General features: G+C 30.5%; 59 protein-coding genes, 5 tRNA genes, 1 other RNA gene and 1 pseudogene (2 of these 66 cut by a window edge). 35 read left to right on the top strand and 31 right to left on the bottom strand.

The window, feature by feature from the left end; translation table 11 throughout:
- Nucleotides 1-281, top strand: the final stretch of a protein-coding gene (locus QML81_RS03345; protein ID WP_281951772.1) for a DedA family protein. It extends 295 nt beyond the left edge of the window; 281 of the gene's 576 nt are visible here — the last part of the coding sequence; the start codon falls outside the window, past its left edge; its stop codon occupies nt 279-281.
- Between the two features lie 10 nt (nt 282-291).
- On the opposite strand, the gene feoB is transcribed toward QML81_RS03345, so the two are convergent.
- From feoB to QML81_RS03285, 12 genes are all read right to left on the bottom strand, one after another.
- On the bottom strand, nt 292-2,409 hold the full coding sequence (feoB, locus tag QML81_RS03340) for a ferrous iron transport protein B (RefSeq protein WP_281951771.1): 2,118 nt from the start codon (nt 2,407-2,409) through the stop codon (nt 292-294).
- Nucleotides 2,406-2,651: a FeoA family protein gene (locus QML81_RS03335; RefSeq protein WP_281951770.1), complete on the bottom strand. Its 246-nt coding sequence runs from the start codon at nt 2,649-2,651 to the stop codon at nt 2,406-2,408. Before QML81_RS03335 ends, feoB begins: the two co-directional genes overlap by 4 nt.
- Nucleotides 2,648-2,962: a hypothetical protein gene (locus QML81_RS03330; protein WP_281951769.1), complete on the bottom strand. Its 315-nt coding sequence runs from the start codon at nt 2,960-2,962 to the stop codon at nt 2,648-2,650. The genes QML81_RS03335 and QML81_RS03330 overlap by 4 nt, the downstream gene beginning before the upstream one ends.
- Nucleotides 2,953-3,444 (bottom strand): permease, encoded by a 492-nt coding sequence (locus tag QML81_RS03325; RefSeq protein WP_281951768.1) that lies wholly within the window; start codon nt 3,442-3,444, stop codon nt 2,953-2,955. Before QML81_RS03325 ends, QML81_RS03330 begins: the two co-directional genes overlap by 10 nt.
- On the bottom strand, nt 3,441-3,860 hold the full coding sequence (locus QML81_RS03320) for a permease (RefSeq protein WP_281951767.1): 420 nt from the start codon (nt 3,858-3,860) through the stop codon (nt 3,441-3,443). Before QML81_RS03320 ends, QML81_RS03325 begins: the two co-directional genes overlap by 4 nt.
- Nucleotides 3,861-3,869: 9 nt before the next feature.
- Nucleotides 3,870-4,616, bottom strand: a complete 747-nt coding sequence (locus QML81_RS03315; protein ID WP_281951766.1) for a sulfite exporter TauE/SafE family protein — start codon at nt 4,614-4,616, stop codon at nt 3,870-3,872.
- A gap of 284 nt (nt 4,617-4,900) precedes the next feature.
- Complete coding sequence (locus QML81_RS03310; protein WP_281951765.1) at nt 4,901-5,791, bottom strand: cation diffusion facilitator family transporter; 891 nt, start codon at nt 5,789-5,791, stop codon at nt 4,901-4,903.
- A gap of 28 nt (nt 5,792-5,819) precedes the next feature.
- Complete coding sequence (locus tag QML81_RS03305) at nt 5,820-6,185, bottom strand: carboxymuconolactone decarboxylase family protein (RefSeq protein WP_281951764.1); 366 nt, start codon at nt 6,183-6,185, stop codon at nt 5,820-5,822.
- Nucleotides 6,186-6,195: 10 nt separating this feature from the next.
- On the bottom strand, nt 6,196-9,300 hold the full coding sequence (locus QML81_RS03300) for an efflux RND transporter permease subunit (RefSeq protein WP_281951763.1): 3,105 nt from the start codon (nt 9,298-9,300) through the stop codon (nt 6,196-6,198).
- A 109-nt stretch (nt 9,301-9,409) separates the two neighbouring features.
- Nucleotides 9,410-10,501 carry an efflux RND transporter periplasmic adaptor subunit gene (locus QML81_RS03295; protein WP_281951762.1) on the bottom strand — a complete coding sequence of 364 codons (1,092 nt, stop codon included), beginning with the start codon at nt 10,499-10,501 and terminating at the stop codon, nt 9,410-9,412.
- Nucleotides 10,498-11,766 carry a TolC family protein gene (locus tag QML81_RS03290; RefSeq protein WP_281951761.1) on the bottom strand — a complete coding sequence of 423 codons (1,269 nt, stop codon included), beginning with the start codon at nt 11,764-11,766 and terminating at the stop codon, nt 10,498-10,500. Before QML81_RS03290 ends, QML81_RS03295 begins: the two co-directional genes overlap by 4 nt.
- A 9-nt stretch (nt 11,767-11,775) precedes the next feature.
- Nucleotides 11,776-12,387 (bottom strand): TetR/AcrR family transcriptional regulator, encoded by a 612-nt coding sequence (locus QML81_RS03285; protein WP_281951760.1) that lies wholly within the window; start codon nt 12,385-12,387, stop codon nt 11,776-11,778.
- 106 nt (nt 12,388-12,493) lie between these two features.
- Here QML81_RS03285 and QML81_RS03280 point away from each other — a divergent pair, with 106 nt between their 5' ends.
- Together QML81_RS03280 and QML81_RS03275 are read left to right on the top strand one after the other, a co-directional pair.
- Entirely contained in the window at nt 12,494-13,681 is a 1,188-nt protein-coding gene (locus tag QML81_RS03280; RefSeq protein ID WP_281951759.1) for an NnrS family protein, read from the top strand.
- Nucleotides 13,674-14,303 carry a fumarylacetoacetate hydrolase family protein gene (locus tag QML81_RS03275; protein WP_281951758.1) on the top strand — a complete coding sequence of 210 codons (630 nt, stop codon included), beginning with the start codon at nt 13,674-13,676 and terminating at the stop codon, nt 14,301-14,303. The genes QML81_RS03280 and QML81_RS03275 overlap by 8 nt, the downstream gene beginning before the upstream one ends.
- Here QML81_RS03275 and rsgA read toward each other — a convergent pair.
- Entirely contained in the window at nt 14,269-15,138 is an 870-nt protein-coding gene (rsgA, locus tag QML81_RS03270; protein WP_281951757.1) for a ribosome small subunit-dependent GTPase A, read from the bottom strand. The genes QML81_RS03275 and rsgA overlap by 35 nt on opposite strands.
- Nucleotides 15,128-16,822, bottom strand: coding sequence for a dihydroxy-acid dehydratase (gene ilvD, locus QML81_RS03265; RefSeq protein WP_281951756.1), 1,695 nt, complete (start codon nt 16,820-16,822; stop codon nt 15,128-15,130). The genes rsgA and ilvD overlap by 11 nt, the downstream gene beginning before the upstream one ends.
- A 97-nt stretch (nt 16,823-16,919) precedes the next feature.
- On the opposite strand from ilvD, the gene QML81_RS03260 reads away from it, so the two are divergent.
- The 6 genes from QML81_RS03260 to ffs all read left to right on the top strand — a co-directional run bounded on the left by QML81_RS03260 (nt 16,920) and on the right by ffs (nt 17,811).
- Nucleotides 16,920-16,994 (top strand) — tRNA-Gly (locus QML81_RS03260).
- Nucleotides 16,995-17,119: 125 nt separating this feature from the next.
- A tRNA-Leu gene (locus QML81_RS03255) sits at nt 17,120-17,206 on the top strand.
- Nucleotides 17,207-17,315: 109 nt separating this feature from the next.
- Nucleotides 17,316-17,390 (top strand) — tRNA-Cys (locus tag QML81_RS03250).
- A 17-nt stretch (nt 17,391-17,407) separates the two neighbouring features.
- Nucleotides 17,408-17,499, top strand: a tRNA-Ser gene (locus QML81_RS03245).
- An 84-nt stretch (nt 17,500-17,583) separates the two neighbouring features.
- Nucleotides 17,584-17,671, top strand: a tRNA-Ser gene (locus QML81_RS03240).
- 42 nt (nt 17,672-17,713) lie between these two features.
- Nucleotides 17,714-17,811, top strand: an RNA gene (gene ffs / locus QML81_RS03235) — signal recognition particle sRNA small type.
- A gap of 2 nt (nt 17,812-17,813) precedes the next feature.
- Here the strand turns inward: ffs and queF are convergent.
- The 5 genes from queF to dnaA all read right to left on the bottom strand — a co-directional run bounded on the left by queF (nt 17,814) and on the right by dnaA (nt 24,599).
- On the bottom strand, nt 17,814-18,203 hold the full coding sequence (queF, locus tag QML81_RS03230) for a preQ(1) synthase (protein WP_281951755.1): 390 nt from the start codon (nt 18,201-18,203) through the stop codon (nt 17,814-17,816).
- Nucleotides 18,200-19,651: a bifunctional diguanylate cyclase/phosphodiesterase gene (locus tag QML81_RS03225; RefSeq protein WP_281951754.1), complete on the bottom strand. Its 1,452-nt coding sequence runs from the start codon at nt 19,649-19,651 to the stop codon at nt 18,200-18,202. The genes queF and QML81_RS03225 overlap by 4 nt, the downstream gene beginning before the upstream one ends.
- The gene (gene gyrB, locus QML81_RS03220) at nt 19,651-21,966 is read right to left on the bottom strand and encodes a DNA topoisomerase (ATP-hydrolyzing) subunit B (protein ID WP_281951753.1); all 2,316 of its coding nucleotides are present in this window, start codon (nt 21,964-21,966) and stop codon (nt 19,651-19,653) included. The genes QML81_RS03225 and gyrB overlap by 1 nt, the downstream gene beginning before the upstream one ends.
- 84 nt (nt 21,967-22,050) lie before the next feature.
- Nucleotides 22,051-23,118, bottom strand: a complete 1,068-nt coding sequence (gene dnaN / locus QML81_RS03215; RefSeq protein WP_281951752.1) for a DNA polymerase III subunit beta — start codon at nt 23,116-23,118, stop codon at nt 22,051-22,053.
- 173 nt (nt 23,119-23,291) lie between these two features.
- Complete coding sequence (gene dnaA / locus QML81_RS03210; RefSeq protein WP_281951751.1) at nt 23,292-24,599, bottom strand: chromosomal replication initiator protein DnaA; 1,308 nt, start codon at nt 24,597-24,599, stop codon at nt 23,292-23,294.
- Between the two features lie 126 nt (nt 24,600-24,725).
- Between dnaA and ruvC the strand changes: the two genes are divergently transcribed.
- Nucleotides 24,726-25,202 (top strand): crossover junction endodeoxyribonuclease RuvC, encoded by a 477-nt coding sequence (ruvC, locus tag QML81_RS03205; protein ID WP_281951750.1) that lies wholly within the window; start codon nt 24,726-24,728, stop codon nt 25,200-25,202.
- Here the strand turns inward: ruvC and thyX are convergent.
- Entirely contained in the window at nt 25,192-25,812 is a 621-nt protein-coding gene (gene thyX, locus QML81_RS03200) for an FAD-dependent thymidylate synthase (protein ID WP_281951749.1), read from the bottom strand. The two genes, ruvC and thyX, sit on opposite strands and share 11 nt — an antisense overlap.
- Nucleotides 25,813-25,881: 69 nt before the next feature.
- On the opposite strand from thyX, the gene QML81_RS03195 reads away from it, so the two are divergent.
- Complete coding sequence (locus QML81_RS03195; protein WP_281951748.1) at nt 25,882-26,985, top strand: deoxyguanosinetriphosphate triphosphohydrolase; 1,104 nt, start codon at nt 25,882-25,884, stop codon at nt 26,983-26,985.
- Here QML81_RS03195 and QML81_RS03190 read toward each other — a convergent pair.
- The gene (locus tag QML81_RS03190; protein ID WP_281951747.1) at nt 26,978-27,610 is read right to left on the bottom strand and encodes an HAD family hydrolase; all 633 of its coding nucleotides are present in this window, start codon (nt 27,608-27,610) and stop codon (nt 26,978-26,980) included. The genes QML81_RS03195 and QML81_RS03190 overlap by 8 nt on opposite strands.
- A 206-nt stretch (nt 27,611-27,816) precedes the next feature.
- On the opposite strand from QML81_RS03190, the gene typA reads away from it, so the two are divergent.
- From typA to QML81_RS03160, 6 genes are all read left to right on the top strand, one after another.
- On the top strand, nt 27,817-29,628 hold the full coding sequence (gene typA, locus QML81_RS03185; RefSeq protein WP_281951746.1) for a translational GTPase TypA: 1,812 nt from the start codon (nt 27,817-27,819) through the stop codon (nt 29,626-29,628).
- Nucleotides 29,629-29,704: 76 nt separating this feature from the next.
- On the top strand, nt 29,705-30,259 hold the full coding sequence (locus QML81_RS03180) for a LemA family protein (protein WP_281951745.1): 555 nt from the start codon (nt 29,705-29,707) through the stop codon (nt 30,257-30,259).
- Nucleotides 30,256-31,215, top strand: coding sequence for a DUF3137 domain-containing protein (locus QML81_RS03175; RefSeq protein WP_281951744.1), 960 nt, complete (start codon nt 30,256-30,258; stop codon nt 31,213-31,215). Before QML81_RS03180 ends, QML81_RS03175 begins: the two co-directional genes overlap by 4 nt.
- Nucleotides 31,212-31,844, top strand: coding sequence for an NAD(P)H-dependent oxidoreductase (locus QML81_RS03170; protein WP_281951743.1), 633 nt, complete (start codon nt 31,212-31,214; stop codon nt 31,842-31,844). The genes QML81_RS03175 and QML81_RS03170 overlap by 4 nt, the downstream gene beginning before the upstream one ends.
- 16 nt (nt 31,845-31,860) lie before the next feature.
- Nucleotides 31,861-32,595 carry a DUF481 domain-containing protein gene (locus tag QML81_RS03165; protein WP_281951742.1) on the top strand — a complete coding sequence of 245 codons (735 nt, stop codon included), beginning with the start codon at nt 31,861-31,863 and terminating at the stop codon, nt 32,593-32,595.
- 12 nt (nt 32,596-32,607) lie between these two features.
- Nucleotides 32,608-32,778 (top strand): HTH domain-containing protein, encoded by a 171-nt coding sequence (locus QML81_RS03160; RefSeq protein ID WP_281951741.1) that lies wholly within the window; start codon nt 32,608-32,610, stop codon nt 32,776-32,778.
- Here the strand turns inward: QML81_RS03160 and QML81_RS03155 are convergent, their stop codons facing one another.
- The 6 genes from QML81_RS03155 to secG form a co-directional block, all read right to left on the bottom strand.
- Nucleotides 32,779-33,897 carry an MFS transporter gene (locus QML81_RS03155; RefSeq protein ID WP_281951740.1) on the bottom strand — a complete coding sequence of 373 codons (1,119 nt, stop codon included), beginning with the start codon at nt 33,895-33,897 and terminating at the stop codon, nt 32,779-32,781.
- Nucleotides 33,890-34,372, bottom strand: a complete 483-nt coding sequence (locus QML81_RS03150) for an RDD family protein (RefSeq protein WP_281951739.1) — start codon at nt 34,370-34,372, stop codon at nt 33,890-33,892. The genes QML81_RS03155 and QML81_RS03150 overlap by 8 nt, the downstream gene beginning before the upstream one ends.
- Nucleotides 34,372-34,983, bottom strand: a complete 612-nt coding sequence (gene pyrE, locus QML81_RS03145; protein WP_281951738.1) for an orotate phosphoribosyltransferase — start codon at nt 34,981-34,983, stop codon at nt 34,372-34,374. The genes QML81_RS03150 and pyrE overlap by 1 nt, the downstream gene beginning before the upstream one ends.
- Nucleotides 34,984-35,131: 148 nt before the next feature.
- On the bottom strand, nt 35,132-35,692 hold the full coding sequence (gene frr / locus QML81_RS03140) for a ribosome recycling factor (RefSeq protein WP_281951737.1): 561 nt from the start codon (nt 35,690-35,692) through the stop codon (nt 35,132-35,134).
- A 163-nt stretch (nt 35,693-35,855) separates the two neighbouring features.
- Nucleotides 35,856-36,845: a polysaccharide deacetylase family protein gene (locus tag QML81_RS03135; protein ID WP_281951736.1), complete on the bottom strand. Its 990-nt coding sequence runs from the start codon at nt 36,843-36,845 to the stop codon at nt 35,856-35,858.
- 9 nt (nt 36,846-36,854) lie between these two features.
- Entirely contained in the window at nt 36,855-37,193 is a 339-nt protein-coding gene (gene secG, locus QML81_RS03130) for a preprotein translocase subunit SecG (RefSeq protein ID WP_281951735.1), read from the bottom strand.
- Between the two features lie 97 nt (nt 37,194-37,290).
- Between secG and QML81_RS03125 the strand changes: the two genes are divergently transcribed.
- The 11 genes from QML81_RS03125 (at nt 37,291) to hypF (ending at nt 49,150) form a co-directional block, all read left to right on the top strand.
- Nucleotides 37,291-37,977 (top strand): methyltransferase domain-containing protein, encoded by a 687-nt coding sequence (locus QML81_RS03125; RefSeq protein ID WP_281951734.1) that lies wholly within the window; start codon nt 37,291-37,293, stop codon nt 37,975-37,977.
- The gene (locus tag QML81_RS03120) at nt 37,974-38,318 is read left to right on the top strand and encodes a hypothetical protein (protein ID WP_281951733.1); all 345 of its coding nucleotides are present in this window, start codon (nt 37,974-37,976) and stop codon (nt 38,316-38,318) included. Before QML81_RS03125 ends, QML81_RS03120 begins: the two co-directional genes overlap by 4 nt.
- Nucleotides 38,319-38,372: 54 nt before the next feature.
- Nucleotides 38,373-38,969 (top strand): TetR/AcrR family transcriptional regulator, encoded by a 597-nt coding sequence (locus tag QML81_RS03115; RefSeq protein WP_281951732.1) that lies wholly within the window; start codon nt 38,373-38,375, stop codon nt 38,967-38,969.
- A complete protein-coding gene (locus QML81_RS03110) occupies nt 38,962-39,801 on the top strand; it encodes an NADH-quinone oxidoreductase subunit B family protein (RefSeq protein ID WP_281951731.1) in 840 nt (279 codons plus the stop codon). The genes QML81_RS03115 and QML81_RS03110 overlap by 8 nt, the downstream gene beginning before the upstream one ends.
- A complete protein-coding gene (locus tag QML81_RS03105; protein ID WP_281951730.1) occupies nt 39,791-40,990 on the top strand; it encodes a nickel-dependent hydrogenase large subunit in 1,200 nt (399 codons plus the stop codon). Before QML81_RS03110 ends, QML81_RS03105 begins: the two co-directional genes overlap by 11 nt.
- A gap of 104 nt (nt 40,991-41,094) precedes the next feature.
- Nucleotides 41,095-42,324: a hydrogenase small subunit gene (locus QML81_RS03100; RefSeq protein WP_281951729.1), complete on the top strand. Its 1,230-nt coding sequence runs from the start codon at nt 41,095-41,097 to the stop codon at nt 42,322-42,324.
- A complete protein-coding gene (locus tag QML81_RS03095) occupies nt 42,321-44,045 on the top strand; it encodes a nickel-dependent hydrogenase large subunit (protein WP_281951728.1) in 1,725 nt (574 codons plus the stop codon). The genes QML81_RS03100 and QML81_RS03095 overlap by 4 nt, the downstream gene beginning before the upstream one ends.
- A gap of 10 nt (nt 44,046-44,055) precedes the next feature.
- Nucleotides 44,056-44,751, top strand: a complete 696-nt coding sequence (locus QML81_RS03090) for a cytochrome b/b6 domain-containing protein (protein ID WP_281951727.1) — start codon at nt 44,056-44,058, stop codon at nt 44,749-44,751.
- Nucleotide 44,752: 1 nt separating this feature from the next.
- Nucleotides 44,753-45,304: a HyaD/HybD family hydrogenase maturation endopeptidase gene (locus QML81_RS03085; protein ID WP_345741157.1), complete on the top strand. Its 552-nt coding sequence runs from the start codon at nt 44,753-44,755 to the stop codon at nt 45,302-45,304.
- Nucleotides 45,288-47,042 (top strand): carbamoyltransferase HypF, encoded by a 1,755-nt coding sequence (locus QML81_RS03080; protein ID WP_281951726.1) that lies wholly within the window; start codon nt 45,288-45,290, stop codon nt 47,040-47,042. The genes QML81_RS03085 and QML81_RS03080 overlap by 17 nt, the downstream gene beginning before the upstream one ends.
- On the top strand, nt 47,042-49,150 hold the full coding sequence (gene hypF / locus QML81_RS03075; RefSeq protein ID WP_281951725.1) for a carbamoyltransferase HypF: 2,109 nt from the start codon (nt 47,042-47,044) through the stop codon (nt 49,148-49,150). The genes QML81_RS03080 and hypF overlap by 1 nt, the downstream gene beginning before the upstream one ends.
- A gap of 5 nt (nt 49,151-49,155) precedes the next feature.
- Here the strand turns inward: hypF and QML81_RS03070 are convergent.
- From QML81_RS03070 to QML81_RS03060, 3 genes and pseudogenes are all read right to left on the bottom strand, one after another.
- Nucleotides 49,156-49,797: pseudogene (locus QML81_RS03070) on the bottom strand (YaaA family protein).
- A gap of 53 nt (nt 49,798-49,850) precedes the next feature.
- On the bottom strand, nt 49,851-51,038 hold the full coding sequence (locus QML81_RS03065; RefSeq protein WP_281951724.1) for an NAD(P)/FAD-dependent oxidoreductase: 1,188 nt from the start codon (nt 51,036-51,038) through the stop codon (nt 49,851-49,853).
- A complete protein-coding gene (locus tag QML81_RS03060; RefSeq protein WP_281951723.1) occupies nt 51,035-51,670 on the bottom strand; it encodes a hypothetical protein in 636 nt (211 codons plus the stop codon). Before QML81_RS03060 ends, QML81_RS03065 begins: the two co-directional genes overlap by 4 nt.
- Before the next feature lie 96 nt (nt 51,671-51,766).
- On the opposite strand from QML81_RS03060, the gene QML81_RS03055 reads away from it, so the two are divergent.
- From QML81_RS03055 to hypA, 7 genes are read left to right on the top strand one after another with little or no spacing between them, the layout of a single operon-like run.
- Nucleotides 51,767-52,408 carry a hypothetical protein gene (locus QML81_RS03055; RefSeq protein ID WP_281951722.1) on the top strand — a complete coding sequence of 214 codons (642 nt, stop codon included), beginning with the start codon at nt 51,767-51,769 and terminating at the stop codon, nt 52,406-52,408.
- Nucleotides 52,409-52,420: 12 nt separating this feature from the next.
- Nucleotides 52,421-53,149, top strand: a complete 729-nt coding sequence (gene hypB, locus QML81_RS03050; RefSeq protein ID WP_281951721.1) for a hydrogenase nickel incorporation protein HypB — start codon at nt 52,421-52,423, stop codon at nt 53,147-53,149.
- Nucleotides 53,149-53,442 (top strand): HypC/HybG/HupF family hydrogenase formation chaperone, encoded by a 294-nt coding sequence (locus QML81_RS03045; protein ID WP_281951720.1) that lies wholly within the window; start codon nt 53,149-53,151, stop codon nt 53,440-53,442. The genes hypB and QML81_RS03045 overlap by 1 nt, the downstream gene beginning before the upstream one ends.
- A complete protein-coding gene (hypD, locus tag QML81_RS03040) occupies nt 53,426-54,574 on the top strand; it encodes a hydrogenase formation protein HypD (protein WP_281952032.1) in 1,149 nt (382 codons plus the stop codon). The genes QML81_RS03045 and hypD overlap by 17 nt, the downstream gene beginning before the upstream one ends.
- Nucleotides 54,571-55,563, top strand: a complete 993-nt coding sequence (gene hypE, locus QML81_RS03035; RefSeq protein ID WP_281951719.1) for a hydrogenase expression/formation protein HypE — start codon at nt 54,571-54,573, stop codon at nt 55,561-55,563. The genes hypD and hypE overlap by 4 nt, the downstream gene beginning before the upstream one ends.
- Entirely contained in the window at nt 55,557-57,233 is a 1,677-nt protein-coding gene (locus tag QML81_RS03030) for a hydrogenase maturation protein (RefSeq protein WP_281951718.1), read from the top strand. The genes hypE and QML81_RS03030 overlap by 7 nt, the downstream gene beginning before the upstream one ends.
- Entirely contained in the window at nt 57,226-57,573 is a 348-nt protein-coding gene (gene hypA, locus QML81_RS03025; RefSeq protein ID WP_281951717.1) for a hydrogenase maturation nickel metallochaperone HypA, read from the top strand. The genes QML81_RS03030 and hypA overlap by 8 nt, the downstream gene beginning before the upstream one ends.
- On the opposite strand, the gene QML81_RS03020 is transcribed toward hypA, so the two are convergent.
- Nucleotides 57,551-57,671 carry the 3' end of a thiamine-phosphate pyrophosphorylase gene (locus QML81_RS03020; protein WP_281951716.1) on the bottom strand. 311 nt of this gene lie beyond the right edge of the window, so only the last 121 of its 432 coding nucleotides appear in the window; the start codon falls outside the window, past its right edge — the gene reads right to left on this strand; the stop codon is at nt 57,551-57,553. The two genes, hypA and QML81_RS03020, sit on opposite strands and share 23 nt — an antisense overlap.

Genomic DNA, 57,671 nt, shown 5'->3' with positions numbered 1-57,671 from the left:
ATGGAAATATCTCTGTTTTTTTAGCCCCTTTAACACCTGGACTTGGACAATATATATCAATACCTGCAGGAATATCCCATATGCCACTTTATAGATTTATTCCTTTAACATTTTTGGCAAATATAATCTGGGTTGGATTTATGCTTTTAATTGGTTATATTTTTGGTAAAGGAAAAGAGGCACATAGTGCCGAGATATGGTTTAGCCTCTTACTGCTTGGATTTGTAATAGTTACAGCAACTATATATGTTTTTAAAGAGTTAAAAAAAGAGAAAGTTTAAAAGCAAAAATCTATAAAAATATAATTGCAAAATTATAAATCATAAATGATACAATATATGCAATTATTGGCAAAAAGAGTATTTCAAATATCATTAAGCCCCATCCAAACTCATTTTTAATAGCAGCCATAGTTGAAACACAAGGAATATATAAAAGAACAAAAACAAGATAGCTATATGCTCCTAATGGAGTAAACTGATTTTTTATTTTTTGTTGCAGATTTGATGGCTGTTTTTCTGTTTTTAATGTAGTTACTTCTATAGAAAAAAGATTTTTTATAGATTCTAAAAAAGCGTTATATAAACTTTTAATCTGATCAATTAAATCGTTTAAAACTTCTCCTTTTGCTATAGGTTTTTGAGTAGATTCAACTCCATAAATTGTACCAAGTGAACCAATTACTACCTCTTTTGCCAAAGTTCCAGGAATCAAAGCAGCCACTGGCTCCCAATGCTCACCAAATCCTACAGGCTTAAATATTGGTGTAATCTTTTTTGAAATCTGAGCTAAATAGGATGTTTGAGGAGTAGAAGATGGTGGAAGATTTATAATAGCCCAAAGAATCATAGAAGCTGCTACTATCACAGTTCCAGCTCTAACTATAAAGTCTTTAAGTCTTGGCCACATCAAAACCCAAATAGCGCTCCATGTTGGCATGTGATATGTTGGAAGCTCTATAAAAAAAGGCTTAGCTTGAGTTTTTGGAAGAAGTTTGTTCGCTAAAAAAGCTGTTATAAAAGCTACTATAATTCCAAGAAAATATAATGAAAAAATAATAATTGCTTGATGTGAAGTAAAAAATAAAGAAGTAAAAAGTGCATATACAGGAAGTCTTGCGCTGCAACTCATAAATGGAATCATTAAAGTAGCTATAACTCTTTCTCTTAAAGTGCTCATTGTTCTTGTTGAATATACAGCTGGAACATTACATCCAAAACCAACAATCAAAGATATAAAAGCATTTCCTTTTATTCCAAGACCTGCAGCCAATCTATCCAATAAAAAGCTAACCCTTGCCATATAACCGCTCTCTTCCAAAACAGCCATAAAAAAGTATAAAAATGTTAAAAGAGGCAAAAAAGATAGAACAAGTCCTACACCACTAACAAGCCCATCAACTATCAAAGAGCTAAACCAAGGAGGAAAATTTATCATAACTGCTCTTAGATGCGGAGATATAAAATTTTCAAAAAATCCCCCCATCCAATCTACAAATGGAGAGCTTCCATCAAATGTTATTTTAAACATTAAAAACATCATAATAAAAAATATAGGAAGACCAAACCATCTATTTAAAACTAAATTATCTATCTTATCACTTAAAAGAACTCTATCAATCAATGGCTTTTTTAATATCTTATCTAAAATCTTGTCTATTTTTTGATATCTATCTTGAACAATAAACTCTTTTACGCTCATTTTGAAATGTTTTTCTAATCTTTTTCTTGCTTCTATTGCAGCCTCTATTACGCTTGGATCCATCCTTTTTACTCTTTTAATTGCAAACTCATCATTTTCTAAGAGTTTGATGGCAAAAAATCTTTTAAGTTTGCAATCTTCATTTTCCATTCTTTTTATTAAAAAATCTATCTCTTTTTCAATATGCTCTTGATAAGGAACTATTTTTGGTAAAGTTTTATTTTTAATAGCTTCAAAACTTTTCTTTATAAGTTTTTTTGTTCCAATGCCCTTTGAGCCAATTGTAGGTACACAAGGAATTCCAAGAATATTTTGCAGTTTTTCTATATCAAGCTCATATCCTCTTTTTGTGAATTCATCAAACATATTAAGTGCTAATACAAGAGGTTTTTGCATATCTATAAGTTCTAATGTAAGATAGAGATTTCTTCTAATATCGGTTGTATCTATAACATCAATTATTCCATCAATTTTTTGTGAGCAGATAACATCTCTTGTGATTTTTTCTTCAAGAGAGTAGGGTGTTAATGTATAGGCTCCAGGTAAGTCAATAAGATGAATTGTTTCGTTTTCATATATAAAAGTTACCTCTTTCTTTTCAACTGTTACTCCAGGCCAATTTCCAACTTGTAAATCGCTACCAGCTATCGCATTGATTAGTGCAGTTTTTCCAGTATTTGGATTTCCAACAAAAGCTATTGTTATCAATATCTTTCCTTAAAGGTCTCTACTTCTATTTTTTTTGCTTCACTTTTTCTAATAGCTATATGGGTATTTCCAATTTTAAGCTCAATTGGATCACCAAATGGAGCTATACGAACTACTTCTATTGGTGTTTTTGTTAATGCTCCAAGCTCCAATAATCTATCTTTAAGCTCTCCAATATTACCTATTTTTTTAATTATGCCTTTTTCTTTTGGTTTCATTTGGGAAAGTTTTTTTTGGCTCATTTTTTCTCTTCAAGGAGATTTTCAAAAGTTTTTGTTATCTCTTCTGAACTTACAAGTCCTTCTAACAAAATCTTATCATTAAGTGTAAGTGTTGGATCTTTTGCTACGCCTATCTCAATAGATTTTAAAGGATCTTTTTCATAATGAATTTTCAACCTCAAAGGCAGATGTTTCACAGCACAAACCAATCTTTTTGATAATTTCACTCTCTCAACATCACTTCCATGAATAGTCACTTCAAAAAGTGGATAATCTTTATCTTCATTTAATATTTCACCCTCTTTTAAAGGATAGCAATATTCTAAACCCACTCTTTTCCTTTCTCTATTTTTTCAACGATCATACCTTGTAAAACTGCTCCAATGATAATATATATGTTTAATACTATAGCAAACTTTAGCCCAAAATAATGAATCATTAAAGGCAAAATAGGAAGTTTTACTGCCCTTGCATAAAAAAACATTGCAATAAGGGAGTCTCTAAGCCCCTTTTTTTTCAAATCCTCTATCAATGGATACCACGCATACATAGGGCCATGACTTAAAATACCTGCAATTAAAGCTATAATCCAAGCTTTTATTCCCCTATCTTTTGATAGATGATAAGAGAGTTTTTTAGGTTTAAAAAAATAATTTATTAGTGCATTAAAAAATATAACTACCAATAAAATAGGCAAAATTTTTATTAAAACAGAAAATGACTCTTTTAAAGCCAATAAACTCTTTTGTGGAAAAAAATAAAATAGTAAAATATAAACTAAAACTACTAAAAACAGAAATCTAATCCCTCTCATTGTAAAAACTTTAATGTCCAAACTGTTGCTAAAGTTATTAAAAATGTAAAAATAAGTGCTAATATATTTCTAAAAACTGTAAATTTAGCACCAAGGACACTTGCTTCAAGAGGAAGCTGCACAATTCCAAGAGTAACCCAGGCTAAAATAAATGCAGTTACTCCATATAAAGATATACCACTATTTAATAACTCTCCCCCTAAAATATAGCTAATAAGAGCCTGCCCAACAGCAATAGCCCCAGTAAATAGTCCTATAAATGTATCAAGTATAGGATTTTTAGTAAAAAGTGATGAAAGTATATCAGGTGTTATAAAAACTTTAAAAATTCCTATAAGCCCTATAACAGCTAAAATCATTGGAGATATTTTGAAAAAATTTTTAAAAGAGTCTATAAGTTTATTTAAAAATCTCACTTTTTACCTTTAAACCAGTCTAAAAATCATTTTTATTCCTATTAAGTATAACAAGAATCCTATAATCTTTTTTATATGTTTTTGATTTAAGTGAAAATGCATTATATAATTGCCTATATATCCACCTAAAATTGCTGCAATTGTTACAATAAACAAAAGTAGCCAATCAATTTCTACAAAACTAAGATATGTTAAAAATGCACTAAAAGTTGAAAAAGGAATCACAAAGCTCATAGCAATAGCTACTTTTTTAGCATCAAATCCAAGAAGTATCAGTATTGGCATAAGCAAACTTCCACCACCAACACCTAAAAGCCCACTTATAACTCCTACAATAGATCCTAAAACTATCAATACCCATATTTTGACATAATGAAATTTTTGCTCCTTTCTTCCAAAAAGTAACATACTACCTGCAAAAAACAAAAAAGCAATAAATATAATCTTTACAAAGCTTTCTGGCACAATTTTCGAAAAGTATGCTCCAATTGGAGCAGCAAATGCTAAAGATATAGCAAGTGGAAAAGCAAATTTAATATCTAAAACTTTTCTTTTTAAATTCATAATAGTTGCAGTAACAGTTGTTGAGGTATTTACAAAAAGTCCAATTGCTTTAGATAGATTAAATTCCAATCCAAAAAAGTGAAGCACTGGCACCAATGCTATAGCACTTCCAACTCCACCCATTGCAAAAAGAGTAGAAAGAACCAATGTTAAAAAAAAGTATATTGCATAATAAATAATCTCGTTACCCATTTTATAATTTTATCTCCTTAATTTTTACACCTTTGAAATAATACATGAGATTTAACAGGCCTCCCTAAATATATTTAGCTTCAAATTCTTATTTTGTAAGCCATACTCTAGTCTTATTTATGCTATCTGTTTTTGAATTTGATATTCATAACTTTTAATTTATTTTTTGCATAAGCTTGAATATCTATTAAAACCCTATTTTTATGCCCTTTCATTTATCATTATCAAAACTTCTCAAACATACATCAAAATTCTTTTTTTCTTTTAGTACATAAAAATAACTTTTAAACCACTATAGCTTTATTATCTTCTCTTTGAAACTCTGGCTGTAATGTGACATGAGAAATATGAAATTTTTTAAAAAGAAGTTTCTCTATATCAATAATTATTTGTGTTACCTCTTTTAAAGATAGATTTTTTTTAAAATCGATGTGTGCTTCTAAAAAAATATCATGCTCTCCCAATCTCCAGATATGGATATGATGAATGTTCTCCACCTCTTTTATCTTTTTTACTTCATCTGCAATCTTTTCTATATCTATAGATTTTGGAGCAAACTCCATCAAAATAGTGATAGATTCTTTTATAATATCAATTGAAGCAAATATCAGATAAAAAGCTATTAAAAGAGAAATAGCTGGGTCGACCCAGTAGATTTTATAAAACTGCATAAGTAAACCACCTATTACAACAGCAATAGATGTAAAAACATCTGTTAAAAGATGTAAATAGGCAGCTTTTATATTAATATTTTTTTCTGAATCTTTTTTGACAAATAAAACACTAAGAGTATTTAAAAGGATACTTAAAATTCCAAGCCAAATAACCCATAATGAATCAACACTTTGTGGATAAAAAAATTTATGAAATGATTCTACTATTAAAAAAATAGCAATCCCAAGAAGCAGTGAGGCATTAAACAAAGCTGCAATTATCTCTGCTCTTTTTAGGCCAAAAGTATAGCTTTTAGTTGATGGTTTTTTAGCTATTTTATTTGCGGCCCATGCAATAACTAAAGTAAGAACATCACTCAGATTATGCATAGCATCACTAAGAAGTGATAAAGAGTTTGCATATATTCCACCCACTATTTGGGAGAGTGTAATGATAATATTTAAGATAATGGTGATAAAAAGATTTTTACCTTCTACATGGTGATGATGGTGATATCCCATTTATATCTCTTTTTAAAAAGAAGAGTTATCACTCTTCTTTTAGATTTTTTAGTGCAGCATCAGCTACTCCAACAACACTACTTGCTGCTGCATGACGAACTATGCGGATGACTGAGAGTATCTCTTCATTTGTTGCGCCCATTTTTTTAGCAGCTTTTGTATTAAGTTCTACACACTCTTCGCTTCCAAGAGCCAAAGCAGCCGCTAAAAATATTAATGTACTTGTTTTTGGATCGAGAGTATTTTTTTCACTTTGCATACTAAGCTTTGAGCTAATAGCTTGCTCAACTATTAAAGATGGATCAACTTTTGCCGCATCTTCTATCGACTTTGGCAACTTTCCAAAGCGCTCTTTCATCATATTCATAACTTGTTCAGGTCTAGGTGTTTGCATTTTCACTCCTTTACTCTTCAATAAACTCTTCAACTTTTTCTATAGGATTTGTTTTTCTGTTATCAGGATCTGTTGCATATGCATACATTGGAACATAGATTAAAGTAAGCAGTGTTCCAACTAAAAGTCCACCAATTGCCACATCTGCAAGTGGAGAGAGTCTCTCAAGCCCAACTGCTTGTTCTAATGCTATTGGAATCATACCTGCTATTGTTCCAAAAGCTGTCATCATAACAGGTCTAAATCTGACTCTAACACTCTCTAGAGCAGCTTTAAATGGAGGCTCTCCCTCTTTTTTATACTCTTTATAAAAGTCAATTAATAAAACTGCATTTTTTATAATTATTCCAAATAGAAGCAAAAGTCCCACCATACTTGGCATACAGCTTGGTTTGTCAAATAGCATCATGCCCCAAGCAGCCCCTATCATAGAAAGTGGCAATACCAAAATCATAATAATTGCAAGACGAACAGATTCATATATAGCAGTTAATGTCATTATTAAAATAATTACACCTATTGATATCGCTTTTATCATTCTTTTAAAGCTATCATTTAGTTGAGCTATATCTCCTTCTTGTGTTACTATAAATCCCGTTGTATCTACATTTTTTAAAGCATTATTGGCATCTTCTGTAATATGAGTAACAGCTCTTTTTGATCTATATCCATTTACATCTACACTATATAAAAGCTTATCTCTTTCAATTTTAGCTGGAGTTAATTTATAAGAGATTTTTGCAAACTCAGCAAGTGGAATTTCACCAAATTTTGTTTTTATTGGAAGAAGTTTTATATTTTGTATATTTTCATTAAATTTTCCTTTTAGATATAGTCTTACAAATTGTGTATTCATAGTAGCCATATCTGCTGCAAGTGACACAATTTGACCTTTAATTGGGATTTGCATAGCAATTTGAAGTGGTGTTATACCATAGCTTAAAGCTTTGTTTGTATCTATTTTTATTTCTACTTCACTAAAATCTTTATCCCAACTTTGGCTAATAGAGGTTAATCCTTTTATATTTTTAATTTCATCAATTATCTCTTTTGCAATGTCTGGTAGTTTTTCATAATCGGCTGCTTTTATTCTTATATCAAGTGGCGCTTTTATAGTAGAAAGAGCTGTTGCTCCAAAATCAAATACATCATTTTTCTTAACTCCAGGAAGTTTTGCAATTTCATCTCTAATAATATTTTCAAGCTCCCAAATACTCTTATCTCTTTCAAATCTATTTACAGCATTTATTGTAATTGTTGCTTCAGTTGGAAGATTTCCACTTCCAAGGCTTAAAACTCCAGATTCACTACCAAAAGCAACAGAGCTTGTTTTTACCCAAGGCTGTTTATGAAGCCAAGTTAGAAACTTTTTAAGTTTTTTTTCAGCATCATCAACTGTCTCATTTGCACTAAAAGCAACTTGCGCTTTAATAATTCCTGTATCCATAGGAGGCATTACATCTTTGCCAATAAGAGGCATTACATTTTTTAAACTCAATATAAAAGTTAAAACAACTGCAGCAGTTAAAAGCATTCTTCTTAGCGCCCACCATTTTCCATTAGAAAATTTTATAACGCTAAGATATGGACCAATTAAAAGTCCCAATGAATTTTCATAAACCTTTTCAAACCATTTTTCTATCTTTGTTTTGCCTGTTCCATTTTTATAAAGGACAGCAGAAAATCTTGGAATAAATGTAATAGATAAAAAATAGCTCACAAGCAGAGCAATAATTAGTGTTGAAATAAGCGGTCTAAATATATGCTGTGGAAAGTCTCCAACGAACATCAGTGGAAAAATAATAGCAATTGTACCAACTGTTCCTGCAAATACAGGTCCTAAAACCTCTTTTGTCCCTTTAATGATAGCTGTTTGCATATCTTCGTGAAGCTCAAGATGCCTTTCAATATTTTCAAGAACAACAACTGCATCATCTACCAGCATTCCAAGAGCAAGAATTATTGCTGTATAGATAACAATATTTAATTCACCTCCAGTTAGCCAAATAATTGCTATAGTTCCAAAGAAAACAAGTGGTATAGAAATACCAGCAGCAATTATAGCTCTAAAATTTCCAAGAAAGAAAAGTAGTACTAAAAGGGTATAGATAATTGCATCTCTTAAAGCTTCAAGCATATTAGTATTTGCAGTCTCTATTAAATCCCTTTGAGTGTCAGCTATTTGAAAATCTATATTTGGATATAGCTTTTTTAGTTTTTCAATCTCTATTCTTGCAGCATCACTAACATCTAAAACACTTCCAGCTGGAGCTCTCTGAATAGACAAGGCAATTGCATTTTTTCCATTTCCAAGATAGCCACTTGTTCTTTTTTTATAACTCCAGCTAACTTTTGCAATGTCACTTAGTTTTACATTTGGCAAGATATTAATATTTTTTAATTTTTCAATATTATCTTTTTCACCATAAAATGTAACAGTATAAAAGCTATCTTTACTTTTAGTAAAACCAATAGGAATATCTTTATTGATTGCAAAAAGAGCTTTTGCTAAATTATCAAAACTAATACCATATTTTTTTGCTTTAAATGGATCAACTTCTATATTTATCGCACTCTGATACCCGCCAAAAACCTCAACATTTCCTATATGAGGATTTGCTAAGAGATATGGTTTTATATGCGATTCTGCAATCTTTCTAATCTCCGCTAAACTTATATTTTTATTTTTTGGAGAGAGTGCTACAACTTCAACAGGAAGCGTAAAATCTCCAACTGTATAAATAGATGGATTTGCATTTTTAGGTAGTTTACTTTTAGCTATAGACAAAGCATTTGCTACATCCACTGCAGCTGCTTCAAGCCCCTTTTCATATTCAAATTCAGCCTTTACTATAGAAAAGTTTGCAACATTTATGCTTGATACATCTCTAACAAGGCTGATTCTACTAATCTCCTCTTCTATTGGCTTACTAACAGTACTTGCAGCAACCTCTGCAGTAGCTCCTGGAATTGAAGTAATTACCACAACTTGCGGTCTATTTGCATCAGGAAATAGATTTTTAGGAAGAGATTTTAAACCAATAATCCCCATCACAAAAAAGCCAACAATCAAGCTAAATAGTAGATATGGTCTTTTATAAAAATATTCAAACATTTAAATATCCTTTTTTGGTTATTAGTGTATTAGTGTATTGGTATATTGGTTTTAAAAATCTCAAAAAATCTTAATAAATACTAATAACCAATACACCAATTACTAATTACTATTTAGTCTCTTTCAATTTTATTCCACTCAATAATTTCAATAAAATATCTGGTTTTGCAACCACCAATTTAACACCCTCTAAATCCTCTTTTACTACAACTCCATCTTGAGAGTTTGTAACTATATTTATCTCTTTTGGCTCAGCCTTATCACCTTTTACTACTAAAACATAGCTTTTTCCATCTCTATTTAAAATAGTGTCTTTTGGAAGTAAAATTGCTTCTCCTTTATAAGTAATAACATCAATATCTACTCTTTGACCTTCAACTAAATCTTTATCTTTAACATCAACTCTATACTCATTTAATGAGTTAAATGTAGAATTTAGCTTTTTTACAGGAAATATTTTATTTTTATAAACTACTCCAAAAATATCTATATCTTTTGGAACTCTAACTAAAAGATAATTTCCTTTATCTGAGTTTATCTTCAATATTGGATGTCCTGGCATTGCTAAATCGCCAATATGTAAAAACTGCTTTGCTACAACTCCATCAATATTTGCTTTTAAAGTTGCATAAGTTAGCTCATTTTTTATCTCTTTTATGCTTTCTTTTAAGCTTGATAATTTTGCTTGTAAGTTTGATAATTTTGCTTTTGTAGCTTCTATTTGGTTTTGCTCTTTTTCATACTGCTCGATTGAAGCACCTTTTACCTTTAAAAGTTTTTGCGTTCTTTCATGAATTTTATAAAGATTATTTAAGATAGTCTTTGTTGAAGAGATTTCATTTTTTGTTGATTCTATTTGTAAATTTAGTGAGTTTAGTTTTGTTTTTAGATTTGTATCATCTATTTTTGCTACAACATCTCCCTTTTTAACTAAATCTGCTTCTTTTTTTACATATAAAACTCTCCCAGGAAATTTTGAAGAAACTACACTGTTTATATCATTTTTAACTAATGATATATAAGAAGTTGTAAGAGTTAGACTCTTTTTAATAGGTTTAAATGTTTTTACAACTACAGCATACTCTTTAGCAATAGGAGTAGATGCAAGCTGAGCTTTTTTCTTTTTAACTAGTCTAACCGCACCAACAATTAAAAGCACAATAATCACCAAAAAAATCAGTATTTTAAGCCATTTTTTCATTTTACAATCCTTTCTAAATCATTTCCATAAATTACTGCAAGCTGAGCTAAAGTCTGCCAATATTTTGCTTTTATTTGAGATAGCTCTGCTTGAGCTTGTAGTAGATTATCTTCATATCTTAGATACTCCTCTTCTGTAATCCTTTCAACATCAAAGGCAGTTTTTGCATATCTTAAAAGCTCTTTTTGCCTTTTTACTTTTTGATGAGCTATCTTTTGCATATTTTTATATATTTTTAACTGATTTTTTAAAGATTTTGCTTTTGCTTTTAATTCAATCTGCGTTTTTATTAAGTTTTCATTTTTTTGTATAAGCTCTCTTTTTGATATCTCTATATCTGTAAATTTGCTTTTAGAGATAGGAATAACAAGTTTTAATAAAATATTTCCATAACCTGTATTTATACTTTTATCAAACATAACATCTTCATCTGCATAATTTTGCGTATATTTGCCACTTAAAAATAGCTTTGGCAAAAATTTTTCCTTTTTTGCTTTTAAATCATATTTTGCAGCATTTAATTGCTCTTTTAATGGTTTTAATGTATAAAAACTATTGGTATTTAAACTATTTATCTGCTCAATTTTAGTAATATTTTTTGGTTCCCTTCCAACTAAAGATGCAATTTTCTCTTTTGCCAAAGTTTCATTTGTTTTTATTTTTTGCAAAGTAATCTTTATTGAATCAATTGCGCTTTCAATCTTATCAAGAGCAATTGGAGCAGCTCTTCCACTATCTACTTTTATCTTTAAATCTTCATATGTTTTATTTAATGATTTTTCCCTTGCAATTAGTGTATTTTCAAGCTCTTTTAGATAGTTTAGATTTGCATAGCTTGCTAAAATTATGGCTTCATTTTTATAAATATCTATATTTTTTTTGTATTCTGCACTTTTAATGATATGATTTAATTTATCTTGCAAAGTAAAAAGCTCTTTTACAAAAAGAGGCATATCAAAACTTGCCCCAACTCTTCTTATATCCTTTGCAAATGGCAAAGCCTCTTTATGAGCTATTAAAGAGTTGGCCTCTGGTGGTGGGACAGGACGAAGATTTGTATATTTTGTATAGTGCTCATATGTTGCAAAAAGATTAATTGATGGATATAGCTCATCAATAACTTTTTGCTTTTTTAATTTTGTAATCTTTACCAACTCTTCATCTATCTTGGTTACAGGTTTTTTCTTTAACTCTTTAAAAAGCTCACTTAATTCACTTGCATTTAACAAAACTCCTACAAGTGAAAAAATAAGTAATTTTTTCATAATCCTTCCTTATAATTTTTCAAAATGCTCTATAGCCTTTAATATTTTTTTTGCAACAATTTTTGAGATATCTTTTATATCTGGTTCAGGCAATATTTCATAGCCTTCTATAAAATCTGTTACTCTTTTTCTTAAATTTTTTGTTGTTTGATGCATAATAAGAGTTGAAACTATCATCATTTGAACAACCATAGGATTGCTAATCTCAAAAATATCTTTTTTTATTCCATCATTTAAAATGGAAGTTAATAAATTTAGTGTTTTTGATAACTCTTTTACTGCCTTATCGCTCATATTTTTTCCATTATCTGCAAACTCATGAGCCAAGATTGCAGCAAAACATGGATAGTTTTGTAAAAATTCGCCAAAACCTTCAATATACTCTTTCAATCTATTTTGAGGATCTTTTGATGTAATTTTCTTTTCAATAAATTTAACAAGATTTTCAAGTCTAAAAAGCAAAACTCCTTCATATAGATTTGCTTTATCCTTAAAATGGTAATATATTGCTGCTTTTGTTATACCTACCTCTTTAGCAATAGAGTCTAAAGATACACCACTATATCCAAATTTTGAAAAATGCTGTGCAGCTACTTTTAAGATATCTTCTTTTTTACTCATACCTTTTCCTTACTTACCGTTTAGTAAGTATAAATATTTTTTGCTTAAAATCAAGTTAAAATTTTTGTAATTTGGTTATACTTTTTCAAAAATTTTAGGAGTCTATATGCAATTTTCAACTGAAAAACTCTCAAAAAGAGACTATTTTTTCTCTCAACCCCATCAACCATTTTTTACTCTAGGGATTATTAATGCAATTATTTCAATGCTGTTATTCATTCCTGCATACAAAGGAATTTTTGGTATAGATGCCAAATTTTTTCATAGCTATTCTATGATTTTTTTAGTTTTTACAAATTTTTTCTTAGGTTTTTTATATACAACTTTTCCAAGATTTTCAGGAACATTTCCGATACACCCAAGAAAATATTTAATGGTTTTTCTATTTAATCTATTAGCAACTGTTAGCTTTTTTGTATCTATTTGGCTAAATCTTGCTTTTTTTGCTGCTGCAATTTTTATGGCTATTAGTTTTGCTTTAACTCTAAAAGAGTTTTACTCTATTTATAAAGTATGTACTCTTCCAAAAAATGACCAATATTGGCTTATTGTAGCTATTGGAGTTGGGGCAATATCTAATATTTTCTTTTTATTATCCTACATACCTTGCAGCTGCAAATCAAATATTATTTATGATACAGCTATTAATTTTGGAATATATCTTTATTTAATATTTTTAGCTTTTGTCGTTGCTTTTAGAATGGTGCCATTTTTTTCTCATGTAATGAATTGGGAAAAAAATAGATATCTACATATTGAAATTTTTACTCTCTTTTTGCTCCACTCATTTTTATACAATCTATATCCAAAGGCTCTTTTTTTAATTGATTTAATAGCTGCAATCTTAATAGCAAATGAGTTAAAAAAGATAAAACTTCCTTTTCCAAATAAAGAGCCACTTCTTTGGATACTTCATATAAGTATTTTTTGGCTTCCTGCTGCTTTGTTTATAGGAAGTTTAATAGAGTTTTTTGAAAAATTTTATGGAATTTATAGCTTTCAACTTCCTATACATCTTTTAGCTCTTGGTTTTTTAACAACAATTCTTATAGGCTTTGGAACAAGAGTAACTTTGGGGCATTCTGGCAATATGCTTATCGTTGATAGAGTTACAGTTTATATTTTCTATTTTACTCAAATTGTGATATTAGGAAGAGTTATATTTAGCATAATGGCTTATTTTGGGAAAATTTCCCCATTTTTTGATATAAGTGCAACTCTATGGATAGTTTTATTTGTATGGTGGATGTTAAAATATTTTAAAGTTTTGGCTTTTGGAGAAAAAATTGCATAGTATAAATTTTCAAAACCAAAAATTAACTCCTTGCAAAATAGTCTGTATTGGCAGAAACTATGTTGAACATATCAAAGAGCTAAATAATGAAATTCCAGATGAGCCAGTCTATTTCATCAAGCCAAATTCTGCAATTGGTGATAGACTTATAGCAAGAAAAGGGCTTCATTATGAAGCAGAGATTTGCTTTTTGATAGAAGATAAAAAGATAGCTGGTGTTGGATTTGGATTTGATTTGACTTTAAGAAATATCCAATCAAAACTAAAAGCAAAAGGTCTTCCTTGGGAGAGGGCAAAAGCTTTTAAAAATTCTGCTATTTTTAGTAAATTTGTAGCGATTAAAGATTGGCAAGGATTGGAAATTGAACTTTATAAAAATGGTGAGCTTGTTCAAAAAGGCTCAGTGGAGCTTATGATATATAAACCAGATTTTTTGATAAAAGATATCGATAATATTTTTGGGCTTGATGATGGAGATATCATTATGAGCGGAACTCCAAAAGGAGTGGGTGAAGTAAAAGCTGGAGATATCTTTGAAGGAAAAATTTTACAAAATGGTAAAATTTTAATTGATGTAAATTACAAAGCTAACAAGGAAGCTCTTCCCAAAAATAGTTCATAATTTTTAGATAGCTTTTAAATCTCTCACAAGATATTTCACCTTTTAATACCGCCTCTTTTACTTTACATCCTGGCTCACTTGTATGTGTACAATCTGGAAATTTGCAAGAATAATTTAAAAATTCTCTAAAATATAATCTTACATCCTTTTTCTCCATAAAATATGTAGCCTCAACTTTACTAAATCCTGGAGTATCTGCAATAAAAGAGTTTTCATTGAATCTATAAAGAGTTACAGCAGTTGTAGTATGGCGACCTCTTTTTAATTTATTGCTTATATCTTTTGTTTTTATAGGAATATCTAAAATTTTTGAAAGAATTGTGCTTTTTCCTACTCCACTTGGTCCTGCAAGAATTGAGATTTGCCCTTTTATATAATCTTTTATTTTTTCAATTGCACTATTTTCTTTAGCACTTAGAGCATGTGTTTCATAACCTATTTTTTTATATATTTCCATCCATTTTTTTAGTTCACTTTTATCTGATAAAAGATCGATTTTATTAAAAATAATAACAGGTTCAATCTGCTTGTATTCATAGACTGCCAAAAAATTATCAAGCAAATAGTTATCAAAATCTGGATTTTTAATTGCTACCACTATCAAAACATTATCAACATTTGCTACAGGTGGGCGAGTAAGGAGATTTTTTCGCTCATAAATTTTTTCAATTACAAATTTATCATCTACAATTTCACCTTCAACAAAATCTCCGGCATAAAGTTTTAATTTTTTTAATTTTTTACGAATTATTGAAGGATATATTTTAAAACTATCAAAAATAGTTACCCTACTCGCAGCAGCGCTGCGGTAAGTAACAAGTCCTTTAACACTCATCTTTTAATACCGCACCATTTGCTGCATTTGTAACAAGAGCTCTATATTGTCTAAGCCATCTGCCTTTTATATCTTTGACTTTTGGTTTAAAATTTTTCCTTCTCTCTTCTAACTCTTTTTCACTCAAGCTTACTTCCAATGTATATGTATCAACATTTATATATATCTCATCTCCATCTTTTAAAAGTCCTATAACTCCACCTTCTGCTGCTTCTGGAGAAACATGTCCAATACTTGCACCTCTTGTTGCTCCACTAAATCTGCCATCTGTAATAAGAGCTACTTTATCACCTAAATCCATTCCAGCAATTAAACTTGTAGGTGATAGCATCTCTTGCATTCCAGGTCCACCTTTTGGTCCTTCATATCTTATAACTACCACATGACCAGGTTTTACTTTTCCTCCTATAATTCCATCAATTGCTTCTTGCTGAGAATCAAAACAGATTGCACGGCCTGTAAATTCTCTCATATTTGGATCAATTCCAGCTGTTTTTACAACTGCACCCTCAGTAGCTAAATTTCCATATAAAATCGCAAGTCCTCCAACTTCACTATAAGGATTTTCTACTTTATGAATTATTGAAGTATCAATAATTTTTGCATCTTTTATTCTATCACCTATTGTACCACCTTCAATTACTAAGTTATCAAGATATAAAACTGTATCGCTTCTTTTGCTTGCCTCTTTCATAACTGCACTAACACCACCTGCTCTATTAATATCTTCCATATGAACTGTTTGAAGTGATGGAGATATTTTTGCAATATGAGCAACATGTTTACTAATTTCATTAAGTTTACTTAAATCAAAATCAACTCCAGCCTCTTTTGCAATTGCCATCATATGAAGAACTGTATTTGTACTTCCACCCATAGCCATATCAACAACAAATGCATTATGGATAGCTTTCTCATTTAAAATATTTTTTATTTTATACTCATTTGTTAATTTTTCATCTTTTGCAATTTCACAAATTCTTCTTGCAGCTTTTCTTAAAAGCTCTTCTCTCTCTGGTGTTAGTGCTAAAATTGTTCCATTTCCTTTTAGAGCTATTCCCATAGCTTCCATTAATGTATTCATAGAGTTTGCAGTAAACATTCCAGAACAACTTCCACCACTTGGACATGCTGCACACTCTATCTGATAAAGTTCTTCTTCGCTCATTTTCCCTTCAGCAACCTTTCCAACAGCTTCAAATGCAGTTGCTAAATCAATAGGAGTACCATCTGGCAAATGTCCAGCTTTCATTGGTCCACCGCTAACAAAAATTGTTGGAACATCTACTCTCAAAGCACCCATAATCATTCCAGGAGTAATCTTATCACAGTTTGGAATACATATAAGTGCATCAAGTTTATGAGCATTCATAACAGTTTCAATAGAGTTTGCAATAATTTCTCTACTTGGTAAACTATATAACATTCCATCATGTCCCATAGCAATACCATCATCTACACCAATTGTATTAAATTCAAAAGGAACACATCCACATTTTCTAATCTCATCTTTTATAATTGCTGCATATTTATTTAAAAAAAAGTGCCCTGGAATTATCTCTATAAATGAATTAGCAACACCAATAAATGGTTTATCAAAATCTTCATCTTTTAATCCTGTTGCTCTTAATAAACTTCTATGAGGTGCTCTTTGATAACCTTTTTTTATCTCATCACTTCGCATTAAATCTCCTTAGTTTAATCATAAATTTGCAAATAATTATACAACAAACTATTTACAATTAAAAATATTTTAGTTATAATTTCAATCCAAATTTTGTGCGGGAGTAGCTCAGGGGTAGAGCACAACCTTGCCAAGGTTGGGGTCGCGGGTTCGAATCCCGTCTCCCGCTCCAGATTTAATATAATGTTCAAATAGGTGCCCCGCTGTTTTGGTGCAAGTATACACATCAAAACAGCCTCGAAAAAGCCGAAAGCAAAGCAGTTTGCTTTCTAAAAGCTAAAGCTTTTGCTTTTTCTCGCCCGGGTGGCGGAATTGGTAGACGCAAGGGACTTAAAATCCCTCGGAGGTTTCTCCGTGCCGGTTCAAGTCCGGCCTCGGGCACCATATGGAATTTTTTTGACAACTGCTTGTAGAAGATTTTCTTACATAGGTTAATTGAAAAAATAATATTTAAAAGGCTAATATTAGTCAAATATTTTAAATAAAAAAATAGGGCGGCATAGCCAAGTGGCTAAGGCAGGAGCCTGCAAAGCTCTGATCCCCGGTTCGAATCCGGGTGCCGCCTCCAAACCTCTCATCTCCAATGGGGAGGTGGCAGAGCTGGTTTAATGCACCGGTCTTGAAAACCGGCGTGGGTGATGAGCCCACCCAGGGTTCGAATCCCTGCCTCCCCGCCATATTAGCATTAAGATTTAAGAATTAAGCATTAAGTAGATTAAAAAATTACTTAGCGCTTAGCGCTTAACTCTTAAAACTATAAAGGGGAGATGGCCGAGTGGTTGAAGGCGCACGCCTGGAACGCGTGTAAGGGTTGATAGCCCTTCGAGGGTTCGAATCCCTCTCTCTCCGCTCAAGAGGAGCATTGAAAGCATTTAGTGCTTTGAGTGCTCCTCTTCAGACCCGTGCAACAGCCATTGGAGGCAAAGCTTCAGGGCGGGAACGCAGCAGAGCACCTTCGATGGCTGTGTGCCGCGGGTATCTGGAGGGGAGTCTAAAGACTCTTTTCTAATTTCTCACTATCTATTTCTATAATAGTATGAACATTTCCTCTTGGATTAAAATCAGCAGTTATTTTCATCCATTTTGGCTTCAATTTATCATATAATGTATCAAAAATCTCATTTGTACTGTCTTCGTGAGAAATATATCTATCTCTAAAAGAGTTTATATAAAGTTTTATAGCTTTTAATTCTACTACCCACTCATTTGGAATATATTCTAAATAGATTGTTGCAAAATCTGGATATCCACTTCTTGGACAAAGACATGTAAATTCTGGAAGAGTTATAGAGATTTTATAATTTTTTTTATGCTTATTAGGCCAAATCTCTAAATCTTTTTCAACATCAAACTCTTTTACAATTTTTTCTCCATATTTCATCTTTTCTCCTCTAAAAATGTGAAAAGTTCATCTGCATCCATAGGTTTTGCAACTGCATATCCTTCAATATAATCAGCACCCAAACTTTCAAAAAGTTTTATATAATCTTTGTTATCAATAAATTTAACAACAGTTTTTGTATTAATTGATTCAAAAAACTCTATCCAATATTTTAAAAGATTAAAATATATCTCATTATCTATCATTTTAGTAAAATATTTATCAAAATGAATAAAATCTGCTTTTATCTCTTTTATATATTCAATTGAAGCATTAAGTGAGCCAAAATTATCAAATGCTATTTTAAATCCCTCTTTTTTATATAGATCTATTACATGTTTATAATATCTTATATCTTTATATAATCTATTTTCAAAAAGTTCTAAAACTATAATATCTTTTGGAATATTAGTTTTTGAAAAAATATCAAAAACTCTATTTGAAAAATTTCTATCTCTTATAGAAAATGGAGATACATTAAAACTATAAAAAATATTTAAAGGCAGAGATTTTTTTTCAATAGTTTCTAAAATTTTTTCAATTAACAAAAGATCAAACTTCTTTTCAAAACCAAGTCTATTTACTACTGGAATAAATTGGCTAGGATGAATAATTGAGCCATTATTATCTATTAATTTTACTATTATTTCAACAAGATCATATTTTTTTGTTTTAAGATTTAATGCAGGCTGAAATCTAATTGAAATATTTTTATTTTCTATAGTTTCAATAATAAATTTTTCAAATTCATTTGCTTCAATATTTTTCTTTTTAGCAATATAAACTCTTTTAGAAACCGGCCTATATAGATAATTTGAATATAATTCATAAAGATATTCAATAATTTTTTTTATATCTTTACTATAACTTTTATCAGAAATTGCAGCAAAAAGTTTTACTTCTATATCATTTATCTTAGTTTTGTCATATTTTTTAATAAACTCATCAATTAATTTTTTAAGGTTTTCTTCTTTGTCTGAAATACCTATTAAAAATTCTCCACCTTTATAATGACCTATAGGAATATTTTTTTTATATTTTTTTTTAAAAAAATCATCAATGATAAATGCAATTTTTTCTAATACTTTATCACCATTTTCAACACCATATCTCTCATTTATATCAGAAAGATTATCTACAGATATCAAAATAATACTATATGGATCATTTTTATTTAAATTTTTTTGCAAGATTTTAACAATTGCTTCTCTATTAAAAGCTTTAGATATAGGATCTAAAATATTTTGTGATAATCCTTCATAAATCATAAAAAATATAAAATATATAATAATAAAAACAGTAAGAATTAAAATAGTAAAATTTGTTAGAGTCAAACCACCTTCACTAAAGATAATAAATAAGATTAAAGATATTAGAAGAAGGATAGGAAATCCTATCCTTAAAGCAAGTTTGAATTTATTACTTCTTTCAATATCTAATGAAAGCATTAAACATCCAAATGTTTAACATCTTTAGCATGTTCTTCTATATATTTTTTTCTAGGCTCTACTTCATCTCCCATAAATAGACTAAATACTTCACTTGCAGTTTCTGCATTTTCCACTGTAACTCTAAGAAGTCTTCTATTTTCAGGATCCATTGTAGTTTCCCATAGCTGTTCTGGATTCATCTCACCCAGACCTTTATATCTTTGAATATATGCGCCTTTTTTTGCACTTTTTTCAACTTTTTCTAAAAGTTCTATTAAATCTTTTTCTTTTAAACTGTCTGGAATTCTCTCTTCTATCTTTTCATGAATATAAACAGCCTCAACATAAAAAGGATTTGTAAAGAGTTCATCATCTATGATTATCTCCTCTAAACCCTCATCAGTTTGAACATATAGATGAATTTTTTCTTCATTGATATTTGAAGATAAAATATTAAAATTTAATCCATTCAAAAACTCTTCTATCTTTTTATAAAGATCTCTATTTCCAAGAGCCAATAGATCTCTATTTTCTATAAGAAATCTAACTACTTCAATCAAAGAGTATCTTTTTTCAATCTCTTTTAATATCATTCTATAATGTGCAACAAGTTTAAAAAAGTCAATTAAATCATATTTGCCAATATCTTCTACTTCCAAAGAGTCAATTCCATTTTCAATTAAATATTCATTTAATTCTTCATCATCTTTTAAATATACCTCTTTTTTACCCTTTTTGTATCTATATAATGGAGGCTGAGCAATATATAGATAACCTTTTTCTACAATAGGCTTTAAAAATCTAAAGAAAAATGTTAAAAGAAGTGTTTGTATATGGCTTCCATCAACATCAGCATCAGTCATAATAATTATTTTATGATATCTTAGTTTATTCTCATCAAACTCTTCACCAATACCACAGCCAAGGGCTGTTATCATATTTTTTATCTCATCAGATTTTAAAATCTTATCAAGTCTGGCTTTTTCAACATTTAAAATTTTACCTTTAAGTGGCAAAATTGCTTGAAAAACTCTATCACGACCCTGCTTTGCACTACCTCCTGCACTATCACCCTCTACTAAAAAAAGCTCACTTATTGATGGATCTTTACTTTGGCAATCTGCAAGTTTCCCTGGCAGAGTGCCAACAGTCATTGCATCTTTTCTTCTAACAAGTTCTCTTGCTTTTTTAGCAGCTTCTCTTCCTCTTGCAGCAGCTAAAGCCTTATTCATTATAGCTTTAGCTTCAATTGGATTTTCTTCAAAATATTTTGTCAGTTTTTCATAAGTTAGTTTTTGAACCAATGGCCTTACATAACTAGATCCAAGTTTCCCTTTTGTTTGCCCCTCAAATTGAGGCTCAGGTACTTTAACACTAACAACAGCTACTAAACCTTCTCTAACATCATCTCCAGTAATTTTTACATTTTTCTCTTTAGCACTTGCATTTTGAGATATATAATTAGAAATTGCCCTTGTTAATCCTGCTCTAAATCCACTCTCATGGGTTCCACCTTCAGGAGTCCTAATATTATTAACAAAACTTAAAACTCTCTCATCATATCCATCGTTATACATCAAAGCAATATCTACTTCGATATCTTCAATTTTTTCACTAATTAAAAAAGGTGTAGTAATTGCATTTTTTCTATTTAAATCCTCTACAAACTGTTTAAGACCACCTTCAAAATGGTATACCTCTTTTTTTCCAGATCTTTCATCTTTAAAAGAAATTGTTATATTTGGATTTAAATAAGCAAGTTCTTTAAATCTTCTAGCAAGAATCTCATATTTAAAATCAACTGTTTCAAAAATCTCTTCATCTGGCCAAAATTCTATTGTTGTTCCTGTTCTATTTGTATCTCCAATAATTACTAAATCTGTAATTGGGATACCTTTTTCAAACTCTTGACGATATATTTTCCCATCTCTTTTAATAGTCATTATTAGTTTTTTAGAAAGAGCATTTACAACACTAACTCCAACACCATGTAAACCACCACTTACTTTATATGCATCTTTTTCAAATTTTCCACCAGCATGAAGAACAGTTAAAACAACAGTTGCGGCTGGAATCTTTTCAGTTGGATGGATATCAACAGGAATACCTCTACCATTATCACTTATTATTGCACTTCCATCTTTTGTTAAAGTTATTTCTATTTTATTACAATATCCAGCCATAGCCTCATCTATTGAATTATCAACAACTTCATAGATGAGATGATGTAGGCCATTTATATTGGTATCACCAATATACATACCAGGTCTTTTTCTAACAGCTTCAAGACCTTTTAAAACTTTTATTTTTTCTGCACCATAATTTTTTTCCATCTTTACCTCTTAAAATGGGATAAAAACTCCCTAATTATAAATATATAGATTATATCTTTTTATAACTTTATAACTTATTATATTTTATATTACTATTGGCATAATAATTGTTATGAAATTTTCATTTTTTAAAAGGAAAGGAAGCTCTGATTCATTTATTCCCATTATAAAATTATTGCCATCAATATTATTTAAAAAATCAAGTAAAAATCTACTATTTACGGCCATTACAAATTTTTCTTCAAATGGAGTTTGAACTTCAATTTCTGTTTGTGCTTCAATATTTTCTTCACTTAAGCTTTTAAAAATAATTCTATCTTTTAAAAATGTTAGTTTTATCTCATTTGAAATAGTAGTAATCTGTTTTATTGCTTCAACCATTTTATCTTTAGGCAGGTTTAGTTCATATTTTAAACTATTTGGAATAATTCTTTCATAATCTGGAAATTTTCCATTTATTAGTTTTGTGAAAAATAGATAATTATCAGATTTTATAATTAAATTTGTTTCATCATAGAATAGATTTATATTTTCCAAAAATAGTTTTTGAATCTCTAAAATAGCTTTTCTTGGAATAATAAGAGATAGTGTTGTATCAGGAGAATTTTTAAGTTTTACTATTGCTAATCTTCTAGTGTCTGTAGCAACTAAGTTTATTAAATTCTCTTTTATATCTATTAAAGCACCATTAAGCTCAAATTTTGGATTGTTTGTGTCAATTGCAGGGGTTATTTTTTTAAGAGATGTTATAAACTCAACACTGTTTAATGAGATGTTTGGAAGATTTTGTGTTGATGGAAAAGTTGGATATTCCTCTGGATCAAATATTGGGAGTTTGAATTTTGAATGTCCCTGTTTTATAAAAAGGTGATCATCTTTTTGTTCTAGAGTTATTTCATTATCTTTTAATATTCTAACAATATCAAGTAGTTTTTTTCCATTTGCTGTTGCTTTTCCTTTTTCTATAACATTTACATCATTTATTTTGGTTTTTAATCCTATCTCATAATCTGTTCCTTTTAGTGTTAGGGTATTATCATCTGCTTCTAGATAAATATGAGAAGTTATTTGACTTGTATCTTTTTTTTCTAAAAAAGGCTGCATTTGACTAAGAGTCTGTTCCAATATACTTTTTTGTATAGAGATTTTCATATTTTCTCCTTTAAGTTTGCTTATTCAATTTTATATAAAAAATACCTATATTATTATTAAATAATTAGAAATAGTAGTAGTTTGTGTTGAATTTGTGAAAAATATGTTTTAATTCTTTATTTAAGGGGTGAAAATTTATAAAAAAGATTTTTAAATTTTTCACAAATTTTCACTTATGAATGTTTAATTTTGTTTGTTAACTCCTCAATTTGAACTTTAAAATTTTCATCTTTTTCCATAATTTCATTTATCTTTTTCATAGCATGGCTTACAGAAGTGTGATCTTTCATGCCAAAATATTGTGCTAATGCTGGCATTGAATTTGGTGTTAAATTTCTTGCTAGATACATAACAATTCTTCTTGCATTAACAATCTGTCTGCTTCTTGATTTACTTTTAATTTCACTAGGTTTTATATTTAGTTCTTTAGATACAACTCTTATAATATCATCCATTGTTATATTTTCTTGTTGCTCTTTTATTTGCTCTTTTAAAACACTTTTTGCAAAATCTAGAGTAATTTTTTGATTCATTAAAGATGCATATGCGTTTAGTTTAATAATAGTACCTTCAATTTCACGAATATTATTATCCATTGTTGTTGCAAGGTAGTTTACAACATCATCTCCTAAACTTATTCCATCAAGTTCGCATTTTTTCTTAATTATAGCTATTTTTGTTTCAAGTTCAGGAGGTTGAATATCTGCAATCAAACCCCATTCAAATCTGCTTTTTAGTCTATCTTCAAGTCCAGCTATGAGTTTTGGATGCTTATCACTTGTTAATACTATCTGTTTTGATTTATTATGAAGTTCGTTGAATGTGTGAAAAAACTCCTCTTGAGTTTGCTCTTTTCTACTTAAAAATTGAACATCATCAATTAAAAGAAGATCACATTGTCTATATTTTTCTCTAAATCTATCCATTGTTTGGTTTCTAAGATGATATGTAAAATCATTCATAAACTGCTCTATTGTTGTATAAATAACAGCTTTTCCTCTATCTAAATTATAGTTTCCAATTGCCTGTAAAAGGTGTGTTTTTCCAAGTCCAACTCCTCCATATATAAAAAGAGGATTATATAGCTGTCCTGGTTTTTCAGCTACACTTAAAGCAGCCGTATAGGCAAATTGGTTTGAACTTCCTACAACAAAATTTTCAAAGGTATATGATGGATTTAGTTTAGTACTAGATGTATTTTTTTGTGTCTCTTTTGGAATTATTTTTTTTCTTTTTTTATCAAATTTTGTTACTACTATTTCAACTTTTGGTTTTACTCCTGTTTTTATCTCATATAGTTGAGCTATCTTTTTTGAATATTTTGTTTTTACCCAATTTGCAATAAGCGGATTTTGTGCTTTATATACTAAAAAATCGCTTTTTGAAGATTTTTCATCAAACTTAAGCTGTTTAATATATCTTTCATATTCAATATTTGATATTTCATCTTTTAACATCTCTAAAATATTATCTGCTAACATATTTACCCTTGAAAATTTTTTTCACAATGTGAAAATTATGTGAATATTTTATCTAAAACTTTCCTAACTTTAGTTAAAATTGTAAAAAATAAAAAATAAATCACTATGTGAAAAAGGTGTGAAAATTTGAATATTTTAGGAATTGATCCTGGTAGTAAAAATTTAGGTTATGCAATTATTAATTTTGATAAGAGTTCCCTAAAATTGGTAGAAGCAGGACTTATAAAAATAAAGCAAGATACTTTACAATATCAAATTTCTCAACTTATTGAAGGTTTAGATCTTGTTTTAAAAAATCACAAAATAGATGAGGTTGCTGTTGAAGATATCTTTTTTGCGTACAATCCAAAAACAGTTTTAAAGCTTGCTCAATTTAGAGGAGCTCTTTCACTTAGAATTTTACAAATTCATGGAAATTTTAGTGAATATACACCTTTGCAGGTAAAAAAAGCTCTCACTGGAAAAGCAAAAGCAAAAAAAGAGCAAGTTGCTTTTATGGTAAAGAAAATTTTAGGAATAAAAAAAGAGATAAAGCCTTTAGATATCACTGATGCAATGGCAGTAGCTATTACACATGCACAAAGAGTAAAATTTAATCAATAGTTTGAATATAGTCTTCAAATAGATATTTATGGTCATTTGGTAAAGAATCAAATATTTTATAAGATAGTTTTCTTATCTCCCAAAGAGCTGATTTACTACTTCTAAGATATAAAAAATTTTGAAGGCTTCTTGCATTAATAGTCCAAGTTAATTCTGTTTTATAACATTCAGGAAGACAATATTTTGCAATATCATTTGATATACCCTCTTTTAAAACTTCTTGAAGGTTGTTTAGAGCTTTTATACTCATTTTATCTACTTTTTCATTACCTGTTAAAACAATAAATCTGCTTGCTCCCTCAAAATCATCTTCATTAAAAGGTTCTATATTTTTAAGCTCTTTTAGAGTATATCTAGTAGATTTTACACTAAGACTTGCCATTCTATGACGCGCTAACTCTTGCAAAAGGGCTCTACTAATTCCTTGAATATAAAATGTATAAACTAAATGTTCTAATGTTGAAGCATGTTTATACTTATTTCCAACTCTATCTATTAACTCTTTATCTTTTTCTCCACCATGGTCACTTTTATCAAAACTTTGCCAGCATGTTCTAATAGCATGGGCTGCAACTTCTAAAGGAGTATAGTGAAGAAGAGTTACTTTCATAAAAATCCTTCTATGATATAATTTAGTTAATTATACCAAGTAAAAAAAATTTATTAAAGGCAATATAATTTGAAATGTACTGATAGATTTTATCCAAGTATTAATGATTTTAGAAATTTTTTTAGTAGAGATAGAGATAGAATTATTCACTGTTCATCTTTTAGAAGACTTGAATATAAAACTCAGGTTTTTATAAATCATGAAGGTGATTATTTTAGAACAAGACTTACTCACTCTTTAGAAGTTAGTCAAATTGCAAGAACTATAGCAAAAGAGATAGGATTAAATGAATCTTTATCTGAAGCAATAGCTTTGGCTCATGATTTAGGCCATACGCCATTTGGACATGTTGGTGGAGATGAACTTAATCATTTAATAAAAGAAAAATACAGCAAAAATGGTTTTGAACATAATTTTCAATCTTTTAGAGTAGTAACAAAACTGGAAAAAAGATATAAAAATTTTGATGGATTAAATTTAACATTTGCTACACTTGAGGGAATTTTAAAACACTCTTATCCATATAAAAAGCCTTTTTTAACCTCTTGGTATGATGAGGTTTTTGATTTAGATAAGCATCCAAGTTTAGAGGCGATGGTTGTAGATAAAGCTGATGAAATTGCATATATCAGTGCAGATATTGATGATGGTATTAAATATAAACTGATTGATTTTAAAACTTTAAAAAGCAGTTCATTAGTATCTGAGATAATAGAAGAGGTAAAAAAAGATGGATTAGAAGATGAAAATGATAAGCTATTTCGTTATAGATTTTCCTCTCTTTTAATAGCTAAACTTGTTATTTCTCTTATTGAAAATTCAAAAAGTAAAAATTTAGATACTTCAAAAATTTTATGTAAAACTATACCGGCAGATGAACCAGTTTTAATTGATTATGATAAAGAGCTAAATAAAAAGATAAAAGAGCTAAAGAAAATTTTATTCAATAAACTTTATAAACATCCAAAAATTTTAAGAAAAATGTATGCAGGAAAAGAGTGCATAAAAAATCTTTTTATTGCATTGAATGAAGAGCCAAAACTTATGCCAGAAGATTTTTATAAAAGATGCGAAAAAGAGAAAGTTTATAGAGTTGTAGCAGATTTTATAGCTGGGATGAGCGATAGATATGCAATGAAGCTTTATCATGAAATTTTTGGAATAACTATTTAGAATTTTTATTTATTGATAGTAGATAATTTTTGAGCTCTTCTACACTATTTAAGGCATCTTTATAATCGCTAAATCCCCAGTTCACTTTCAAAAATTTAATCCCTGCATTTTTTGCTGCTTCTTCATCAGTTTTTCCATCGCCAATTAATAAAATTTCATCTTTTTTACATTTGAAAAAATCTATTATTTTAAAAATCATATCTGGTGCTGGCTTTGGATTTTCTACCTCATCTGCACACACTACTATTTCAAAATATTTTAATAGATCAAGATGAGTTAAAATCTCCATTGCAGAAGATCTATATGCATTTGTTGCCAAAGATAGTCTAAAATAAGGTTTTATATCCTCTAATAACTCTTTTATACCTGTAAATACAAATACCTCATTTTTATGATTTTTTGCATAATATTCTCTAAACCACTCAATCTGCTCTTTAGTATATTCATTTGCATTATAAAAAAATTTAGGTTTGTTTAAATATGGATCATTTACAGCTTCAATGATCACTTTTTTTGGTAAAGGCTCTAGATTTAATTTTTTTCTAACATAATTTATGGAATTTGAGATAATTTCTGAGCTATCTATCAAAGTCCCATCCATATCAAAAATTAGATATTTAATCATTTATATCCTTTTAAATTGTCATTAGATATTGGACATTGGGAATTGGTGTATTGGTTATAGGTATATTAAATATTTTGCTTTTTGCCAATAATTAATCACCAATAACTAATAACCAATATACTAATTACCATTCTTTAACTAATACAAACAATTTGTATAATATATCAAAAGATAGTATTATTTCAAAAAAAATTTAGAGGAAAAGAATGCAAGATATTAGAAATATAGCAGTTATAGCTCACGTTGATCATGGAAAAACTACTTTAGTTGACGAACTTCTTAAACAATCTGGCACTATTGAAGCTCATAAAGAGTTAGCTGAGCGTGCAATGGATAGCAATGAGCTTGAGAGAGAAAGAGGAATAACAATTCTTTCTAAAAATACAGCAATAAAATATAAAGATGTAAAAATTAATATTATAGATACACCAGGACACGCAGATTTTGGAGGAGAGGTTGAGCGTGTATTAAAGATGGTTGATGGAGTATTGCTTTTAGTTGATGCACAAGAAGGTGTTATGCCTCAAACAAAATTTGTTGTTAAAAAAGCAATCTCTTTAGGATTAAAACCGATTTTAGTTGTAAATAAGATTGATAAACCTGCAGCTGAGCCTGAAAGAGTTGTTGATGAGGTATTTGATCTATTAGTTGCTATGGGAGCAGATGAAGAGCAACTTGATTTTCCAATACTTTATGCAGCTGCAAGAGATGGCTATGCAAAATACAACCTTGAAGATGAGAACAAAGATTTAACTCCTCTTTTTGAAGCTATTATAAAATATGTTCCAAAACCAACAGGAAACAAAGATAATCCAACTCAAATTCAAGTTTTTACTCTAGATTATGATAATTATGTTGGAAGAATAGGAATAGCAAGAATTTTTAATGGAAAAGTAAAAAGAGGTGAAAATCTTTTACTTGTTAAAGCAGATGGAGAAGAGATAAGAGGAAGAATTTCCAAACTTATCGGATTTTTAGGGCTAAATAGAATGGAAATAGATGAGGCTGAGGCTGGAGATATTGTTGCAATTGCTGGATTTGAAGCAATTGATGTAGGAGATAGTTTGGTTGATCCAAATAATCCAGCACCACTAGATCCTCTTCATATAGAAGAGCCTACACTTAGTGTATATTTTAGTGTAAATGATTCACCATTAGCTGGGCTTGAAGGAAAACATGTAACAAGTAATAAATTAAAAGATAGATTGAAAAAAGAGGTTGAAACAAATATTGCTATGAGAGTTGAAGAGGTTGGTGAGGGTAAATTTAAAGTTTCTGGACGTGGAGAGCTTCAAATAACCATATTAGCTGAAAATATGAGAAGAGAGGGTTATGAATTTAGTCTATCTCGTCCAGAAGTAATTATAAAAGAGGAAAATGGCGTAAAATTAGAGCCTTTTGAGCTATTAGTTATTGATGTTCCTGATGATTTTAGCGGTGCTGTAATAGAAAAACTTGGACGTAGAAAAGCTGTAATGAGTTCAATGAATCCAATGGGAGAAGGTTATACTAGAATTGAGTTTGAAATTCCAGCAAGGGGTTTGATAGGATTTAGAAGCGAATTTTTAACAGATACAAAAGGCGAGGGTGTAATGAACCACTCATTTTTAGATTTTAGACCTTTTGTTGGAGAGGTTGAACATAGAAAAAATGGTGCTTTAATTTCAATGGAAAATGGAAAGGCTCTAGCTTATTCTCTATTTAATCTTCAAGAAAGAGGAGTTTTATTTATTGAACCAGGAACCGAAGTTTATGTAGGGATGATAATAGGAGAGCATTCTCGTCCAAATGATTTGGAAGTTAATCCTATAAAAGGAAAAAATCTAACAAATGTAAGAGCTGCAGGAAGTGATGAAGCGATAAAACTTGTTCCTCCAAGAAAAATGACACTTGAGAGAGCACTTGAATGGATAGAAGAGGATGAACTTGTTGAAGTTACTCCAAAAAGCATAAGAATTAGAAAAAGATATCTTGATCCGCATATAAGAAAAAGAATGGCGAAACAGAAAAAAGCATAAAAGGGGTCTTTGACTCCTTTGAGTTTAATTTTAACTCTTTTTTGGTAATATGTTTTAAATTCCAAAAAGGATTGATATGCAAATTCTCATTGCAATAGGGATTGTACTTCTCCTTTTCATTTTAATGTACAATTTTTTAGTTTCAAGAAAAAACCAGGTAGAAAATATTTTTGCTTCAGTTGATGCTTTACTAAAAAAGAGATATGATCTTATTCCAAATCTTGTAGCTTCTGTTAAAGAGTATATGAAACATGAAAAAGATATATTAGAAGAGATAACAAAATTAAGATCTCAAGCTTTAAATCCTTATATAAGTGATGAAGAAAAGATTGATATTGATAAAAAAATGAGTAAACTTCTAAATTCTATCTTAGTTACAGTAGAAAACTATCCCCAATTAAAAGCAAATCAAAATATTTTACATCTTCAACATACACTAAATGAGATTGAAGAACAGATTAGCGCTGCAAGAAGAGCATATAATCAAGCTGTTACTGATTATAATAATGCTATTGAGATGTTTCCTACAAATATTTTGGCTAAATATATGGGATATAAAAGAAAAAAAGTGTTTGAGATAAGCGAAAATGAAAGAGAAAATATAGATGTAAAAAATCTTTTTAATTCATGAACAGACTATCTTCTTTATTAGATCTATATTATAATGATTTATACAATGATTTAGAAATTTTTGAAAAAGAGAGAAAAAAACTTGCTTCAAGATTAAAAACTATTGCTATTTCTATTTTCTTTATAGATACAATTTTAATATATTTTATTTATAAAAATTCTCAAGATTTGGAAAATATTATTTTTGTAATTGCAGCTTCAGTTTCTATCTATTTTTTTATACAAAAAATTGTAACTAAAAAGTATAGAGAAAATTTTAAAGAAAAGATTATAAAAAAACTCATTTTACATCTTGATAAAAATCTAAAATATTCACCTAATAGTTATTTTCCTCAAAATTTATATATATTATCTTCGCTTTTTCCAAAAAAGTTTGATAGATATAATGGAAATGATCTTGTTGTTGGGCAGATTCAAAATATTCCAGTAATTTTTTCAGATATTCACACTCAATATAAAACAAAAGATTCAAAAGGAAGGACACATTGGCATACAATATTTAAGGGTCTTTTTTTTATGGCAGATTTTAATAAAGATTTTTATGGGAAGACTCTTATTTTTCCAGATACGGCACAAAAACTGTTTGGATATTTGGGACAATTTTTACAAGAGATTTTTAAAAAACAGGGATTAGAACTTGTAAAATTAGACCATCCACAATTTGAAAAAGAGTTTGTTGTTTATAGTAGTGACCAAATTGAAGCAAGATATATTTTAACTACAAATTTAATGGAAAAACTTGTAAGAATGAAAAAAAAATTAAACAAACCTATTTATATATCATTTGTTAACAATCACATTTTTGTAGCGATTAGTGATATTGATAGTTTTGAGCCATCAATTTTTAGTTCTCTTTTTGATATTAGTTTAATTAAAAATTATATAATAACACTCAAATATACAGTAGGATTAGTGGAAGAGTTAAATTTAAATAAAAAACTTTGGAGCAGATTATGAATAGAAAAGATGAATTTTTAAAAATGATGTATTTTAGACATGCATGTAAGATATTTGATGAAAATAGAAAAATTCCAAAAGAGGATTTTGACTTTATTTTAGAGTGTGCTAGGCTTAGTCCAAGCTCTTTTGGAATGGAGCCATGGCGTTTTTTAGTTATAACAGATCAAAATCTAAAAGATAAATTAAAGCCATTGTGTTGGAATCAAAAACAGATTAACACTTGTTCACATCTTGTTATAATAAAGGCACAAAAAGAGATTTTAAAACCAGATAGCGATTATGTAAAAAAAATGTTTAATAGAAGAGAACTTCCAAAAGAAAAAATTGAAGCTTATCTTAAAAGATATAAAGATTTTATGCAAGATAAATTGGATAATGAAAAGCTATTTTGCTGGAGTTCAAAACAGTGTTATATAGCTGCAGCTAATATGGTTGATTCAGCTGCATTTATAGGAATAGATAGCTGTATGATTGAAGGATTTGAAAAGGATAAGGTTGAAGAGCTATTAAATATTGATACAAAAAAAGAAGAAATTGCGCTTTTAATAACTTTTGGATACAGAGTAAAGCCAGCTCCTGAGAAAAAAAGATTATCTTTAGAAGAGATAGTTGAATATAAAAATTAACATTAAGGATATATAAATGAGAAATATAGTTTTATTATTCCTTTTTATAACATACTCATTTGCTATAGTTTCAATAGAACCAAAAGATATAGGTGAAAAAAATCCTGGAATAAGTGGCGAAATAGGAGCTTCTTTAGAGATAAATAGAGGCAATACAGACACTACATCTACATCTTTATCTGCAAGTTTACAAATAGATAAAGACCACTGCTTATGTTTTGCAACTCTTTCATATGAGTATGGAGAAAGTAGTGGAGAAAAAAACAAAGATAGAGCTTTTTTACATCTTAGACATCTTGAAAAGATTAATGAAGATAATGTATGGGAATTTTTTGCACAGCTTCAAAAAGATGAGTTTAAAGATCAAAAATTAAGAGCATTGATTGGTACTGGTGAGAGATATAGATTTTTTAATGAAAATGAAACAAAAACTTATATTGGAATTGGAGCCTTTTTGGAGAGAGAAAAAATAGAAGATGAAGATACAAAAGACTATTTTAGAGGGAATTTTTATATAAGTTTTAAAAAAAGGTTCAATGATAATGTAAAAATGGCTTTTATTTCATATTATCAGCCAAAACTTGATGAATTTAGTGATTATGAAAGTACAAATTCATTAGAATTTTCAGTAAAATTATCCAAAAATTTGGATCTTTTAATTCTAACAAATTATGATTATGATTCGCGTCCACCAAAAGATATTAAAAAATATGATCTATCTCAAAAAATTGGTATAAGTTATAAATTTTAAAAAGGAGGGAAAATGGATTTAGAAAATAAGATATTGGAATTGATTAAAGATAAAGCAATGAAATCTGGTGAAATCGCTGAAGCTTTAGAGGTTGATAAAAAAGAGGTTGATAAAGTTATAAAAAAATTAAAAAAAGAGGAAAAAATAGAATCTCCTAAAAGATGCTTTTATCAAGCTAAATAGTTAGGGCTTTTGCCATAATATTTTTATTGATTTTATATCAACTAATATTAAAAGACTAAATAAAGCAACAATAGAAGCATATAAAAAAAGATATTTACCATAAAAAATTCCAGCAAATATACTTCCTACAAATCCTCCTAAACCAAAAGATATCCCTCCAAAAAACTGCTGAGCCAATTTTTTATTTTCATAAATAGAAAATAGATAAGCTATAGCAGCTGAATAGTAAAGAGCAAAGCTAAATGCATGAAGTGATTGAGTAAAATATGCAATAAATATAGATTCTGGATATAGATATAATAAAAACCATCTAATTACTGCACTAAATATAGATATTTTTATCAATAAAAGAAGATTTTTTTTCATCAAAGGAGTTTGCATATATAGCATAACAATTTCACATATAACTCCAAATGTCCATAAATAGCTAACAGTATCATAATCTAAGCCATGAGAAGTTTCATATATTGTAAAAAAGTTATAAAATGGACCAAAACTAACCTGCATTAAAAATAGACTAACCCAAAATTGCCAATATTTAAGTAAAGAAAAGGAGTTTTGAGAACTTTTAACACTCTCTTTTTTTTCATAATCAGCTATTAAATATCCAAAAATTGAAGTAAAAAAAATCGTGAAAAATAGAAAAATTAAAGCATTTTTGGGATTGTTCATATATTTTGCTAAAACAAGAGCAATAATTATAAATCCAATTGAGCCCCACAATCTGCTTTTGCCATAATTTTCTTTTCCAATTTTTTCTAATGCAATAGTTTCAGCAAATGGCAAAATAAGAGCAAAACTAATTCCAAGCAAAATATTTGGTATTAAAAATAGATAAAAATTTTCTATAGTTATAAAAAAGAGTATTGCTGAAATTATTGAAAGAAAAAGTGAAAAAATATATACTTTTTTTGTTAAAGAAAAATGTTTTAGAAAAAAAAACGGAGTAATAAATCTCATTAAAGGACTCATTGCAAATACAACGCCAATTTCTAAGCTACTATATCCTTTTAGTTCAAGAACTTTTGGAAGATATATTATATAAACTCCAATTATAGAAAAAAAGAAAAAATAAAATGCGGATATATTGAAAAAAAGTGAAAAACTATTTTTAGTCAATTTCATCTTCAGATTTAATCATATAAGTAAAAGATAAAATATCATGTAGAGTCTGCTTATCTTTTCTAAAAAGTGCCAATAATATACCTATAATAGAAAATATCGATATTTGCATTAAAAAATATCTTATTATTGATTGAAATATATTTGGATTTTTCATTGCTTTGTTTACAATTTTTATATCATATGCTTTCATACCAGGAGTTTGACCTTTAAAACTCCAAAAAGATGTAACAATTAGTAAATGAGGTATCAATATATATAGCCAGCCTTCTCCCATATGAGATTTAAACTCTTCTCTGCTTCCCATAACAAGATATATTACTATATAGAGAATTGGCATAGTTATCATAAATGTATCTGTTAAAAAAGCTTTTAATCTATCTGGTATAGAAGCAGGAATGAAACTAATTTCTTCTTTTTTTTCGATATTTTTTTTAATTTTTTTATGTTTTACATCACGCCATCTTGGCATCAGTTTCCTCTGCTTCCTGGCTTAATAGGTTTACTTCCCTCTTTGCACATAGGACACTCATCTGGCTCATATATAGGAAAATCAAAATCAGCCAATGCAAAAAATGGTTTATCTTCTGGAAGTTTACACTCTTTTTTTCTTTTAATGTGTGACCCCACTCTATTACATACTCCACGATTTGCTAATGCTGCAAATCCAACAACAACTCCGCCTCTTTTTTCAATCTCTTGTGCAGCTTCCATTGCGGAACCACCGGTAGTAATAATATCTTCACATATTAATATTTTCTCACCCTTTTTTACCTCAAATCCTCTTCTTAGGGTCATTTTTCCATCTTTTCTTTCTGTAAATATAAATCTTACTCCTAAAGCCCTAGCTAGTTCATATCCAGCAATTAATCCTCCAATTGCAGGAGAGCATACACTGTCTATTTTTAAACCATAATCCATTATCTGTTTTGCAAGCTCTTTTGCCAAAATTTCTGCTCTTTTTGGATCTTCCAATACTTTTGCACTTTGAAGATAGTTTGGGCTATGCTTTCCGCTTGAAAGTAGAAAATGCCCCTCTAATAAAGCACCACTATCTTTATAGATTTTTTCAATATCAACCATTTATATTCCTTTTACAATTTTGACATTGGACATTGGGATTGGTATTAAATGCTATGTATTAAGTATTAAATTCTTAAACTATAGCTAAATTCTTAACTCTATTAACCAATAAACCAGTTACTAATTACTAATGTCCAATGACTAATGACTAAACTTTCATAATCTCTTGTTCTTTTGCCTTGACTAAATCATCAACTTTTTTAACAAATTCATCAGTTATTTTTTGTATCTCTTCAAGCGCTTTTTTCTCTTCATCTTCAGTTATTAATTTCTCTTTAAATAGCTTTTTGATTTTATCATTTGCATCGCGTCTTACATTTCTAATTGCAATTTTTGCTTTTTCACCAAACTGTTTAGCCTTTTTTGCTTCAGCTTCTCTTTGCTCCACTGTCATTGGTGGAAAAAAGAGTTTTATCTGCTCTCCATCATTATTTGGATTTACCCCTATATTTGCTTCTTGAATAGCTCTTTCTATTTCTCCAAGTAAAGATTTGTCCCATGGAGAGATTACAATAGTTGTAGCATCAGTAGCAACAACACTTGCAGCTTGATTTAAAGGTGTTGGTGTTCCATAATAATCAACTTTAATATTTTCTACTACTGCTGTAGTGACACGACCAGTTCTTAAGGTATTAAAATCTTTTTTTAATACTTCAAGAGATTTTTGCATATGGTCTCTTGCATAATCATAAATTTCTTGTAACTCCATCTTTACTCCTTATTTGTAAATTAGTTAAAATGGTTAAAATGGTTAAGTGGATTTTTTTGTTGAGTTGTTAAAAAGTTAAAATAGTTGAGTAGTTTTTAGCCAATTCAACAACTTAGCCATAAAACCACTAAACAACTCAATCTCTTAACCACTCAACTACTAACTATTTAACCAAAATCTTCGTATTAATTTTACTATTTTTTACCTTTATAATAACTCTAACTCTACTCTTTTTTAGTTTATAGTTTAGATTTTCTTCTATTAATCCATTATTTACTTTAACCCATTTCCAGCCATAATCTGTCACATAAATTTGTGCTTTTTTAACGTTTTCAAAAATTCTTACTTTTATTTTATTTAAAACACCATTTTTTGGATAATTTTTTGGCTCAATCCATAATGCATTTAAATGTTTTAGTTTTAGAAAAAAGTTTAAATTTTTAATCTCTCCAACCAAAGCTATTCTATCTAAATCATAAATATCACTATCTTTATTTATTGCACCGATATTTTGATTACATATAGCTTCAAATCCAAAACTTTTTATAATCTTTTTCACTCTATCATCATACTCCCCATAAGGATAAGCGTAATATTTTGGCATATAACCCAAATTTTTTTCAAAAATAGTTATAGAAGTTTTTGTATCTTTTTTAATCTTACTATCACTTAAATGTGTAAGATGCGGATGAGAATGCGAATGAAGGGCAATTTCACCATATTTTTCACACTCTTTAATCTCATCCCAACTCATAAAATCTTTCCATTTTTCTTCAGTGGGTTTTGTAGAGACAAAAAGAGTAAAAGGATAGTTATATTTTTTAAATAGCCAAAGAGCATTTTTATAAAAACTTTTATATCCATCATCAATTGTTAAAACAATCCAATTATCTGGTATCTCTTTTTTATTTTTTATTGATTTTACAAGTTTTTTTAATGAAACTATTTTGTAATTATTTTTTTTAAAATATTCAAACTCTCTTTTTAGTTCTTCTATTGAAGTATTTGTTGAAGGATATCTTTCATCTCCAAATCTATGATATACGAAAATATGGGCATCAGCTTTTAAAATGAAAGGGGATAAGTTTATGAATGAAAAAAAGAGATAGAGGAAAATTATATAAAAAAGTTTTTTCCTCCTATGACATTCCAAAACATTTTCCTATTTGTTTTTTGGGGCTGCAGGCACTTCGTTTGTCTCTTTTTTGATTGGAACTTCAGGAATAATCTTTTTTTCTTCTTTAACTTTTACTTCGTCAATTAAAGATTTGTTATGCTCTTTATTGTACATATATCCTAAAGCTATAGTATTTATAATAAATAGAGTACCTAATATAAATGTAAGTTTTGCCAAAAATCCTTGAGGGCCTTTTGCTCCAAAAAGAGATTCATTACTTCCGCTATATGCTCCAAGTCCAATAGAAGAGCTTTTTTGTAATAAAATTATAATAGTTAAAACTATTGCTAAAATTATTTGTAATATAAACAATACCTGTAACATTAATAAATCCTCTAATCTGAAAAATTTAAGCCAATTATACCTAAATTATTTTATAATTTGGTTAAAAATAGAGGTAATTTTATAAGGTGCCCTTAATATGAATCCATCAAAAGAGTTTTCCCGCTTTGCAAAAACGTATCAAAAATATAAAATAATTCAAACAAAAGTAGCAAAACATCTTATATCAAAAATAGATTCAAAGCCAAAAAAAATTCTTGATTTAGGTGCTGGCAGTGGAGAGGTATATAAAAATATAAACTGGGATTTTGATAATTTTATTGCAGTTGATTCTTCAAAAGAGATGCTAAATCTGCATCCAGATTTTAAAGTAAAAAAATTATTATGCGATTTTTCCACAAATAGCTGTTTTGATATCTTGAAAAAAGAGAGATTTGATTTAATTATTGCTTCTTCTTCACTGCAATGGAGTCAAGATCTTGATTTTACATTTAAAGAGATTTCAAAATTAAATAAAGATTTTATTTTTGCTATTTTTACAGATAAAACATTTGAAACAATTCATAAAATAGTAAATATAAAATCTCCTATTTATAGTTTAGAAGAGATTCTTTCTTTGTCTCAAAAATATTTTTTGATAAACTATGAGATAAAAAGGTATAGACTTTTTTTTAAAAATAGTTTAGAAATGTTTCGATATATTAAAAAAAGTGGAGTAAGTTCTGGAAGAAAAAGACTCTCTTATAAAGAGATGAAATTTCTTATAGATAATTATCCCTATAAATACTTGGAATTTGAAGTAGTTTTTTTATGGAATAAAAAATGAAAATTTTTATTTTTATATTTTTAATATTTACAGTTGTTTATTCTCAAGAAGTAAAATGTACCATAGAGTATGAGAGAATATATTGTAAATATTTTATTGATAGATCTGATAATGAAAATGGTAAAAGAGTGCTTTTTCATTGGCACTCTCCATCTGGTAAAGATGATAGAAAAAGAGTTTTTGAAATTCCCCCATATTATGGTTCAGTTTATGATTATAGATACCTTCCTGGTAGAGAAAATGGAAAATGGATTGTTGAGGTAAAAGATTTAGATACTAATGAAAGTGCTGAAACAAGTTTTATTGTTAATAGTGAGAATGAAGAGTTTTTTGAGGAGTAGTGAATAGATTATTTCAAAGTTTAGAATCGAGGGAGTATAAAGGAGTATAAATATATGAAAAAAGAGATTAAAAAGGAGCAAAGAAAGATAGAAATCATGGATACAGCCCTGCAGCTTTTTGCAAAGAAGGGTTATTATGAAATTACTATATCTGATATTGCCAAAGAGATAGGTATGAGTGTTGGAAATTTATATAACTACTTTTCATCCAAAGATGCGCTTGCTAAAGAACTTATGCTCTATATCTCTAAAATTTTGGGAAATCAAATACGTCAGATAAATCTTAAGCCTATCAGTACAAAAGAGAAAATAGAGCAGATTGTTGCTTTTTATTTTGAAATAGCACAGAAACGTTCTGAATTGATTCAATATTTTTTGCGCATTTACCTATCACATAAGGAAATATTTAAAAATGGTTGTGAAGGAATGATATGTGTAAGCCCATTTGTGACTGAGATAATGGTACTTTTTGAGGAGGGAGTAAGCAAAGGTGAGCTTAAAAATCAGGATTTTTTTTGTGCTTTTGGTCTTTTTATGGGATATTTAGGTGGTATGGCTTTTTTGAAAGAAGAGGGAATGCTTCCTAATGAACTTTCATACTATCAACAAGATATTGCCAATAACATCTATAGAGCTTTAAAGAATGGTTAAAACTATCTGGTTACAAGGTATTACTTGTAATGGAAACACACACTCTTTTTTACATTATGAACAGCTTTCATCATTTATTAAGCAGATAGAGTTTCTATATCATCCTCTTTTACCTTCTAAACTATCAATAGAAGATCTCTGTTATTTTGAGGATAATTTTGATCTATTGATAGTAGAAGGAGCCTATGGCAATATTAATAGAGGAAGATGCTCCTTTATTGAGATTTTTAATAGATTAAAAAATAGAGCAAAACATATTATAGCTGTTGGAAGTTGTGCAGTGTATGGTGGAATTTTGGGAGAAAGAGGAATTAATTTTGCCAAAGATCGTCAAATAGATTCACTAAATATTATCAATATTCCAGGTTGTCCTGCTCATCCAGAATGGATATCTTTTGCAATAAATATTATACAAAAGGGTGAATCTATTCGTATTGATAATTTCCAAAGACCAAAAGAGATTTATGCATATACAGTACATAGTGGGTGCATACGTAATGAATATTTTGAATGGAAAATAGATGCCAAGAGTTTTGGAACTAAAGAGGGGTGCCTTTTTTATGAACAAGGATGCCAAGCACCATTTACACATGGAAGCTGTAATAAGATTTTGTGGAATGGAGTAAGCTCAAAAACACGTATTGGAACTCCATGTTTTGGATGTACTGAGCCTTCTTTTCCTACTAATAATCTATTTAAAACAAAAACACATATGGGTATACCTGCAAAGATGCCATTAGGAGTACCAAAAAGAGCATATCTAACTCTTACTGGAATAGCAAAGAGTTTTTATATTCCAAGACTTAATAAGAGAATTTTTAATGAAGATTGATATTTTACAAAAAGTAGAAGGAGAAGTATATCTACACTATTTCTGGGATAAAGATATTATAGAAGATGTAGAGATTAAATTTGAACATTACCGTGGATTTGAAAAACTTCTTGTTGGGAAAGATCCCCTTGATGCACTTGTGATTAATCCAAGAATTTGTGGAATTTGTGGTCATGCACACTTGCGAGCCACTGCAGAAGCTTTAGAGGATGCATTTAAAATAGTTCCTCCCAAAAAAGCAAAAATTATTCGAGAGATTACAACCCTTTGTGAGGTTGTGCAAAATCATCTTAAATGGTTTTATTTAGTAATCGTTCCTTTTGTAGGTTTAGATACAAAATTTTTAACAATACAACCTGCAATTGTGGCAGTAAACAAAATTATTGCTCTTTTTGGTGGACAATATCCACACAGTTCCTATATGCTTCCAGGTGGAGTAACATGTGATCCGTCTTATATAGAGATATATAAAGCAAAAAATTATCTTGAGTATGTAAAAGATATTATTAGATCAAATCTTTTATGTGAGCCTTTTGATATAAATAATATGAAAAATGAACAGAGTGATTTTGGAGATGTTTTTCGCTACTTATTAAAATTTGGTAAAGTAGGACAAAGTTATGATAGGTATGTGGTTTTTGGAAAGAGTGCCTATGTAGATTCTGTAAAAATTTTAAAAACTGTGAAAAAAAGTATTTCTACAAAATATATTGAAGAGAACAATAATGCAATAAAGTATCGTGGAAAAATGTATGAAACTGGGCCATTAGCAAGGATGATAGTAATTCGCCACCCTTTAGTAATGCAACTGCATAGACGATATAAAGATGCATTGATTACAAGAGTTTCAGCACGTATAGTTGAGATAGATATAATTTTGAAAAAAATTGAATATTTATTAGATACTATCAGTTTAGAAGAACCCTCATATATATCATCACAAATAAATGATGGCTATGGGGAAGGTATTGTAGAAGCTGCAAGAGGTTCATTACTGCATCGTATTTGGATTAAAGATAGAAAAATTGATAAATATCAAATTATTACCCCAACACAATGGAATCTTTTACAAGGTACAAAAAAAGAGCCAGGTGTTGCAAGAAAAGCAATTAGAGGGCTTAGAGATAAACAATTGGCAGAACTCATTTTTAGAAGTTTTGATATCTGCTCTGTATGCACTACACATTAGTTCCAAAAATATATAAGAAACCATAGATTTTGCGTGATACATAAGTAATTTGTAAGTAATATTAGCTAAAATTATTGAATGAGTATTCAATCAAAGGAGAGGTTATGAATAGAGAACACCTTCGCTCGCTCTTTACAACCAAGAGTGCCAGAGTTGATACAAACAGAGGTGAAGCCTACTATACAAGACTTTATAAAGAGTGTAAAGCGAGGCTCGAAGAGCTTAAAAAAATTGAGCCGCTTCGTAAAATCTCCATTAAAGAGATTTTAGAAGATGAAGGAGTTTCTAGAAGAGACTTTTTAAAGTGGGCTAGTGCAACTACAGCGATGCTGATGCTTCCTAGCTCTTTTACCCCTCTTGTAGCAGAAGCTGCTGAACTGATGACAAGAGTTCCAGTAATTTGGATAGAGCTGCAAGATTGTGCAGGAAACTCGGAAGCTTTTATTAGAAGTGATGGACCAAAAGTGGATGAGATTATTTTAGAAATCATTTCTCTGGAATTTCAAGAGACTCTTATGGCTGCAGCTGGACATCAAGCAGAAGCGCAGCTTGAAGATGCGATTGAGCATTTTAAAGGAAAGTATTTATTATTTGTAGAAGGTGCTATTCCAGTAGGTACAGGAAGAGAGTGGTGTACGATCGGGGCAAGTGGTGAAACTTTTGAAGAGCATCTAAAAAGAGTTGCCAAAGATGCAGCAGCAATAGTAGCAGTTGGAACATGTGCAACATTTGGTGGTGTTCCAGCCGCTGCTCCAAATCCAACTGGTGCAGTGGGTGTTATGGATGTTGTTAATAATAAACCAATTATTAATATTCCAGCATGTCCGGCAAATCCTGCAAATATGGTTGGAGTTATTTTACATTATGTTCTTACTGGACAAATTCCAGAGCTTGATTCGCTTCTTCGACCAAAATTTGCTTTTGGATATAGAATCCACGATAATTGTGAAAGAAGAGCACACTTTGATGCGGGTGAGTTTGTAGAAGAGTGGGGCGATGAAGGTGCGAAAAACAACTTCTGCCTTTATAAGATGGGATGTAAAGGTCCTATGACATTTAACAACTGCTCAATTGTACGCTATAACGAAGCTGTCAACTGGCCAATTGGCTCAGGGCATGGATGTATTGGATGTAGTGAGCCTGGATTTTGGGATAAATATGCATATGAAAGACCTATGGCAGATGCAAATATCAAAATGGCTCCAGATGGCGGAGTTGAAAAGAGTGTGGATGAGTTTGGATTAGGACTATTAACTGCTGCTGGTGTAGGCATTGCAATTCATGCTGCGGCAAGTGTAGTTGCTGGAAAGAAAAGTGAAGGAGATAAAGAATGAGTACAAAACATATAGTTGTTGATCCTATTACCAGAATAGAGGGGCATTTGCGTATAGAAGCAGTCATCGATGAAAACAACACTATCGTAGATGCTTACAGCTCTTCAACGATGTTTCGAGGTATTGAAGAGATTTTAAAGGGGCGTGATCCAAGAGACTGTGGTCTGCTTGCAATGAGAATTTGTGGTGTGTGCACAGGAACCCACTATCAAAGAAGTATTGAGGCGGTTGAGCATGCTTTTGGTGTGACAATTCCAAAAAATGCAAGGCTTGTGAGAAACCTCATACAAGGGGCACTCTATGTACATGATCATGTTGTACATTTTTATCATCTTCATGCACTTGATTGGGTAGATATCACAAAAGCTTTGGAAGCTGATCCAGCAAAGACAGTAGATGAAGCAAAAAAATGGGCAAATGTGGCTGGAACAACTCCATATGTTGCAGATAGTGTAAAATTTAAAGAGGTGCAAGATCGCCTAAAGAAATTTGTCAAGCAAGGTCGATTAGGTCTTTTTGCAAAAGGATACTGGGGAAATCCACACTATAAACTAACTCCTGAGCAAAACTTGCTTGCAGTGACACACTATCTTCAAGCCCTTGATTTACAACGTGATGCAGCAAAAATGATGGCTATTTTTGGAGGGAAAAATCCACATCCACAAAGCATAGTTGTTGGTGGTGTAACCTGTGTTCAAGATATAAAAAATCCAGCAAGAATTGCTCTATATAAAGATCTTTTAAAAGGCTTTACACGATTTATCAAAGGAGCATATCTGCCTGATATCTATATGGCTGGAACTATGTATGGAGATGAGGCGCTCGATGGTACGGGAGCAGGTCTAAAAAACTATCTATCTTATGGTGGATTTAGACTTCAAGATAATGGATTTTACAAATCTGAGCTTCTTTTCCCAAGTGGACTTGTAATCGATGGAAAATATCAAGAGTTTGATCAAGAAAAAGTGGCAGAAGATGTAACACATTCTTGGTATAATGGAGATAAGCCACTTCATCCATTTGATGGACAAACTATTCCGAACTACACAGGATTTGGTAAAAAAGAAGATGGTATTGCCTATCTTGATACCAAAGGAAAATACTCTTGGATTAAATCGCCAATCTATGACGACACAAGAGTTGAGGTTGGACCTCTTGCAAGAATGGTTGTAGGATATATAAAAGGTGATAAACGAATTAGCGACTATGTGAACAGATTTTTGAAAAATGCAAACCTGCCTGCAAAAGTACTCTTTTCAACCGTTGGTAGAACTGCGGCAAGGGCAATTGAAACAGAACTTATGGCTGATATGCTTTTTGATTGGGTAGATGAGCTTGCAGCCAATGTCGCAGCAGGAGATCTGTCAACATGGACGGAATTTGATTTTGATTATGTAAGTAAAAACGCACAAGGCTATGGACTTGAAGAGGCTCCAAGAGGAGCATTGGGACATTGGGTAAAAATTACAGATGGCAAAGTTGAAAATTATCAAGCAGTTGTACCATCTACATGGAATGCAGCACCAAGAGATTATAAAAATAGAATGGGTGCCTATGAAGCAAGTCTTGTTGGTACAAAAGTGGCAAAACCTGAAGAGCCTTTGGAGATTTTACGAACAATACACAGTTTTGACCCATGTATCGCATGTGCAGTGCATATAGTGGATACAAAAGGAAAAAATTTAGGTGAGTTTAAAGTAAATACCTCTTGCTCAATTTAAGGGGGCTGAAATGAAAAAGTATCAAAAAGTAAAGCGAATGACACTCTTTATGCGTCTTAATCACTGGGTGGTTGCTTTGTGTATGGTTGCAGCTGTTGTAACTGGGTTTTATATTGGTCATCCATATTATCAAACGCTTATAAATGAACCGGCGGTACAAAAGTATGTGATGGCTTGGAATCGATGGATCCATTTTTATGCAGCAATTATTTTTGATGTAAGCTCTATTGTCATAGCATATCTTTACTTTTTTAGCAGATTTGAAAAACCTGTTAAAAAGCTCATACCAAATGCCAAAAATATCAAAGAGTTTTGGGAGGTTTTTATCAATTTAATTACTCTCAACCGTGTGAAAAGATTTGATAGCAGCCATGAAGATAGTTTTCATGTTGTCTTTTTTACTATATTTCACCTGCTTTTGGCCTGGATGCTTTTAACAGGATTGCAACTTTATGTTCATGGTTTAGAGTCTGGGATGAGTAGTATAGGTTCTTGGTGGCCATGGATATTACATGTAGCAACTGATTGGACAGTGCCTGTTTGTGGAGGAACTAAAATGGATGTGCGATATGTCCATCATCTAACAATGTATATCATTCTTGTATGGATAATGTTTCATATCTATTATGTAGTATGGCGAACTATCTTTTGGAGAGAAGGAGATATCGCTATTGTATTTGGTGGATATAAATTTAAGAGAGGTTGAGTTGAAAACAGCTATTATAGGAATAGGTAATATTTTATTTATGGATGAAGGAATTGGGGTATATGCGTCAAAGTATTTAGAGAGTAATTACAGTTTTGATAAAAATATAGATATTATCGATGGCGGAACATTGGGCTTTAAACTGATGCGATATTATCAAGAATATGATAAAGTAATAATTTTAGATACAGTCTCTATAGAAGATGCTCCAGGCTCAGTATATAACCTACCAAGTGAGGTTTTGCTTGGGCTTGGAGAGTATAGAAAAACTGCACATGAAGTTGAAGTGGTTGAGATGCTTGAGATTTGCAGTATGCTTGAATCAATAGCCAAAGTAAACATCATTGGAATAGTTCCAAAGGATATTGAAAGTGTTGGAATAGGGCTTACAGATGCTATGAAACAATCTTTCAAAGATTATATTCAAACCCTTTTGAAGGAGTTGCAAAAGAGTGGTATTGGGTATAGGAAAAAAGATGATGTAATGTTAGACAAAATTATCCAAAAGTATGCAAACCCTTCAATGAAAGATATAAATGACATTGCAGTTTGAGTTTTATTCCCATACCACATATTTTTTACAACGTATTCAAGTAATTGCAGAGCTAACCAACACTTCTATAAAGATAGATGTAAAATTTCCATTTATTTATGTATCATTTGATGAAAATATTGAAGAGTTTACAAAAGCTTTAGATGAGCATCTCTACAACTCACTATTTTTCAAACAGGTTCAAGTAAGTGACGAGTTCCCATCTTTATCACATATTGAATATATTCCATCATCAATCTCTTTATGCCCAAATTGCATTAAAGAGATGTTAGATCCAAGTTCAAGAAGATATTACTATCCATTTACCAGCTGTAACTCATGTGGCTGTCAGAGTAGTTTTGTGGTACACTATCCATTTATGCGTTCCAATACATTGATGAACTTTTTCAAACCTTGTAGTAAATGTCAAGAAGAGCTTAAATCAAATCCTTTTCGAAAAAACTATCCACTCATTACCTGCATAGAGTGTAATATTCCTTTGAAACTAACTGACAAAAAGGGCTCAAAAGTTTTATTTGCCAATGAAAAAGAGGATTATAAACAGATATTTGATATTGCAGCCAATGCTATAAAGAATGGCAAATCGGTTCGTATAAAAACGTTTAGAGGATATAAGCGATTCTATTTGGAAAAAGATATACAAAGCTTTGTGCTTATTAATCGCTTAAATGATACATTTTTGATACTACCAATGGAAAAAAGAACCCTTTTTAGTATTGAAAGACCTCATCTTTATCTTACATCAAATAGTGGTGAAATTGTTGAAGCTGTTGGTGTATGGGACGGTTTTACAACGCTTCTTATGGCATCACTCAATGAAGACTACTGCTATTTTGATGAGAAAGAAGAGGCTGATATATTTATTGATTTTGAACTTCCAATAGAATTTTATAAAGCACCAAAATATTTTATCAATAAGCAATATTCCTTTTTTCGCCCCGAAAGTGAATCCCTTTTTCCAAAATATTGTGATAGTTCTAAAACAGCTCTTTTAGACTCCTTTTTAATGTACAATGGCATCATTGATAAAGTAGAGCATTTTGATAATGTAGAAACAGACTCCATCATAGTATTTAAAGAAGAGCCAATTGAGCATTCTCATATAAGAGTGCAAGATCTATCAAGAGCTGCTTTTGAAAGTGTTTTAAAAGAGCATACCATAATAGAGCCAACTGTTGGAGTCTATTTTTCAAGTAAAGTCAAGTTTTTTTATAAAAAGCAAGTAACTAAAGAGGTTTTTGAATTTGGGAAAATCATTTTTGAGCCAAAAAGAAAAGTTGTAGAACAGTTTCAAAAAAAATATCCAAAAAGATGGGCAGCTTTTGAAGAAGAGAGAGATTTTCTTTTAAAGGCTGCAAGAGTTATTGGATTTGATAGAGATTTTGAAGCTTTCAATAGATTTAGTCTTGAATTTGGAGGTAAAGGAGGTGTTAGTATTGATTGTAGAGTGGTAGAAAACGGTTTTGATTATTCAAGTTTTTACGCTTCTATTATGAGTTTTGTTTTAGCCGAAGCTGATTCAAAACTGTTAGCATATTCTATTTTTGAGTCTTTGGGTGATTTTTTAAGCTCTCAAGCTGTCTCAATCTTGAGAGAATCAAAAGCTAAGTATATTGTTCTATGTGGAGCATATATCGCAAATAGTGCCTTTTTTAGTAGGTTTGTAAGAAATGCACCGATGACAAAAGTCAATATTGAGTATCCAATAGATAAAGAAAATGCTTTATTGGGAGTGTAATGAGAATATTTGTTAAAGGGATTATCCAGGGTGTGGGCTTTCGTCCCTTTGTATATAAACTTGCTAATGAACTAAATCTCAAAGGATTCATTCGAAACTGTAGCGATGGCGTAGAGATTGTAGTGGAGGGGGAACAGGAGCAACTTTTTATAGAGTATCTAAAATCAAAACTTCCCCCTTTAGCAAAAATATTTTCATTGAGCATAGAAGATACTCCAATTCAAAACTTTGAAGATTTTACTATTATAGATAGTAAAGTTGGAAAGAAGGAGACATTTTTATCTCCAGATATATCTATATGTGATGAGTGTTTAAATGATCTTTTTGATTCCAAGAGTAGACGATACCATTACCCTCTCATCAATTGTACAAACTGTGGACCTCGCTATACTATTATAAAAGATCTTCCTTATGATAGAGAAAATACATCAATGGAAAATTTTCCTATGTGTAAAGAGTGTCAAAGGGAGTACAATGACCCAAATAGCCGCTTTTTCCATGCTCAACCAATTGGATGTAATAGATGTGGACCAAAGCTTTTTTATGGTGAACTACAAGGATATGAAGCAGTTAAAGCAGTAGCAAAAGATATTCAAAATGGCAAGATTGTTGCTATAAAAGGATTAGGTGGATATCATCTTGTATGTGTACCTAAATCTGCTTACAAGCTACGACAAATCAAAAGAAGACCCAAAAAACCTTTTGCAATGATGTTTCCCTCAATAGATAAAATAAAAGAGGTCTGTAAACTTAATGAATATGAAGAAAAACTTATTTTATCAAAAGAATCTCCTATTGTTATTGTAAAATCAAAAGAGTATTTTGAAGATGTGGCGCCGGATATTGATAGGTTAGGGGTTTTTTTACCATATTCACCAATTTATTATCTGCTCTTTTCTTTGATTGATTCCCCTTTAGTGGTAACAAGTGCAAACATATCAGATGAACCAATTATAAAAGATGAAAAAAATATTAAAAAATTTACGCAAAAAGTTTTATATTACAACAGAGAAATTGTTCGCAGTTGCGATGATAGTGTCCTAGTCAGTGCAGATAAAAAGCCGCTATTTTATAGACTTAGTAGAGGATATGCTCCAAAAAGTTTTTATATTTCTAAACAACTACCTGCTATCTTAGCAGTTGGTGCGAGGCAAAAAAACACAATTGCGCTAAGTTTTGCAAACAGTGTCATCCTATCACCTCATATAGGAGATATTAAAAATATTCAAAGTTATGAATATTTTATGCAAGTGATTGAAGATTTCAAAAAAATGTATGATTTTACACCAGAGGTGATAGTTTGCGATAAGCATCCAAAGTATGAGACAACACAATATGCTAAATCCTCAGGATTTCAAACTATTCAAGTGCAACATCATCTTGCTCACATTTATGCTGCAAAAGCAGAGATGGAACTAACTAATCATGCACTCTCATATGAGGAATTTCTTGGATTTAGCTGGGATGGAACAGGATATGGTGATGATGGAAAAGTATGGGGTGGGGAGATATTTGTAGGTGATGAGAGAAAATACCATTTTGACTATCTAAAAATTGCTGGCGGAGAAAAAGCAATTAAAAATATTAAATTTATTGCTTGGAGTCTATTAAAAAAATATGGTTTTGAAGTAGAAGATAAACTTTTCAATCTTGCTTATGAAAAAAATATCAACTGTTTTGAAACAAGTTCTGTTGGAAGACTTTTTGATGCTATAGCCTATATTTCAGAACTTTGCAAATACCAAGAGTATGAAGGCTATACCGGACTTTTGGTAGAAAAAGCGTACAGAGGCGGAGAGGATAGGTATGATTTTTATATAAATAATGGAGTAATTGATATCGATTTTGAAGCGCTTCTAAAAGATAAAAAAGAAAATATTCCAACAAAATTTTTAAATACGCTTACTACCATTATTATAGAGACTGCAAAACAAAATAAACTTCCAGTTATACTTACTGGTGGTGTTTTTCAAAACAAAACACTGCTTGAAAATAGTATTAAAAAACTACAACAAAACAGAATCACTTACTTCTTTCCAACGCAAACTCCAATCAATGATGGTGGGATTAGTTTGGGGCAGCTTTGGTATGCACTCAAAAAATTATGAAAATATTATTGATTATTTTCTATTTCCATTACCCAAATCTCTTCATTTTTTTTACTGATAATCTCTTTTAGATTTAATCCTTCAAAGCTAAAATCTTTTAATTTTTTAAAACTATCTATTCTATTTTGAGCAATCTGGCGAAGAATTTTTCCTCTATAAGTTTTTGCCCAGTGACTGATAACTTTACCATTTTTGATAAATTTCATTTTTATAGTAAAGTTTGGCTTATAAAATTTCTCATAATATCCTGCCCGTAAATCTAAAATCTCGTCATCTTGAAGCAAATTTTTACATAATGGTGCATAAATTTTTTCTGGTTTTATATTATCAACCGCTTCTGTTTATTTTAATTTGTAAAATGGAATTAAGTCCTTAGCACACAATGGTCCAAAAAGGTTTGAAAAAGTTATAAGATGCTCATCGATAAACTCTTGATATAGAGTATGAAGAGAGTTATAATCAAGATACTCATAAGCCACTCCAGTATATCGTTGTACTGCTTTGAGGGTAGGGGAGTTAAAAATATCCACATCCAAAAGCTCTTTTGTACCAAAAAGTTTCAATATTTTCTCTTTATCCCCACTTTTTATAATGGTATCATACTTTTGTAAAATCTCTTCTCTATCGATATTAAAACAAAACTGCATATGGTTTTGAACACCACCAGTGCGTTTAGCTTCACTTGGTGCAAAAAGAATTTTCATGTATGTTCCTTACACTGTTTTAGTTTTTTAAATCCCTGTTTTGCTTTGAATTTTAGAGGTGTTTTATACCATTTTTCAATCGCTTTTTTTCCAAGCCAACCCAAAAAACCACTAATTTGTAAGCCAAAAGGCGTTACAATCACAGCATATCTACCACCTAATGCAATAGCAAGTCCTTGAAGTTTAATATCGGCTCTTTGCATAGGTCTATTTAAAATGGTATGCAAGATATTTTTTGCTGCAATTACTCCACTTTGTTCAGCACTTTGTGCAGTTGGAGGAACAGGGTTTCCTTGCTTATCTTTTAAAACTGCTACATCACCTATAGCAAAGATATTTTTTTCGACTTTTAAATACTCATCAACAATCAAAAATCCTCTTTTATCTTTTTTAAAAGAGAGATTTTTTATAAAAGGAGATGGCTCAATTCCTCCAGTAAATATGGCAAAATCAAAATCTATTTTTTCTTTATTGCTCAAAATAGCCTCTTGCTCTTTAATTTCGCTAACATATTGAGGTATTAAAGAAACACCTAAATATTGCAATCTTTTAATGGTTCTATTACGTGTTTTTTCGGCTAATCCTTTTAAAATATGCTTAGAAACTAATTGAATATCAATATTCCCGCAACTAAGAGCATTTTCTTTGATATATTGGTTAAAATAGTATCGCATTTCAGCAGCTATCTCTACTCCACTCAAGCCCCCACCAATAACAATTACTTTAAAACACTTCTTTGCTCTTTGTGGCTCTAATCTTGCAAAAAGCTCTTGTTCAAAAAACTGCTTTATATGAATGGCACCGCGGAGACTTTTAACACCTAAAGAGTGCTCTCCCTTTTGTTCAAACCCTTTTAAAAACTTTGTTACACTACCTGTTGCTATAATGCAATAATCAAAATGGTAGGAGTCTTTTTTACAAACCACTTGATTATCCTCTATCGTTACAGCTTCATCATGTACAAAATAAAAATTTTTTCCAAAGCTAGCAACTAAAGTTGGCAGATAGATAAAAGTCTCTTGAATAGGGATTTTAGAAGTAACCAAATCATAACTTTCAGTTTGTAAGTAATGGTAAGTGTGCTGATCAATAAGGGTTACTTCAATATTTTGCTTAAGTTTTGCAAACTCCTCTAAAGCTTTTATCCCTCCATACCCACCACCAATAATAACAACTTTTTTCATACTATTTCCTTTAATTTTTGACAATCAAAATTGAATTTAAATTCTGCCTCTTTGAGGTAATAGAAAAAGTTTTCTCTTTTTATTCCCTTAAATTTTGGCATAAAATCTTCTAGATAATTCCAAAAATTGTAAATGAGACTATTGTGAACATTGTTTTTCACTTTAGAGATTCGTAAAAAACTTTTAAATTCCCTATAGTATATCTCATTTAATCCATCTTTACTAAAATAGGGCTTGAATCTATAAAGATTAGGCATCAATAGATTATAGATTTTTCCTCCATAATCGAATGTTAAAAAATTATATCCATCAAAAATATCTTTTTTCGGATCTTTTGAGTGTTCCAAATAGATATACTCTTCATATGCTTTTATATCTTTACGAGAGAGATACTCCTCTTCCATAAAAAAAGCTATCTTTTTTCTAAAATCTTCATAATAATTTTTAATTGTAATATAGTTATATTTACTCTCTTTTGTACATTGATTGATAGTCAAATTTTTGCAGAAACAGTCCAATATTTTCTGTTTTCTAATAATTTTTTGAGGACTAAATTTTCTTTTACATACTTTACATTTTCTATAGCCATTTTTAAGAAGATAAGTCCCATTATTACAATAAATACATCTCATATCTGGTTCCATTTTTATATAACTATTTTTTTCTTTTATTTTTATTTTACCAAATATTACTATAATAGTGAACAACTATTCATATAAAGGAAGATTATGGATTCTTTACCGCTTCTTTTAATCTTTTGGTATGGTATTTTACACGCTTTTGGTCCAGATCACCTAACAGCCATTACTGATTTTAGTATTGGTAAGAGTAAAAAGAAAACGATGCTTATTACCCTTGCTTTTGCTATAGGGCACGGTGTTACACTTTTTATTTTTGCAAAACTTTTACAACATATTGACATTAATGAAGAGATTCTTGCATGGGGTGATTATATTAGTTCAAGTGTTATTATAGCAATTGGACTTTTTTTACTTTTTATGGCTTTGAGTGGTCGTATTAATGTTGGATGGCATGAGCATGATGGTAAAAAACATATCCATATATGGTATGGCAAAATTCATGAACATAGTGAAAAAAAACAGATAACCTCTGCTCTTACTGTTGGTACTCTTATGGGAATAGGGGGTGTACGAGGTATGCTCATAACTCTGAGCGCTATTGCTCATCATGAAGTTAATCTTTTGATGGTAGCAAGTTTTACAGTTGGCGTAATGCTTGTATTTTTAGTTTTTGGATATTTTATATCACTTGTCAATGAAAATCTGTTACAAACTCAAAAAAATGTTCAGTTTGCTTTTGCAACAGCAGGAGTAATTTCATTAATTGTTGGCACAAATATGTTTTTTTAAGGAGGAGAGAAAATGTGCAAAGATTGTGGATGCAGCATAACAGATAATCATGAGCATACTCATGAGCTTCATACAAACCCCCAGCTCAATGACACAAAAACAATAGAAATAATTACAAAAATACTTGATAAAAATGACCATGAAGCAACGCATAACAGGTCTCATTTTGACAAAGCAGGAGTATTAGCAATCAATCTTATGAGTAGTCCAGGAAGTGGTAAGACTTCGCTTTTAGAGAAGCTAGCCGAAATAGATAGATTTAAATTTGCAGTGATTGAAGGAGATTTGGAAACGAACAGGGATGCAGATCGTATCAGAGCAAAAGGGGTACAGGCTTACCAAATCACTACAGGAAGTGCATGTCACTTAGATGCCTTTATGGTTCATAAGGGTTTGCATCATATTAAATTAGATGAAATTGATGTCTGTTTTATCGAAAATGTTGGCAATTTAGTGTGTCCTGCAAGTTATGATGTTGGAGCACATATTAATATCGTTTTAGTAAGTGTTCCAGAAGGGGATGACAAGATAGAAAAATACCCTGTAATGTTTAGACAAGCTGATCTTATTCTCATTACAAAAACCGATCTTTTACCATATTTTGATTTTGATATACAAAAAGCTAAAGAAACAGCAAGAAGACTCAAACCAAATGTAGATATTTTGGAAATCTCTACAAAGGATGAGGAATCAATCCAAAGGCTTGCAAAATGGATTTCATTTAAAAAGGAGATGCGCTAATGTGTCTATCAATTCCAAGCAAGGTTGTAAGTATCGATCAAGAAAAATGTACTGCTATTGTAGATACTTTGGGTGTGCAAAGAGAAGTTGGAATCGATTTTATAGCAGATGAAGTCAAGGTAGGGGATTTTGTTCTTATTCATATAGGATATGCGATGAATATAATCGATGAAGAGTATGCAAAAGAGTCCATTGCCCTATATCAAGATATAATAGAAAAGATGGAGGAGAGTGAAAAAGAGCAACTTATAAATGAGAGTGACATTTGCCCAGGAGATGGCAGTGGAACTTAAAGATTTTTATGAAAAATTTCGTGATCCAAAAGCGATCAAAGCTCTTGCAAAAGCGATCCAAAAAGAGGCAAGAAAGCTTGATTTTCCTATAAACATAATGGAGGTTTGCGGGGGGCATACCCATACGATTATGAAATATGGCCTTTTACAACTTTTGCCATCCAATATCCGTTTTATCCATGGCCCTGGATGTCCAGTTTGCATTATGCCAAAAGAGCGGATTGATCATGCCTATATTTTAGCAATGCAAGAGGATGTGATCTTGTGTACTCTTGGAGATATGATAAAGGTGCCAGGAAGCCAAGGAAGCTTGCAAGATGCAAGAAGCAAAGGGGCAGATGTAAGATTTGTATATAGCCCTTTGGATGTATTAAAGATTGCAAAAGAGAACCCTACGAAAAAGATTATCTTTTTTGCTATCGGTTTTGAGACTACCACACCGATGACAGCTGCACTCATTGAGAGTGCCTTAAAACAGAACATAAATAATATTTTTTATCACATTAATCATGTGACGGTTCCAGAAGTGATGAGAGAATTGATTGATAGTCGTGATGAGCATATTGACAGCTACAATAATAGAATCGATGCTTTTTTGGGACCAAGCCATGTAAGCGTAATTACTGGAAGCAAAATCTATGAAGAGTTTCCTAAAAAATATAATAGACCTGTTGTTGTTGCTGGATTTGAACCGGTCGATGTAATGGAAGCTGTTTTGATGCTTGTTCGTCAGTTTTTAGAAAATCGCTATGAAGTAGAGATCCAGTATAAAAGAAGCGTTAACCGCAATGGAAATATCAATGCTCAAAATTTAATTGAAAAATATTTTGAAAAGAGAGATCTTTTTAAGTGGCGAGGGCTTGGAAATATTCCAAAAAGTGCATGGAAACTTAAAAAAGAATATGAACATTTGGATGCTGAAAAGCTTTACAACCTTCCCAAAGAGGAGATTGAGGATCATAAACTCTGCATCTGTGGCGATATTTTGCGGGGAATGGCAAAACCGACAGAGTGCCAAGTCTTTGGCACTGCCTGTACACCGCAAAAACCTCTGGGAAGTTGTATGGTAAGCAGCGAAGGAGCATGTGCTGCATACTATAAGTATGGCAATCTTTTGCAGGAGGTTCAATGAAAAAGGTTGTTTCACTTGCTATGGGAAATGGCGGTGTAGAAAATATGGAGCTTATCCAAAAAACGATCCAGCGCCATTTGCAAAATGAACATCTCCAAAAGGCTGAAGATGCCACTGCTTTACCATCTTTGACAAATCCTGCTTTTACAACAGATTCATTTACTATTTCTCCTATCTTTTTTCCTGGTGGTGACATTGGAAAGCTATCAATTGCTGGAAGTTGCAACGATTTGGCTATGATGGGAGCAAAGCCAAAATATTTGAGCCTTTCATTTATTATAGAAGAGGGGTTTTTGCTTCGTGATTTAGAAAAGATAGTGAGAAGTATGAAAAATGAGCTTAGTGTGAATAGTGCTGCAATTGTGACAGGCGATACAAAAGTGGTACCTAAGGGAAGCTGTGATGGAGTTTATATAAATATTTCTGCCATTGGTGAAAGAGTTATTCAATCGTCTCAAGAAAACATTGAAGTAGGAGATGCACTTTTAGTAAGTGGTGATATTGCAAGACATGGAGCTACCATATTTGCAGGACGTGAAGGAATAGAACTTACAAACACCATTCAAAGCGATTGTAAATCCCTATGGCCAATTGTAGAAGAACTTATAGAAGCTAATCTTAAAATAAAGGCAATGCGAGATGCTACAAGGGGAGGTGTGGCTGCAGTTTTAAATGAGTGGGCAATGGTAACAAACATGACAATGGAAATAAAAGAGAGTAAATTTAGTGTGGATGAAGGTGTTAAAGGGATTTGTGAGATACTTGGGTTTGAACCATTTGTTTTAGCAAATGAAGGAACATTTATACTTGTGGTTGATTCAAAAGATGCAAAGAGAGCTCAAAATATTTTACAAAAACATAATCCTTATGCTGCGATTGTTGGAGAAGTGAGTGATTCTTATCCTGGTCGTGTCATTTTACAAAGCGAGTGGGGAACAACACGGTTTTTAGATATGCCAACAGGGGAGATTTTGCCAAGAATATGCTAAAAGTGCTTTTACTATGCAATACTTTTAATACCTTGACACAAAAAGTTTTTTGTTATTTGAAAGAAGAGGGTTATGATGTAAGTGTTGAGTATGCTATCAATGAAGAAATAATGATAGAAGGAGCAAATCTTTTCAAACCTGATATTATATTGGCTACATATCTTACAAAAAAAATCCCAAAAGAGATTCATACAAAATATCCAACTTTTATCATACATCCAGGTCCATTTGGGGATAGAGGAGCCTATGCACTCGATAATGCTATATTAAATAATTTAAAAGAGTGGGGTGTATCTATTTTGGAAGCAGATGAGGAGTTTGATGCGGGATCTATATGGGCATATAGAAACTTTTCTTTATCTAAAAATATTACCAAAGGGTATCTCTATCGAACGGTAGTAAGTGATTTGGCAATTAAGCTGATAGATGAGTTGATTGAAGAGATAAAACATAAGCAAGAGCCTTTAGCAAATCCAAAAAAGCCTTTGCATCCAAAAGTGACGCAAAATGTAAGAGCAATTGAGTGGAACAAAGACAGCACAGTAACAGTCATACAAAAAATAAACGCTTCAGATAACTATCCTGGTGTAAAGGATCATTTTTTTGATTGTGAAGTCTATCTTTTTGGAGCAGTAAAAGAGCAAACCGGGCTTGAAAAAAAAGAGGTAAAACCAAAAGAGATCTTAGCAAAACGAGATGGAGCAGTTTTGGTTAAAACTATTGATGGAGCAGTTTGGATACAGCAGATGACAGAGATTAAAAATAGAGTACGTCAAATCAAACTCCCTTCAACCTATGTGTTAAAAGAAAGACTCAAAGGGATAAAAGAGGAGCGAATCTCTTTGTATGTTGATCCAGATTTGCCAACATTTAAAGAGATAACCTTTTATAAAAAAGAAAATGTAGGTTTTTTAGCATTTGATTTTTATAATGGTGCTATGAGTAGCCAGCAATGCATTAGACTTAAATATGCGATAGAGACACTTAGAGAAGAGGTTGATATTTTAGTTTTGATGGGTGGTGAGCAGTTTTTTAGTAATGGAATTCACTTGACGATTTTAGAAGATAGCAAAAAAAAAGGAGAAGATGGCTGGAGCAATATCAATGCTATGAATAATCTCATTAAAACAATTCTTTTTAGTGATGATATCCTAACCATTACGGCATTTCGTGCAAATGCAGGAGCTGGAGGTGTCTTTTTAGGACTTGCATGCGATATCGTTTTTGCTAAAAAAGGTACAGTACTTAACCCTCACTATAAAACAATAGGACTTAGTGGTAGTGAATATCATACATACACTTTGCCAAAAAGAGTTGGAAAAGAGATAGCACAAAAGCTTTTAGATGAAGCCTTACCAATTAATGCAAAAGAGGCAAAAAATATCGGTTTAATCGATATGATATATGAAGATTTCGCAGAAATAGAATCTTTTGCAATAAACTTAGCGCAAGATGATAAATTTTATGAGTTACTTGATAAAAAACGAGATTGCTTGGAAAAAGAGGAAATATTAATTAATAGATGTATAGAAAATGAGTTAGAAAAAATGTATCCTGAGTTTTGGAATTCAAAAAGTTTATTTCATAGGCTTAGACACGATTTTGTTTATAAAATTTGTCCATTACAAACACCGCTTCGTCTTGCAAAACATAGGAGAAAAAATGCATGAATATTCTATTGTTCAAAGTCTTTTAGATATTATAGAGGATAATGTTAAAAAAAATAGAGGTAAAAAAGTTATAAAAGTAGTAGTTAAGATTGGAGTTTTAAGTGGAGTGGAGCCTTATTTACTTGAGAGTGCCTTTAATACTTTCAAAAAAGGAACTGTGTGCGAAGAAGCTACTTTTGAAATGATAATAGATCCATTAAAAGTTAAATGTAAAGAGTGCAATAGTATAAATGAGTTAGACCATAAATCTTTGATTTTTGAATGTACAAATTGTAAAGGTGTAGATTTGGAGGTATTAAGTGGTGAAGATATGTATCTTATGAGAATTGAGATGGAGTAATATTTAAAATTTCTTTTTCCAAATTATAAAGTTCATATCTTAATCTTTTAAATTTTTCAGCCTCTTTTTTATCAATTATTTTAAAAGATTCTTCTAAA

Origin of the sequence: Nitrosophilus kaiyonis, assembly GCF_027943725.1 — a bacterium.
In the GTDB taxonomy this organism is placed as follows: Bacteria; Campylobacterota; Campylobacteria; order Campylobacterales; family Nitratiruptoraceae; genus Nitrosophilus_A; species Nitrosophilus_A kaiyonis.
The sequence above is the reverse complement of the archived record's forward strand: the minus strand, read 5'-3'. Positions and strand labels throughout refer to the sequence as shown.

Excerpts from the sequence above, each read along its gene's own strand:
- QML81_RS03335 (WP_281951770.1), bottom strand. The coding sequence starts at position 2,651 with ATGAGCCAAAAAAAACTTTCCCAAATGAAACCAAAAGAAAAAGGCATA.
- QML81_RS03325 (WP_281951768.1), bottom strand. The coding sequence starts at position 3,444 with ATGAGAGGGATTAGATTTCTGTTTTTAGTAGTTTTAGTTTATATTTTA.
- QML81_RS03315 (WP_281951766.1), bottom strand. The coding sequence starts at position 4,616 with ATGGGTAACGAGATTATTTATTATGCAATATACTTTTTTTTAACATTG.
- QML81_RS03310 (WP_281951765.1), bottom strand. The coding sequence starts at position 5,791 with ATGGGATATCACCATCATCACCATGTAGAAGGTAAAAATCTTTTTATC.
- QML81_RS03305 (WP_281951764.1), bottom strand. The coding sequence starts at position 6,185 with ATGCAAACACCTAGACCTGAACAAGTTATGAATATGATGAAAGAGCGC.
- QML81_RS03300 (WP_281951763.1), bottom strand. The coding sequence starts at position 9,300 with ATGTTTGAATATTTTTATAAAAGACCATATCTACTATTTAGCTTGATT.
- QML81_RS03295 (WP_281951762.1), bottom strand. The coding sequence starts at position 10,501 with ATGAAAAAATGGCTTAAAATACTGATTTTTTTGGTGATTATTGTGCTT.
- QML81_RS03290 (WP_281951761.1), bottom strand. The coding sequence starts at position 11,766 with ATGAAAAAATTACTTATTTTTTCACTTGTAGGAGTTTTGTTAAATGCA.
- QML81_RS03285 (WP_281951760.1), bottom strand. The coding sequence starts at position 12,387 with ATGAGTAAAAAAGAAGATATCTTAAAAGTAGCTGCACAGCATTTTTCA.
- QML81_RS03280 (WP_281951759.1), top strand. The coding sequence starts at position 12,494 with ATGCAATTTTCAACTGAAAAACTCTCAAAAAGAGACTATTTTTTCTCT.
- rsgA (WP_281951757.1), bottom strand. The coding sequence starts at position 15,138 with ATGAGTGTTAAAGGACTTGTTACTTACCGCAGCGCTGCTGCGAGTAGG.
- ilvD (WP_281951756.1), bottom strand. The coding sequence starts at position 16,822 with ATGCGAAGTGATGAGATAAAAAAAGGTTATCAAAGAGCACCTCATAGA.
- queF (WP_281951755.1), bottom strand. The coding sequence starts at position 18,203 with ATGAAATATGGAGAAAAAATTGTAAAAGAGTTTGATGTTGAAAAAGAT.
- QML81_RS03225 (WP_281951754.1), bottom strand. The coding sequence starts at position 19,651 with ATGCTTTCATTAGATATTGAAAGAAGTAATAAATTCAAACTTGCTTTA.
- gyrB (WP_281951753.1), bottom strand. The coding sequence starts at position 21,966 with ATGGAAAAAAATTATGGTGCAGAAAAAATAAAAGTTTTAAAAGGTCTT.
- dnaN (WP_281951752.1), bottom strand. The coding sequence starts at position 23,118 with ATGAAAATCTCTATACAAAAAAGTATATTGGAACAGACTCTTAGTCAA.
- dnaA (WP_281951751.1), bottom strand. The coding sequence starts at position 24,599 with ATGTTAGCAGATAATATTTTAGAGATGTTAAAAGATGAAATATCAAAT.
- thyX (WP_281951749.1), bottom strand. The coding sequence starts at position 25,812 with ATGAAAGTAACTCTTCTTCACTATACTCCTTTAGAAGTTGCAGCCCAT.
- QML81_RS03190 (WP_281951747.1), bottom strand. The coding sequence starts at position 27,610 with ATGATTAAATATCTAATTTTTGATATGGATGGGACTTTGATAGATAGC.
- typA (WP_281951746.1), top strand. The coding sequence starts at position 27,817 with ATGCAAGATATTAGAAATATAGCAGTTATAGCTCACGTTGATCATGGA.
- QML81_RS03180 (WP_281951745.1), top strand. The coding sequence starts at position 29,705 with ATGCAAATTCTCATTGCAATAGGGATTGTACTTCTCCTTTTCATTTTA.
- QML81_RS03175 (WP_281951744.1), top strand. The coding sequence starts at position 30,256 with ATGAACAGACTATCTTCTTTATTAGATCTATATTATAATGATTTATAC.
- QML81_RS03170 (WP_281951743.1), top strand. The coding sequence starts at position 31,212 with ATGAATAGAAAAGATGAATTTTTAAAAATGATGTATTTTAGACATGCA.
- QML81_RS03165 (WP_281951742.1), top strand. The coding sequence starts at position 31,861 with ATGAGAAATATAGTTTTATTATTCCTTTTTATAACATACTCATTTGCT.
- QML81_RS03160 (WP_281951741.1), top strand. The coding sequence starts at position 32,608 with ATGGATTTAGAAAATAAGATATTGGAATTGATTAAAGATAAAGCAATG.
- QML81_RS03150 (WP_281951739.1), bottom strand. The coding sequence starts at position 34,372 with ATGCCAAGATGGCGTGATGTAAAACATAAAAAAATTAAAAAAAATATC.
- pyrE (WP_281951738.1), bottom strand. The coding sequence starts at position 34,983 with ATGGTTGATATTGAAAAAATCTATAAAGATAGTGGTGCTTTATTAGAG.
- frr (WP_281951737.1), bottom strand. The coding sequence starts at position 35,692 with ATGGAGTTACAAGAAATTTATGATTATGCAAGAGACCATATGCAAAAA.
- secG (WP_281951735.1), bottom strand. The coding sequence starts at position 37,193 with ATGTTACAGGTATTGTTTATATTACAAATAATTTTAGCAATAGTTTTA.
- QML81_RS03125 (WP_281951734.1), top strand. The coding sequence starts at position 37,291 with ATGAATCCATCAAAAGAGTTTTCCCGCTTTGCAAAAACGTATCAAAAA.
- QML81_RS03120 (WP_281951733.1), top strand. The coding sequence starts at position 37,974 with ATGAAAATTTTTATTTTTATATTTTTAATATTTACAGTTGTTTATTCT.
- QML81_RS03115 (WP_281951732.1), top strand. The coding sequence starts at position 38,373 with ATGAAAAAAGAGATTAAAAAGGAGCAAAGAAAGATAGAAATCATGGAT.
- QML81_RS03110 (WP_281951731.1), top strand. The coding sequence starts at position 38,962 with ATGGTTAAAACTATCTGGTTACAAGGTATTACTTGTAATGGAAACACA.
- QML81_RS03105 (WP_281951730.1), top strand. The coding sequence starts at position 39,791 with ATGAAGATTGATATTTTACAAAAAGTAGAAGGAGAAGTATATCTACAC.
- QML81_RS03100 (WP_281951729.1), top strand. The coding sequence starts at position 41,095 with ATGAATAGAGAACACCTTCGCTCGCTCTTTACAACCAAGAGTGCCAGA.
- QML81_RS03095 (WP_281951728.1), top strand. The coding sequence starts at position 42,321 with ATGAGTACAAAACATATAGTTGTTGATCCTATTACCAGAATAGAGGGG.
- QML81_RS03090 (WP_281951727.1), top strand. The coding sequence starts at position 44,056 with ATGAAAAAGTATCAAAAAGTAAAGCGAATGACACTCTTTATGCGTCTT.
- QML81_RS03080 (WP_281951726.1), top strand. The coding sequence starts at position 45,288 with ATGACATTGCAGTTTGAGTTTTATTCCCATACCACATATTTTTTACAA.
- hypF (WP_281951725.1), top strand. The coding sequence starts at position 47,042 with ATGAGAATATTTGTTAAAGGGATTATCCAGGGTGTGGGCTTTCGTCCC.
- QML81_RS03065 (WP_281951724.1), bottom strand. The coding sequence starts at position 51,038 with ATGAAAAAAGTTGTTATTATTGGTGGTGGGTATGGAGGGATAAAAGCT.
- QML81_RS03060 (WP_281951723.1), bottom strand. The coding sequence starts at position 51,670 with ATGAGATGTATTTATTGTAATAATGGGACTTATCTTCTTAAAAATGGC.
- QML81_RS03055 (WP_281951722.1), top strand. The coding sequence starts at position 51,767 with ATGGATTCTTTACCGCTTCTTTTAATCTTTTGGTATGGTATTTTACAC.
- hypB (WP_281951721.1), top strand. The coding sequence starts at position 52,421 with ATGTGCAAAGATTGTGGATGCAGCATAACAGATAATCATGAGCATACT.
- QML81_RS03045 (WP_281951720.1), top strand. The coding sequence starts at position 53,149 with ATGTGTCTATCAATTCCAAGCAAGGTTGTAAGTATCGATCAAGAAAAA.
- hypD (WP_281952032.1), top strand. The coding sequence starts at position 53,426 with ATGGCAGTGGAACTTAAAGATTTTTATGAAAAATTTCGTGATCCAAAA.
- hypE (WP_281951719.1), top strand. The coding sequence starts at position 54,571 with ATGAAAAAGGTTGTTTCACTTGCTATGGGAAATGGCGGTGTAGAAAAT.
- QML81_RS03030 (WP_281951718.1), top strand. The coding sequence starts at position 55,557 with ATGCTAAAAGTGCTTTTACTATGCAATACTTTTAATACCTTGACACAA.
- hypA (WP_281951717.1), top strand. The coding sequence starts at position 57,226 with ATGCATGAATATTCTATTGTTCAAAGTCTTTTAGATATTATAGAGGAT.